The organism is Candidatus Nanopelagicales bacterium, from assembly GCA_030700225.1.
Lineage (GTDB): Bacteria > Actinomycetota > Actinomycetes > S36-B12.
The window spans coordinates 1-43,179 of record JAUYJT010000039.1 but is presented as its reverse complement, the minus strand read 5'-3'; the positions used below and the strand labels follow the sequence as shown (position 1 = coordinate 43,179).

At 64.4% G+C, this 43,179-nt stretch carries 43 protein-coding genes and 1 pseudogene; 40 read left to right on the top strand and 4 right to left on the bottom strand.

The genetic code is table 11. The annotated features are described in order from the left end of the window. From Q8P38_05360 to Q8P38_05275, 18 genes are all read left to right on the top strand, one after another. Positions 1 to 216: hypothetical protein (locus Q8P38_05360; protein MDP4014027.1), on the top strand; the 216-nt coding region annotated here is incomplete at its 5' end. Positions 217 to 295: 79 nt separating this feature from the next. Continuing rightward, the gene (locus Q8P38_05355; GenBank protein ID MDP4014026.1) at positions 296 to 547 is read left to right on the top strand and encodes a hypothetical protein; all 252 of its coding nucleotides are present in this window, start codon (positions 296 to 298) and stop codon (positions 545 to 547) included. Positions 548 to 676: 129 nt separating this feature from the next. Then, positions 677 to 1,156 (top strand): hypothetical protein, encoded by a 480-nt coding sequence (locus Q8P38_05350; GenBank protein MDP4014025.1) that lies wholly within the window; start codon positions 677 to 679, stop codon positions 1,154 to 1,156. A 64-nt stretch (positions 1,157 to 1,220) separates the two neighbouring features. Beyond that, the gene (locus Q8P38_05345) at positions 1,221 to 1,445 is read left to right on the top strand and encodes a hypothetical protein (GenBank protein MDP4014024.1); all 225 of its coding nucleotides are present in this window, start codon (positions 1,221 to 1,223) and stop codon (positions 1,443 to 1,445) included. Further along, a complete protein-coding gene (locus tag Q8P38_05340; GenBank protein ID MDP4014023.1) occupies positions 1,442 to 1,873 on the top strand; it encodes a VapC toxin family PIN domain ribonuclease in 432 nt (143 codons plus the stop codon). Before Q8P38_05345 ends, Q8P38_05340 begins: the two co-directional genes overlap by 4 nt. 809 nt (positions 1,874 to 2,682) lie before the next feature. Continuing rightward, positions 2,683 to 3,567: a 30S ribosomal protein S2 gene (gene rpsB / locus Q8P38_05335; protein ID MDP4014022.1), complete on the top strand. Its 885-nt coding sequence runs from the start codon at positions 2,683 to 2,685 to the stop codon at positions 3,565 to 3,567. A 41-nt stretch (positions 3,568 to 3,608) separates the two neighbouring features. Further along, positions 3,609 to 4,427: a translation elongation factor Ts gene (gene tsf / locus Q8P38_05330; protein ID MDP4014021.1), complete on the top strand. Its 819-nt coding sequence runs from the start codon at positions 3,609 to 3,611 to the stop codon at positions 4,425 to 4,427. 39 nt (positions 4,428 to 4,466) lie between these two features. Next, positions 4,467 to 5,246 carry a UMP kinase gene (pyrH, locus tag Q8P38_05325; GenBank protein MDP4014020.1) on the top strand — a complete coding sequence of 260 codons (780 nt, stop codon included), beginning with the start codon at positions 4,467 to 4,469 and terminating at the stop codon, positions 5,244 to 5,246. 61 nt (positions 5,247 to 5,307) lie between these two features. Beyond that, positions 5,308 to 5,865, top strand: coding sequence for a ribosome recycling factor (frr, locus tag Q8P38_05320; GenBank protein MDP4014019.1), 558 nt, complete (start codon positions 5,308 to 5,310; stop codon positions 5,863 to 5,865). After that, positions 5,858 to 6,715: a phosphatidate cytidylyltransferase gene (locus Q8P38_05315; GenBank protein MDP4014018.1), complete on the top strand. Its 858-nt coding sequence runs from the start codon at positions 5,858 to 5,860 to the stop codon at positions 6,713 to 6,715. Before frr ends, Q8P38_05315 begins: the two co-directional genes overlap by 8 nt. A 10-nt stretch (positions 6,716 to 6,725) precedes the next feature. Continuing rightward, positions 6,726 to 7,778, top strand: coding sequence for a 23S rRNA (adenine(2503)-C(2))-methyltransferase RlmN (gene rlmN, locus Q8P38_05310; GenBank protein ID MDP4014017.1), 1,053 nt, complete (start codon positions 6,726 to 6,728; stop codon positions 7,776 to 7,778). Between the two features lie 63 nt (positions 7,779 to 7,841). Beyond that, the gene (locus Q8P38_05305) at positions 7,842 to 9,017 is read left to right on the top strand and encodes an AI-2E family transporter (protein ID MDP4014016.1); all 1,176 of its coding nucleotides are present in this window, start codon (positions 7,842 to 7,844) and stop codon (positions 9,015 to 9,017) included. After that, complete coding sequence (locus Q8P38_05300) at positions 9,014 to 9,397, top strand: hypothetical protein (GenBank protein MDP4014015.1); 384 nt, start codon at positions 9,014 to 9,016, stop codon at positions 9,395 to 9,397. Before Q8P38_05305 ends, Q8P38_05300 begins: the two co-directional genes overlap by 4 nt. 51 nt (positions 9,398 to 9,448) lie before the next feature. Then, complete coding sequence (gene dxr, locus Q8P38_05295; GenBank protein ID MDP4014014.1) at positions 9,449 to 10,648, top strand: 1-deoxy-D-xylulose-5-phosphate reductoisomerase; 1,200 nt, start codon at positions 9,449 to 9,451, stop codon at positions 10,646 to 10,648. Then, positions 10,645 to 11,955: a site-2 protease family protein gene (locus Q8P38_05290; GenBank protein ID MDP4014013.1), complete on the top strand. Its 1,311-nt coding sequence runs from the start codon at positions 10,645 to 10,647 to the stop codon at positions 11,953 to 11,955. Before dxr ends, Q8P38_05290 begins: the two co-directional genes overlap by 4 nt. A gap of 22 nt (positions 11,956 to 11,977) precedes the next feature. Next, positions 11,978 to 13,129: a flavodoxin-dependent (E)-4-hydroxy-3-methylbut-2-enyl-diphosphate synthase gene (ispG, locus tag Q8P38_05285; protein MDP4014012.1), complete on the top strand. Its 1,152-nt coding sequence runs from the start codon at positions 11,978 to 11,980 to the stop codon at positions 13,127 to 13,129. Continuing rightward, positions 13,126 to 13,965, top strand: a complete 840-nt coding sequence (locus Q8P38_05280) for a GNAT family N-acetyltransferase (protein ID MDP4014011.1) — start codon at positions 13,126 to 13,128, stop codon at positions 13,963 to 13,965. Before ispG ends, Q8P38_05280 begins: the two co-directional genes overlap by 4 nt. A gap of 287 nt (positions 13,966 to 14,252) precedes the next feature. Then, complete coding sequence (locus tag Q8P38_05275) at positions 14,253 to 16,025, top strand: proline--tRNA ligase (protein MDP4014010.1); 1,773 nt, start codon at positions 14,253 to 14,255, stop codon at positions 16,023 to 16,025. Here Q8P38_05275 and Q8P38_05270 read toward each other — a convergent pair. Then, a complete protein-coding gene (locus Q8P38_05270) occupies positions 16,002 to 16,463 on the bottom strand; it encodes a ferritin-like domain-containing protein (GenBank protein MDP4014009.1) in 462 nt (153 codons plus the stop codon). The two genes, Q8P38_05275 and Q8P38_05270, sit on opposite strands and share 24 nt — an antisense overlap. Before the next feature lies 1 nt (position 16,464). Next, positions 16,465 to 16,923, bottom strand: coding sequence for a hypothetical protein (locus Q8P38_05265; protein MDP4014008.1), 459 nt, complete (start codon positions 16,921 to 16,923; stop codon positions 16,465 to 16,467). 110 nt (positions 16,924 to 17,033) lie between these two features. Here Q8P38_05265 and rimP point away from each other — a divergent pair, with 110 nt between their 5' ends. From rimP to Q8P38_05230, 7 genes and pseudogenes are all read left to right on the top strand, one after another. Further along, on the top strand, positions 17,034 to 17,519 hold the full coding sequence (rimP, locus tag Q8P38_05260; GenBank protein MDP4014007.1) for a ribosome maturation factor RimP: 486 nt from the start codon (positions 17,034 to 17,036) through the stop codon (positions 17,517 to 17,519). A 6-nt stretch (positions 17,520 to 17,525) separates the two neighbouring features. Then, positions 17,526 to 18,521: a transcription termination factor NusA gene (gene nusA / locus Q8P38_05255; GenBank protein ID MDP4014006.1), complete on the top strand. Its 996-nt coding sequence runs from the start codon at positions 17,526 to 17,528 to the stop codon at positions 18,519 to 18,521. Between the two features lie 387 nt (positions 18,522 to 18,908). Further along, positions 18,909 to 19,052: pseudogene (locus Q8P38_05250) on the top strand (translation initiation factor IF-2 N-terminal domain-containing protein). Positions 19,053 to 19,814: 762 nt separating this feature from the next. Then, positions 19,815 to 21,656, top strand: coding sequence for a translation initiation factor IF-2 (gene infB, locus Q8P38_05245; GenBank protein MDP4014005.1), 1,842 nt, complete (start codon positions 19,815 to 19,817; stop codon positions 21,654 to 21,656). After that, entirely contained in the window at positions 21,653 to 22,123 is a 471-nt protein-coding gene (gene rbfA / locus Q8P38_05240) for a 30S ribosome-binding factor RbfA (GenBank protein ID MDP4014004.1), read from the top strand. Before infB ends, rbfA begins: the two co-directional genes overlap by 4 nt. Further along, complete coding sequence (gene truB / locus Q8P38_05235) at positions 22,123 to 23,028, top strand: tRNA pseudouridine(55) synthase TruB (protein MDP4014003.1); 906 nt, start codon at positions 22,123 to 22,125, stop codon at positions 23,026 to 23,028. The genes rbfA and truB overlap by 1 nt, the downstream gene beginning before the upstream one ends. Then, positions 23,025 to 23,993, top strand: coding sequence for a bifunctional riboflavin kinase/FAD synthetase (locus Q8P38_05230; GenBank protein MDP4014002.1), 969 nt, complete (start codon positions 23,025 to 23,027; stop codon positions 23,991 to 23,993). The genes truB and Q8P38_05230 overlap by 4 nt, the downstream gene beginning before the upstream one ends. A 64-nt stretch (positions 23,994 to 24,057) precedes the next feature. Here Q8P38_05230 and Q8P38_05225 read toward each other — a convergent pair whose 3' ends face one another. After that, positions 24,058 to 25,206, bottom strand: a complete 1,149-nt coding sequence (locus tag Q8P38_05225) for a TIGR04053 family radical SAM/SPASM domain-containing protein (GenBank protein ID MDP4014001.1) — start codon at positions 25,204 to 25,206, stop codon at positions 24,058 to 24,060. Between the two features lie 144 nt (positions 25,207 to 25,350). Between Q8P38_05225 and Q8P38_05220 the strand changes: the two genes are divergently transcribed. The 15 genes from Q8P38_05220 (at position 25,351) to Q8P38_05150 (ending at position 42,290) form a co-directional block, all read left to right on the top strand. Further along, positions 25,351 to 27,216: a GAF domain-containing sensor histidine kinase gene (locus Q8P38_05220; protein MDP4014000.1), complete on the top strand. Its 1,866-nt coding sequence runs from the start codon at positions 25,351 to 25,353 to the stop codon at positions 27,214 to 27,216. Beyond that, entirely contained in the window at positions 27,176 to 27,853 is a 678-nt protein-coding gene (locus Q8P38_05215; protein ID MDP4013999.1) for a response regulator transcription factor, read from the top strand. Before Q8P38_05220 ends, Q8P38_05215 begins: the two co-directional genes overlap by 41 nt. A gap of 148 nt (positions 27,854 to 28,001) precedes the next feature. Then, positions 28,002 to 28,367 carry a hypothetical protein gene (locus Q8P38_05210; protein ID MDP4013998.1) on the top strand — a complete coding sequence of 122 codons (366 nt, stop codon included), beginning with the start codon at positions 28,002 to 28,004 and terminating at the stop codon, positions 28,365 to 28,367. A gap of 157 nt (positions 28,368 to 28,524) precedes the next feature. Beyond that, positions 28,525 to 29,499 (top strand): tetratricopeptide repeat protein, encoded by a 975-nt coding sequence (locus Q8P38_05205; protein MDP4013997.1) that lies wholly within the window; start codon positions 28,525 to 28,527, stop codon positions 29,497 to 29,499. 1 nt (position 29,500) lies between these two features. Further along, positions 29,501 to 30,565, top strand: coding sequence for an NHL repeat-containing protein (locus Q8P38_05200; GenBank protein ID MDP4013996.1), 1,065 nt, complete (start codon positions 29,501 to 29,503; stop codon positions 30,563 to 30,565). Between the two features lie 65 nt (positions 30,566 to 30,630). After that, complete coding sequence (locus Q8P38_05195; GenBank protein ID MDP4013995.1) at positions 30,631 to 31,599, top strand: cytochrome c3 family protein; 969 nt, start codon at positions 30,631 to 30,633, stop codon at positions 31,597 to 31,599. 66 nt (positions 31,600 to 31,665) lie between these two features. After that, positions 31,666 to 34,059, top strand: coding sequence for a cytochrome c3 family protein (locus Q8P38_05190; GenBank protein ID MDP4013994.1), 2,394 nt, complete (start codon positions 31,666 to 31,668; stop codon positions 34,057 to 34,059). 176 nt (positions 34,060 to 34,235) lie between these two features. Next, positions 34,236 to 35,087: a tetratricopeptide repeat protein gene (locus tag Q8P38_05185; GenBank protein MDP4013993.1), complete on the top strand. Its 852-nt coding sequence runs from the start codon at positions 34,236 to 34,238 to the stop codon at positions 35,085 to 35,087. A gap of 2 nt (positions 35,088 to 35,089) precedes the next feature. Beyond that, on the top strand, positions 35,090 to 35,824 hold the full coding sequence (locus Q8P38_05180) for a cytochrome c biogenesis protein CcdA (protein MDP4013992.1): 735 nt from the start codon (positions 35,090 to 35,092) through the stop codon (positions 35,822 to 35,824). 10 nt (positions 35,825 to 35,834) lie between these two features. Beyond that, entirely contained in the window at positions 35,835 to 37,304 is a 1,470-nt protein-coding gene (locus tag Q8P38_05175; GenBank protein ID MDP4013991.1) for a cytochrome c biogenesis protein ResB, read from the top strand. A gap of 5 nt (positions 37,305 to 37,309) precedes the next feature. Next, positions 37,310 to 38,203 (top strand): c-type cytochrome biogenesis protein CcsB, encoded by an 894-nt coding sequence (ccsB, locus tag Q8P38_05170; protein ID MDP4013990.1) that lies wholly within the window; start codon positions 37,310 to 37,312, stop codon positions 38,201 to 38,203. Positions 38,204 to 38,239: 36 nt separating this feature from the next. Continuing rightward, positions 38,240 to 38,836, top strand: coding sequence for a TlpA disulfide reductase family protein (locus Q8P38_05165; GenBank protein MDP4013989.1), 597 nt, complete (start codon positions 38,240 to 38,242; stop codon positions 38,834 to 38,836). Then, positions 38,833 to 40,404 carry a NapC/NirT family cytochrome c gene (locus Q8P38_05160; protein MDP4013988.1) on the top strand — a complete coding sequence of 524 codons (1,572 nt, stop codon included), beginning with the start codon at positions 38,833 to 38,835 and terminating at the stop codon, positions 40,402 to 40,404. The genes Q8P38_05165 and Q8P38_05160 overlap by 4 nt, the downstream gene beginning before the upstream one ends. 46 nt (positions 40,405 to 40,450) lie before the next feature. Beyond that, positions 40,451 to 41,083: a helix-turn-helix domain-containing protein gene (locus tag Q8P38_05155; protein MDP4013987.1), complete on the top strand. Its 633-nt coding sequence runs from the start codon at positions 40,451 to 40,453 to the stop codon at positions 41,081 to 41,083. 7 nt (positions 41,084 to 41,090) lie between these two features. Beyond that, positions 41,091 to 42,290 carry a hypothetical protein gene (locus Q8P38_05150; GenBank protein MDP4013986.1) on the top strand — a complete coding sequence of 400 codons (1,200 nt, stop codon included), beginning with the start codon at positions 41,091 to 41,093 and terminating at the stop codon, positions 42,288 to 42,290. A 579-nt stretch (positions 42,291 to 42,869) separates the two neighbouring features. On the opposite strand, the gene Q8P38_05145 is transcribed toward Q8P38_05150, so the two are convergent. Further along, the coding region (locus Q8P38_05145) for a diguanylate cyclase (GenBank protein ID MDP4013985.1) at positions 42,870 to 43,179 on the bottom strand (310 nt) is incomplete at its 5' end.

Here is a 43,179-nt window from a genome sequence, read left to right as displayed (position 1 = left end):
CCGTCGCCCATCCTTCGCTACATCCTCACTATGACGACGCACATGAACAACCACATGACGGGGTCCCATGCGGCCCTCACGTCACTGAGAGATCAGCCCACCGTGACGGCATCATCCTCAGCCAGCCTGGCGGTCAACAGCGCTGTTGATCGGGATTGTGCTGGTAGGTGTTGTCGCGGCGTGTTCTTCTCCGGAGCCGGGACCTTCTTCCCCTGAGCCTTTCCCAGCTGAGGTTTGGCCGACTCCTGATGTGTGGCCCAGTGACATGCCGATACCACTGGTCATAGGTCCCCGGGTGAAGTTGTCTACGAAGTGCGGGATCCAGTTCCTCCGGTTCGAGGGGTACACGTGGGAGACATCGCCTTTTGGTGATGGTGGGCCGCCTCCGGGATGGCCGAGCCCCTACGCCAAGGGAAAGGCAGTCTACGGAGCGGAGATTGGGGGACCAGGCGAGCCAACCTGGACGGACCTGATCTTCGAGTCGACGTACGAGCCGAAGATGTTGCGGTTCCACTACACGACTAAGACTCCGCCTCCCTGCCCCTGATGCCTGGGCGCCCGGTCGGCGGCCAGTGCCGGGAACTTTCGACGCGGCTCTGGCGTCAGAGACCAGGACGCGAGCAGCACTGCGGCCGAGTCGGCCCCGATCAGCTGCGTCCTGGTAAGGGGAGTGATCATGGGAAGTGGCCGGAGTCGCCATGTGCTTGCGATGGTGGTAGCGGTCGCGCTGGCAGGTGTTGTCGCGGCGTGTTCTTCGCCCGAGCCGGAACCTTCTTCCCCGGAGCCCTTCCCATCTGAGGTTTGGCCGACTCCTGATGTGTGGCCGAAGGGTAGCTACCTCGACGACCTCCTCGACGCCAATCCGGTGAAGTTGTCGACGAAGTGCGGGATCCAGTTCCTTCAGATCCAGGGGACCACCTGGGAGACGTCTCCGTTCGGTGGGGGTCCCCCCACGAAGTGGGGGAATGGTGGGCCGCCTCCGGGATGGCCGAGCCCGAACGCCAAGGGATACGTCAAGTTCCTGAAAGGGAAGGCCCTCTATCGGAGCATCATGGATGATCCGAAGCCCGGGGACGTACTGCGATTCAAGTCGATCTACAAGCCGCGCGCGCTGCGGTTCCACTACACGACTAAGACTCCGCCGCCCTGCCCCTGACGCCTGAACTCCCGGCCGCCGCAGATTCCGCATCCGGGCGCGGACATCATGATGCTATGATGACATGGTGCGCACAACTGTCGATGTTGACGAGGAAGTCCTGGCAGCTGCTCGGACGCTGGCTGCTGAGAAGAAGGTCAGTTTGGGAGCCGCCCTGTCCGAGCTGGCGCGCCGAGGCCTTGCGCCGCGCAGCCCCATCCGGCGCCGGGGAATCCCCACATTCGAGGTCGGTGAGCACGCCGCCGTGATCACTCCCGAGATGGTCCGCGCGGCCAACGAGGAATCTTGATAGCTCTGCTGGATGTGAATGTGCTCGTCGCTCTGGCATGGCCCAATCACGTTCATCACGAATCGGCCTCCCAGTGGTTCCTCGACCACCGCACCCGCGGATGGGCGACCGCGCCCCTGACCGAAGCCGGCTTCGTCCGGGTTTCAAGCAACCGTAGGGTAATCCCGGAAGCCCGCTCGCCCAAGGAGGCGATCGACTTGCTCGGAGCGCTGCGGGATCAGCCCGGCCATCACTTCTGGTCCGATGACGTCTCTCTGGCGGATTGTCCAGAGATTGCTCCTGAGCTGATTACCGGGTTTCGGCAGGTTACTGATGCGCACCTTCTGGCGTTGGCGATGCGTCGGAGTGGCTGCCTCGTGACCTTCGACAACGGGCTGAAGGACTTGGGTAGCCGCGCGGTCGGCGAAGTTGAGTTGCTGCGGATGTGACGCTGATCAAGACGCGTCCCTCACGGCGTGGATCTCGGCCAGCGCCTCGCGGATTCGCCGGACGACCCCATGGAGCCCGGTCTGCTAGGAATGCCACCTCCGGTCGGTTAGCCAGCATCTCGGGTTGATCCGGAGACCGGCAGTCCCAAACTGCGGAGCGTGATCGGTGTCGTGGCGCCTCATGTCAAGATGCTCGCGAAATCAGGTCGGATGCCTTATCCGCTTCCGGCTCTTGTGATGTATTCGTGGGTTGGGGAGGCAGGGAGCTCGGGCGGGGGCGGAAGCGAGCCAGTGAAGGATCTACCTGTCCGTTTTGTCGGGTTCCTGGACCGCATCGACCCGATATGGTCGTTTAGAACGCGAATATCCGCTCGGTAACGACTCCCCCAGTTGGGGTCTCCCCTTTGGGGAAGGGGTACCCCCCTTTCGGGCAGATTGGCGCGGTGTGCAGGTTCGGAGGCACCGTCCGTCCCGCTGGCCTGGGACTGGGTCGGCGCCTGGGGCCAGTCGAGGCATGGGTGTGTCAGGAGAGGCCCGTTTCGCGAGCATTTCCTACGTGAGGCACGCGATCGCTTTCGCGAGCACATTTGATGAGTCTCGGCGTGGAATTCCAGTCCGCGGGATCGCGGGATACACTGTCGGGACCGGCGGCAGAGGTCGCCGGAATACGCGTGCCCATCGGCCAGTTCGATCGCGTCCGCCGTCGGTCCCTTCGGGGTGGCGGGCCCGGGCACCAGGGCACGGCCCCAACAGGAGTCGTGCGGCAACCGAAGCGCGCCGCTGGGCGGCGCTGAAAGGACGAGCGCCACATGGCCGTCGTGACAATGCGTCAGATGCTCGACAGTGGAGTGCACTTCGGACATCAGACTCGCCGGTGGAACCCCAAGATGAAGCGCTTCATCTTCACTGAGCGCAACGGGATCTACATCATTGACTTGCAGCAGTCCCTGTCCTTCATTGACAGGGCCTACGAATTCGTAAGCGAGACCGTCGCCCATGGCGGGACGGTTCTGTTCGTTGGCACGAAGAAGCAGGCGCAGGAGGCGGTTTCGTCTCAGGCGACCCGTGTCGGGATGCCTTACGTCAACAACCGCTGGCTGGGCGGGATGCTGACCAACTTCAGCACAGTTCACCAGCGGCTCGAGCGCCTCAAGGAACTCGAGGAGATCAACTTCGACGACGTCGCGGGTTCGGGGAAGACCAAGAAGGAGCTGTTGTCCCTGCGCCGTGAGAAAGAGAAGCTTGAGCGCACGCTCGGCGGGATTCGAACCATGGACAAGGTCCCCAGCGCGGTGTGGATCGTGGACACCAAGAAGGAACAGATCGCGGTAGCCGAGGCGCGCAAGCTCGGCATCCCGGTGATCGCGATCCTGGACACCAACTGCGACCCGGATGAAGTCGACTACCCCGTCCCAGGTAACGATGACGCGATCCGTGCGGTCTCGCTGTTGACGCGCGTGATCGCCGACGCGGTCGCGGCTGGCCTGACCGCGCGGTCGGGCGGCGACGCTGAAGAAGCCGCCGAGCCGTTGGCAGAGTGGGAGCGCGAAGTGCTGGCAGCACCGGCTGAGGCTCCCGCCGCTGAGGCCGCACCGGCTGAGGCTCCCGCCGCTGGGGCTCCCGCCGCTGGGGCTCCCGCAGTTGCGGAACCTGAGGCCGAAGCAGAGCAGCCCGCTGCGGAAGTCACAGCCTGAAGCGAAGACCGACCGCCCGACACAGATGAGAGGGACACGAAATGGCGACGATCACCGCCGCTGAAGTGAAGCGGCTGCGTGACCTCACCGGCACGGGAATGATGGAGTGCAAGAAGGCTCTCGCCGAGGCCGAGGGGTCGCTGGATAGGGCAGTCGAGATCCTGAGGATCTCCGGAGCAGCCAAGGCCGCCAAGCGCGGGGCGCAACGCACCGCGAGCAACGGTCTTGTGGCGCAATCTGGAAACGCCCTTGTCGAGGTGCGATGCGAGACTGACTTCGTCGCGAAGAGCGCCGATTTCGGCGATCTCGCCGCGCAGATCGCGGCTCTCGCCGACGATCAGCACCCTTCGGACCCCGCTGCTCTCGCTCAGCTGCCACTGCGATCCGGCGAAACCGTCGCCGAGGCGCTGGAGCGGCTCGCCGCGGTCATTGGCGAGAAGTTGGAGCTTGGACAAATCGCGATCCTGGACGGAGATGTGATCGCGTACCTTCACACGAAGGCCGCTGATCTGCCGCCAGCCTTGGGTGTACTGGTCTCGTTCACCGGGGACCGTGACACTGCCAAGACCGTCGCGATGCAGATCGCGGCCATGCGCCCCCGGTTCCTGACCAGGGACGATGTTCCCGAGGATCTGGTCGAGAGCGAACGCCGGATCGCGGAGGCAACTGCCCGTGAGGAGGGCAAGCCCGAGGGCGCCCTGCCAAAGATTGTCGAAGGACGATTGAACGGGTTCTTCAAGGACGTAGTCCTGCTCGCGCAGCCATCTGTCAAGGAGTCCAAGAAGACCGTGAAGGCCGTGCTTGACGAGGCGGGAACCACTGTCTTGTCATTCGCGCGCGTCGAAGTGGGGGAGGGCTAGCGTGGCCCGCACCGGGCCAGGACGATGCCTGGATCGGCGATGATCGCCGACCCCGATGGCGTTGTGCAAGCCACCCTCGAGGGCACTGTAGAAATGTGGCCCGAAGCTCCGGAAGGCGGCTTCCGACGGGTTGTGCTGAAGCTGAGCGGGGAGGCCTTCGCGGGAGGCGGCGGCCTTGGCGTTGATCCGGTAGTCGTGCGCCAGATCGCCATGCAGATCGCCACAGTCCTGCGAAGCGGCGCCGAGGTGGCTGTCGTGATCGGTGGGGGTAACTACTTCCGTGGCGTGCAGTTGTCGGAGCATGGCATGGACCGCGCTCGCGCCGACTATATGGGGATGCTCGGCACTGTGATGAACTGCCTCGCACTGCAGGATTTCTGCGAGAAGCAAGGCATCGAAACGCGCGTTCAGACTGCCATCTCGATGGGTCAGGTGGCCGAGCCCTACATTCCCAGGCGTGCGCGTCGGCATCTCGACAAGGGTAGGGTCGTCATCTTCGGAGCGGGACTCGGGCAGCCGTACTTCTCGACCGATACAACCGCGGCTCAGCGGGCTCTAGAGATTGGCGCGGAAGTCGTTCTCATGGCAAAGGGCGTAGATGGCGTCTACGACGCTGATCCCCGCACAGTGCCGGACGCCAAGCTGCTGCCCAGGCTCAAGTACGACGACGTGTTGCAGCGCAACCTGAGGGTCGCCGATGCCACCGCCATCAGTCTGTGCCGGGACAACAAGATGCCGATCATCGTGTTCAATCTCTTGGTGGAAGGCAACATCGCACGCGCTGTTCGGGGTGAGAGGATCGGAACGTTGATCGACTGATCGGCGTGGCTGCTAGCTCATCGCCGATGAAGCGGCAGCCATAGGCGGAATAGGAGCGAACGTGATCGATGACATTCTGCTCGAGGCCGAGGAGAAGATGGACAAGGCGCTCGCGGTCGCTCGCGACGACTTCACAGCGATCCGCACGGGACGGGCCAACCCGGCCATGTTCGCCAAGCTAACGATCGACTACTACGGAACCGCCACTCCGATAAATCAGCTGGCGTCGTTCGCCTCACCCGAGGCCCGGATGGTGATCATCACCCCCTACGACAAGTCCACCATCGACGCGGTCGAGAAGGCGATCCGAAACTCTGACCTGGGGGTCAACCCAGCTTCGGACGGAATGATCATCCGTGTCGTGCTCCCGCAACTCACCGAGGAGCGCCGCCGCGAGTACATCAAACAGGCCAAGCACAAGGCGGAGGATGCCCGTGTCTCGATCCGTAACGTCCGTCGGCACGCGAACCAGACTCTGGATCGGTTGATGAAGGACGGTGACGCTGGTGAGGATGACGTGCGCCGGGCTGAGAAGCACCTCGATGAGGCGACCCATGAGCGTGTGATTCACATCGACGAGATGCTCAAGCACAAAGAGACCGAACTCCTCGATGTCTGACGTGGCCGGGTCCGCCGCCCCAGCCGAGCCATCCGAGCAGAATTCTCGCGCTGGCAGGAATCTGCCCTTGGCCATAGCTGTCGGGGTAGTGCTTGGCGCCGTGACGCTCGCGATCCTGCTGTGGGTCAAGTGGGTCTTCGTGGCCTATGCGGCGGTGTTCCTGATAGTCGCGGTCTGGGAGATGAAGGGAGCGTTCACCCGCCAAACGATCGCGGTAGTCGTGTGGCCGCTCGTCGTGGCGGTGCCGGTGATCGCCTGGGCGTCGTATGCCCATGGGGAGCAGGCGATGCTTGTGGTGTTCGCGGCCCTAGTGCTCGCCATCCTGGTCTCCAGGCTCGCTAGCGGGACTGACAGGTACGTCCGGGACGTGACCGCCAGTGTCTTCCTTGCCGCGTATCTGCCACTGATGCTCGGCTTCGTGATGCTTCTGCTGCGGTCCGATGACGGTCAGTTCCGGATCATCGTGTTTCTCGCGCTTACGGCCAGTAGTGATGTCGGGGGCTACGCGGTGGGCGTCCTGTTCGGCAAGCATCCGATGGTCCCGAGCATCAGTCCCAAGAAGTCCTGGGAAGGTTTTGGTGGATCGCTGGCTCTCCAGGCGGGTGTTGGCGCTTGGCTGTTCGTTTGGCTGCTGAGCGGGGCGTGGTGGGCCGGGCTGATCACTGGCTTGATCATGACGTTCTCGGCGACTCTGGGGGATCTGGTCGAGAGCGCGATCAAGAGGGATCTGGGCGTCAAGGACATGGGCACGACTATCCCAGGCCATGGCGGTCTGATGGACAGGCTGGACTCGATCATCCCCAACGCATTCGTTTCGTGGGCGCTGTTCGCCGCGTTCCTCGGCACGTGAGCGAAGCGCGGTGAAGCCGCCGGTCCATTGGGCTGACATGACGCCGGAGGAGCGCGTGTTGGCGGTGACCGCAGCGGGTTTGGCGAAGTTTCGCGCGGATCAGGTCTCCAGGCACTACTTCTCCGGACTGTCGGCCGACCCTGGTTCATGGACGGATTTGTCATCCGCCGTCGCCGGAACGGTGGCCAAGGAGTGGTTCCCGAATCTGCTCGAGACGGACCGCCAGGTAGCTTGCGACGGCGGTGATACCCGCAAGTTCTCGTGGCGGATCGCCGGTGATGCGCGGATTGAAAGCGTCGTGATGGCGTACCCGGATCGGGTCACGGTGTGCGTGTCGTCGCAGGCTGGCTGCGGCATCGGATGCCCGTTCTGCGCGACGGGACAAGGGGGACTCGTCCGGAACTTGAGCACCGGGGAGATCGTGGAGCAGGTTCGGCTGGCAGCAGTCGAGGCCGCGAACTGGTCGCCCACCCGGCCGCTGAGACTCGGCAACGTCGTGTTCATGGGGATGGGGGAGCCGCTGGCCAACTACCGGGCGGTGGTGGCTGCCCTGAGGTGCATCATCTCGCCGGCACCCTCCGGATTTGGAATCTCGGCCCGGTCGGTGACTGTCTCAACGGCAGGACTGGTCCCCAGGATTCTGGATCTGGCCACCGAAGGGTTGCCGGTCACGCTCGCTGTGTCGCTCCACGCTCCGGACGACGACCTGCGCGACTCGCTTGTCCCGGTCAACAAGCGTTGGCCGGTTGCCGAAGTCATGCGCGCCGCTGACGAATACGCCGACCGGACCGGTCGCAGGTACAGCGTCGAATACGCCTTGATCGGGGATGTGAACGATCAACTGTGGCGGGCTGACGCGCTGGCGTCCCTCGTCAAGGGCCGCTTGGCTCACGTGAACGTGATCCCGCTGAGCCCGACCTCCGGTTCTGGATGGACTGCATCCGATGCGTCAGCTGGGTCGGAGTTCGTGTCCCGATTGCGGGGCCGCGGAGTGCAGGTTTCGGTTCGTGCGTCACGCGGCGGCGAGATCGGCGGGGCATGCGGGCAGCTCGGCGGCAGTTGACGCGAATCGGTCGGCCGCGGGGTCCAGAATCCCTAGGATGCAGCTACGTCCAAGGAGCAAGCTGTGACCGAACCGCTGACCGATGCGACAGAGGATTCCGGACGGCTTCCGGCTGAGCCTGATCGAAGATCAGTCGAGGTGACTCTGTCAGGGCGCAATATCTGGCGGATCGGGTTCGTGCTTCTCGGAGTGGCGGCTATCGCCTGGTTCCTGGCGTTCGTGCTGGACGACGGCGGTGGCGTGATCTTCACGGTCCTCATGGCGTGGTTCGCGAGTATCGCGATGGAGCCGGCTGTCTCAAGGCTGGCGAAGCGCATGCGCCGGGGGCTGGCCACGTTGATCGTGATGGTGGTCTTCGTCCTGGCTGTGGTGCTGTTCTTGTTCGCGTTCGGGCGGCTGTTCATAGACCAGATCGCACAGATGATTGAGACGGTCCCGCGTCTCATCGACAGGGTGATCGAGTGGGCGAACCAGCAATTCAGCCTGGATCTCGATCTGGACACCATCCTGGAGCAGGTCAACCTGACGCCGGATCAGATAGCTGACATCGCCAGCCAGGTCGGCGGAGGGGTCCTCGGGCTGTTGTCGTCCGTCCTGGGTAGCATCTTCAGCCTGTTCACGTTGGGGCTGCTCACCTTCTACCTGTCGGCGGACGGGCCGAGGCTGCGCCGGTGGGTGGCGCAATTGTTCCCGGCACGGGTACAGGGCATCGTGGCCAACGCTTGGGACCTCACGGCTGAGAAGACCGGCTCGTACGTGGCTGCGAGGGTGGTTCTCGCGGCGATCAACAGCGGCACCAGCGCGATCGTGTTTGCCTTGATCGGGATGCCGTACTGGCTCGCCCTTGGATTATGGACAGGGATCGTGGCCCAGTTCGTGCCGACGATCGGTACGTACATATCGATCGTGCTGCCGGTCATTGTCGGTCTGTTGAGCGGTAGCCCCTGGATCGGGATCGCCGCGCTGGTGTGGGCTCTGGTCTACCAGCAGGTCGAGAACCTGACCTTCGAACCGAGAATCAGCGCTCGGGCGGTAGATGTGCATCCGGCCGTCGCGTTCGCCTCGGTGTTGATGGGGGCGGCCCTGTTCGGTGTGGCCGGAGCTCTTCTGGCTGTTCCGGTCACCGCAATGTTGCTGGCCATGCTTGAGATCTACGTGAACAAGTACGAGTTGCTGCCAGCCCCGGGTGAGCCCGCCGACGAGGCTCTCGCGGGCGAGGCCGCTAAGGCCGCACCATGACGTTGCTGACTGTCGCGTTCTGGGTCGGAGCTGTCGTCGACCTGGGTGCCGCCGTGATGATGGTGTGGCCTGCGGCGTTTCGGCCCCAGTACAGGTACCGGGATGGGTTCGACTACCGCGACCGCGGCTTCGTCTACGGGATGCGCTTCGGTGCCCCGCTGATGCTCGGCTGGACTGTGCTGCTGCTATGGGGTGCGGCGGCGCCGGATGAACGGCGGGGCTTGCTTCTGATCACGATCGTGCCGGGCATCGCGGGGTTGGCTCTCGTTGACGCATGGGCCAGTTGGAGCGGAATCCTGAAGCCCGTGATGGCCTGGGGCACGCGAGTGCTCCAACTGGCGATCGTGGCGCTCTTCGCATTCGCCTACTTCGCGGGTTGAGGCACACACGCGTCAGGCACGCCGCCAAAGCGGACCTGAGAAGATGACTTCATGCGCGATGTAGTTGTCCTCGGGTCGACCGGGTCGATCGGGACCCAGGCCTTGGACGTCATTGCCGCGAATCCAGACCGCTTTCGTGTTGTCGGGCTCTCCGCGACGGGGGCTCGCCCGGGGTTGATAGCGGGCCAGGTGGCAGCTCACCGCGTGCCGATCGTGGCCGTGGCGGACGCAGCGCGCGCCGACGATGTGCGCGGCGCGATACGAGCTGAGCTATCCGCGCGAAAGCTGCCGGATCACGCGGTGACGCTTCTGACGGGGCCTGGCTCCTCAGCGGAGCTCGCGACGGCCGAGTGCGATGTGGTACTGAACGGACTGTCCGGTGCGGCCGGGCTGCGTCCGACGGTTGCCGCCCTTGAGGCGGGACGAGTTCTGGCTCTGGCCAACAAGGAGTCCCTCATCATCGGCGGCCCGCTGGTCAAAGCCATGGCTAGACCCGGCCAGATCGTGCCCGTCGACTCCGAGCACTCGGCGATCGCGCAGGCGTTGCGCGGCGGGTCCAGCGCGGAAGTGGCACGGCTGATCTTGACCGCCAGTGGTGGGCCGTTCAGAGGATGGTCAGCGACCGCTCTGGCCGGGGTCACCCCAGAGCAAGCGTTGTGTCACCCGACCTGGGACATGGGCGCCCTAGTGACCGTCAACTCGGCGACGTTGGTCAACAAGGGGCTCGAACTGATCGAAGCGCACCTGCTCTTCGATGTTCCGTTTGAGCGCATGGATGTCGTCGTCCATCCGCAATCTGTCGTGCATTCGATGGTGCAGTTCACTGACGGATCGACTCTGGCGCAGGCCAGTCCACCGGACATGCGCCTGCCTATAGCGATGGGGTTGGCGTGGCCGGAGCGGGTGCCGGGCGCGGCAGCGCCGTGCGATTGGACGCATCCGACGCAGTGGACCTTCGACCCCGTTGATCACGACACCTTTCCCGCTGTGAGGTTGGCCGCGCGGGTCGGTGAAGCCGGGGGGACAGCCCCAGCGGTGTTCAACGCCGCTGACGAAGTGGCTGTCTCGGCATTCCTGTCCGGCGGATTGAGCTTCCCGGGGATTGTTGACACGATCGAGCGCGTTGTAGACCAGTACATGTCTGAGATTGGCAGCTCGCGGAACGTCGCGGAGTTGCAGGACGTCCTAGGGGCTGACGGATGGGCGCGTGAGCGGGCCGCGGCCCTGATCGGCCGGAGGTCAGTGACTTGAACGAGGCCATTGCCACGACTATAGGCGTCATCGCGTTCATCGCCTTGATCTTCGCGTCGATCGCTTTGCACGAGTTTGGGCACTTCGCCACGGCGAAGCGCTTCGGCTTGAAGATCACCGAGTTCATGATCGGATTCGGGCCGGTGCTCGCGTCCAGGCAGAAGGGCGAAACCAAGTACGGCGTCAAGGCTGTGCCGTTAGGCGGCTACGTCCGGATTGTCGGTATGTACCCGCCCGAGAGAATCGGGCGACGTCGGAGCGGCCGCTTCTCGCGCCTGATAGACGAGGCGCGCTCGGAGTCCCTCAAAGAGATCAAGCCCGGCGACGAGGGCCGGGTCTTCTACCGGCTTCCCGTGGCGAAGCGCCTGGCCATCATGCTGGCAGGGCCGCTGATGAACCTTGTGCTAGCCGTGATTCTGTTCTCGATTGTGCTCGTTGGCGTAGGCCTGCCAGTGCAGACGACCAGCGTTGCCGGGGTTGTGCCCTGCGTGCCGACTGCCGATGACCCTCGGGGCGAAGTTGGTGATGACGGGAGCTGCCCCGCCGGGCAGGCGACGCCCGCCAAGAAGGCTGGGCTACGAGCGGGCGACACCATAGTGTCTGTGGGCAACGAGTCGATCGCGTCGTGGGAGGACCTGACCCGGAGCCTGGAGTCGGCGCTCGGCCCGACGGTTGTGGTTGTGAACCGGGGGGGCAGCAACGTGTCGCTGACGGCGGATCTGGCCTCGGTGTCATATCCGGTCTTCGATGAACAAAGCAGGCCTACGGGGGACTACCGTGAGCGGACGTTCCTGGGCGTTCGGCCCCAGGCTGAATACCAGGGCCTGGCGGTGACCGAAGTTCCGTCCCATATCTGGGGCATCACTCGGGATTCTGTGGTTGCTCTGGGAGGCCTTCCGGCGCGGCTGTATGAGTTGGGCGTCACCCTGGCCACCAACGGCGAACGAGACCCGGGCGGCCCTGTGAGTGTTGTGGGTGTCAGCCGACTCAGCGGGGAGATCGCGGCCACTGACGAGCCGTTGCGCGCCAAAGCGGCGTCGATCCTGGGGCTCGCGGCATTACTGAACCTGTTCCTGTTCCTCTTCAACCTCCTGCCCCTGCTGCCACTTGACGGCGGGCACGTTGCGGCAGCGCTGTGGGAAGCCGCACGTCGGCGGCTCGCGGCTTGGAGGCACAGGCCCGATCCGGGGCCAGTGGACACGGCTCGCTTGCTGCCGGTCACCTACGTGATGGCGATTACCTTGATAGGTGTTGGAATCATGGTGGTTTGGGCCGACATCGTCAAGCCGATAACGCTTGGGGGATGACCCGTGTGAAAGGACTCCAGGCATGATCCTTCCGGTAGGTCGTCCGGCGCCGGACACACTGGCTCCGCGAAGGCCCTCCAAACGGATCGTGCTGCGACACGCCACGAATCCGGTGGCGGTTGGGGGTGACGCCCCGATCAGCGTGCAGTCAATGGCGACGACTCTGACCGCTGACGTGGACGCCACGCTGCGGGAGATCGCTGAACTCACGGCCGCTGGGTGCCAGGTAGTGCGTGTAGCTGTTCCAAGCGCCGACGACGCCGATGCCCTGCCTGGGATAGTCGCCAAGTCGCCGATTCCGGTCATCGCCGATATTCACTTTCAGCCGAAGTACGTTTTCGCGGCGATAGACGCCGGGTGCGCGGGGGTTCGAGTGAACCCGGGCAACATCAAGCGGTTCGATGACCAGATCGCTGAGATCGCGAGGGCCGCTGGGGACGCGGGCACGCCCATCCGAATAGGCGTCAACGCTGGTTCGCTGGAACCAGGTGTATTGAAGAAGCACGGACGTGCCACGCCCGAAGCCCTGGTTGAGTCCGCGCTTTGGGAGTGTTCGCTGTTCGAAGATCACGGCTTCACTGACCTGAAGATCTCCGTCAAGCACCATGACCCGGTGGTGATGGTGAAGGCGTACCGGTTACTGGCCAGCCGCTGCGACTACCCACTGCATCTTGGGGTCACGGAGGCCGGCCCGGCCTTCCAGGGCACCATCAAGTCAGCCGTGGCGTTCGGTGTCCTGCTAGGAGAGGGGATCGGCGACACGATCAGGGTTTCGTTGTCCGCTCCACCAGTTGAGGAAGTCAAGGTCGGAGCGGCGATCCTGGAGTCGTTGAATCTGCGGCAGCGGCACCTCGAAATCGTGTCGTGTCCTTCCTGTGGGCGGGCACAGGTCGACGTCTACACCCTCGCCGAGCAGGTGACCGTGGGCCTGGCCGGATTGGATGTTCCGCTGAGGGTGGCCGTGATGGGTTGCGTTGTGAATGGCCCGGGGGAAGCTCGCGAGGCCGATCTCGGTGTGGCGAGCGGCAACGGCAAGGGTCAGATCTTCGTCAAGGGTGAAGTAGTCAAGACCGTGCCGGAGGCTTTGATCGTGGAGACGCTGATCGAAGAGGCCAAGAAGCTTGCCGCTGCGGGCCGTGAGCCGGGTTCCGCAGAGGTCGAAGTGTCAAGATGACCGCTTGGCAGTCAGGCGTGCGCGTACTCCGTCCGGGAGACGAGTGCTTGCTATGGCCGCTGCTGGCGTCAGACCCCGTTAGGCACTGCGTCGCCGCGTCACGCTTGGCTGATGGAGGCCTGCGCGCCGAGTCACTTGGCGGCGAGGTTTGGGGATTTGGCGAAGGCGAACTGACTTCCGCCGTTCTGACGGGCGCGAATCTGGTGCCAATCGAGACCACTGCGGACGCCCGCCGGGCGTTTGGCAGTTTCGCGGTGCGGCGGCCGAGGAGGTGCTCATCGATCGTCGGGCCTATGGAGGAGGTCCTGGACTTGTGGAGTCACTTGGCGGATACGTGGGGCCCGGCACGTGAAGTACGCGTTGATCAGCCGCTCATGGTCTACGAGGGACCGTCGCTAGTCGAGCCCGACCCGGCGGTCAGGACTGTCCAGCCGGGCGAGATCGACGCGATCTTCCCGGCGTGCGTGGCCATGTTCACCGAGGAGGTCGGGGTGTCACCTGTGGCTGGCGGAGCTGGGCCTGGATACCGCCGACGCGTCGCTGCACTAGTGCGGGCGGGGCGTGCATTCGCCCGGTTTGCGGAAGGCCGCCCTGTGTTCAAGGCGGAAATGGGTGCTGTTTCTGACTCCGCATGTCAGATACAGGGAGTTTGGGTCGATCCGGAGTACCGCGGGCGGGGGCTGTCGGCGCCAGGCATGGCCGCCGTTGTCGAATTGGCTTCGCGCAAGGCGCCAACTGTGTCTTTGTACGTCAACTCGTTCAACGAGCGAGCTCTGCGCACGTACCGGAAGTCTGGATTCCGCAGGGTCGGCACCTTCGCGACAGTTCTGTTCTGACGCTTCGATTCTGACGCGCCGCCGGTCATGCCGCCGACACCTCCGTCGCCACGTCCATCCGCCTGCCCGCCACCCCCGCCGAAGCGGCCGTTCCGAACAAACGCGACAGTTGCGGAAAGAAACGGGCGTTGTAACGGGCGCGTCTGTACCCAAACGGTCGCGTTTGTCGGGAACGGCCGTTCCCGCGGAGCCGGAGGCCGGGGCCTGGCGCCGCGCCGTGCGGGGGTTGGCGGTCAGGACGGATACTCTCACCGGAGTGTTCGAGTTGGAGGTCTGAAGTGCTTCGCATGTCCCACTTGTTCCTGCGGACGCTCCGTGAGGATCCTGCTGACGCGGAGCTACCGAGCCACCGGCTCCTGGTCCGGGCTGGCTATGTCAGACGCGTCGCGCCGGGCATCTTCTCCTGGTTGCCGCTGGGATACATGGTCTACCGCAACGTGGAGCGCATTGTTCGCGAGGAGATGGACGCCGCGGGTTTCCAGGAGGTTCACTTCCCGGCACTGATTCCGCGCGAGCCATACGAGCGGACTGGTCGGTGGGACGAGTACGGCGAGACGCTATTCCGGCTGCGCGATCGTAGGGGCGGGGACTATCTGCTCGGCCCCACGCACGAGGAGCTCTTCACGCTGATGGTCAAGCAGGAAGTGTCCTCATACAAGGACCTTCCGGTGAGCCTGTATCAGATCCAGACGAAGTACCGGGATGAGGCAAGGCCCAGGGCGGGGATTCTGCGCGGCCGCGAGTTCGTGATGAAAGACTCGTACTCGTTCGACGTTGACGATGACGGATTGCGCAGAAGCTACGCCGCGCATCGGTCGGCCTACGTGAAGACATTCGAACGGTTGGGACTGTCGTTCGCCATCGTCGCCGCCCAGTCCGGTGCCATGGGGGGCTCGGCAAGCGAGGAGTTCCTCGCCCCCTGTGAGTTTGGCGAGGACACGTTCGTGCGCTGTTCAGAGTGCGACTACTCGGCCAACACCGAGGCCGTCACAACTGCGGTGCCGCCGGTGCCCGTCGGCGAGGAGCGTGGTCAACCCGTCGAAGCCGACACTCCTGGGACGGCGAGCATCGACTCGCTAGTGGCGTTCGCCAACGAGACTCCTGAACTGCGACGCGCGGACCGGCCCTGGGTGGCAGCCGACACGCTGAAGAACGTCGTGCTCAAGGTCACGGGCCCGGATGGCCAGCGCTCCGTTCTGGTGATCGGACTGCCCGGGAACCGCGAGGTGGACCTGAAGCGGCTCGAAACCGCCCTTCATCCAAGCGACGTGGCGGTCTTCGAGGAGGATGACTTCGCTGCCCATCCGGAACTGGTCCGCGGGTACATCGGTCCGCGGGCGTTGGGCGAGAGCAGCTCAACCGGCATCCGGTACCTGGTCGATCCGCGAGTCGCGGCGGGAACGGCCTGGGTGACGGGGGCGAATGCGCCCGACCGCCACGTGTTCGGCCTAGTGGCTGGGCGGGATTTCGAGCCGGACGGGCAGATAGAGGCCGCGGAAGTGATTGACGGCGACCCCTGCCCGCACTGTGGATCGGCACTGAAGATCGCTCGCGGTATCGAGATCGGCCACATCTTCCAGCTGGGACGCAAGTACGCGGAGGCGCTTGGGTTACGAGTACTTGATCCCAACGGCAGCCTCGTCACGGTCACGATGGGCTCCTACGGAATCGGCGTCTCACGGGCTGTGGCCGCGATCGCTGAGCAGTTGTGCGATGACCGAGGGCTGTGCTGGCCCCGTGAAGTCGCTCCCGCCGACATCCACGTCATCGCGGCTGGCAAGTCTGACGATGTGACCGGGGCGGCCGCCAAGCTGGCCGAAGACGCGCAGGCCGCCGGGCTCCGGGTGCTGTTCGACGATCGCGCATCTGTCTCCGCGGGAGTCAAGTTCAATGACGCTGACTTGATCGGCGTGCCGACGATTGTGATCGTGGGCAGGGCGCTGGCCGATGGGGCGGTCGAGGTGAAGGACCGCCGCACGGGCGAGCGCCGCAGGGTGCCCGTTGGCGAGATCATCGCTGATCTATGCGCGATCGCCTCAGTCGACGCGCGCCCCGTCTGAGACTGGCGACCGGGAGGTGTCGGCTGGTCCGGATGGCTGGTCCGCCTCCATGCCGGGGAACGCCGTTGGTACCCATCCCCAACCGACCGCTCTGGATGCGCATTTCTGGGCTGAGGCTGCCGCATATGCTCGAGCGGAGCCATCAGTCGGCCGTACCGTCGATGCGTAAACAGAAACCAGTCGCAGCTCCAACAGGATCGCCAAGCGTTTGGCGCTGGCCGGCGACGTGATCGAGAAGGGCAGGTCATAGGCAGCGGGAGCATCCAAGTTCCCGCCACCTTCGGTCAGGCGGTCGCGTGCGTTGTCCCGAGCGTGTTCATGCGACTTCACGGCCCGCAGAGCTTTGATTCGCTCGGCTCCGACAAGTTGGGCGGTCAGGACTTCGTATCCGTAGATCGCGGCCTCTTCTCCCAGAGCCGCTGCTGCCCACGCGTCCATGTCAGCGCACCCCCGCCAGGAACGTGGCATGGGCCGCCTCGCATGACCCGATCACGGATAGGAGCTCGGACAGGGATGCGTCACGTGCCGCCACGCATCCTTCGACGCGAAGCTTGGCGGCCTGGCGCTCAGCGCGTCGCAGCAGGCGAGCAGCGTCCAGCTGGCTCGCGACGTCGATCGTTACGTTAGCTGAAGCCGGTGCCCCCCCGTCCCCGACTATCGCCGACAGATGCTGGCTGTGTTGGTCCCGGAACGGCGTCAGATCCTTGCCCAGGGCTGGGAAGGCTTCGATCACTGAGTCGTAGATCGCGATGAGCCCGGCTTCTGACTCAGCGGTTCCTGCCTTGACCTCCGCGTCGGGGTCGGTGCTGCCAATCACGGGGATGCCTGAGGAACAGCCTACGGCCGCGAGCGCGGTTCCGGCCAGGAATCCGGCGAGCAGTGTGCGTCGCTGGATCACTGTAGTTCTCCGTGGTCGGGGGAAGGGCATCTTTGTCGCTACCCTAGGACGGGCGGCCTACGTTACACACTGGGGGTTGGCCTAGGCGACAACCGCATAGGGAGGCACCGATGGCATCGGATCTGGCCGAGCGACTGACTCAGGTCATCGCTGGCCCCTTGTCTGACACGGGTGCCGAGCTGGAGGAAGTTCGCGTACTCTCGGCTGGCGGGCGTCGCCTACTGCGCGTAGCGGTGGACACGCCGACTGGTATCACCCTGGATGAACTCGCGGCGGCGACCAGGGTCGTGTCAGCCGCGCTGGAAGACTCCCCGCATCTGGGTAAGAGGCCGTACGTTCTGGAAGTAAGCAGTCCCGGAGTCGATCGGCCCTTGACTGCGCCATCGCACTGGCGCAGGAACGTCGGCCGACTGGTGAGAGTCCTAGCCGCTGGCGAGACGATCATTGGCCGCATTCGCGGAGTGGACGAGCGAGCTTCCCGCGTTGTGCTTGACGAAGTGGAAAGCGGCGCAGGTGAGCGATCATTGCCGCTGGATTCGATTGAACGCGCCGTCGTGCAGGTGGAGTTCAAGCGGCGCGACGAGACCGAGGAGTGACGCGGTATGGATATCGATATTGACGCACTCAAGACTCTCGTACGCGAGCGGTCCTTGTCGCTGGATCTCCTGGTGTCGAGCATCGAGGAAGCTCTGCTGATCGCCTACTCCCACGAGCCCAGGGCAGTCGAGCACGCGAGGGTCAGCTTGGACCGCAAGTCAGGTCACGTCACCGTGTGGGCTGCCAGGCTGGACGAAAGGGGTGATCTGGTTGAGGAGTACGACGACACTCCCGCCGGATTCGGACGCGTCGCGGCCGCCACAGCGCGTCAGGTACTGGTACAGCGGTTGAGGGATGCCAGTTCGGACCGCTCGTTCGAGGAGTTCTCCGCTCGGTCCGGCGACCTTGTCAGCGGCACGATCCAGCAGGGTCGTGATCCGGCTGTCGTGTTGGTGGATTTGGGGAAGGTCGAGGCCGTCCTACCCCCGGCTGAGCAGGTTCCCCAAGACAACTATGAACACGGTCACCGCATCAAGGCCGTGATCGTCTCCGTGAGGCGCGGCCCCAGCGGGACGTCGGTCATCATCTCACGTACTCACCCGGATCTGGTCGCGAAGCTGTTCGCGCTGGAGGTCCCGGAAATCGCGGACGGCGTGGTGGAGATCGTGGGTCTGGCGCGGGAGGCGGGTCATCGGACGAAGATAGCCGTTCGCAGCAACAATCCGAACGTAAACGCCAAGGGCTCCTGCATCGGGCCGATGGGACAGCGCGTGCGTCAGGTGATGGCCGAACTGTCAGGGGAGAAGATCGACATCGTCGACTTCAGCGATGATCCCGCACGGTACGTCGCGAATGCCCTTTCGCCCGCCCGAGTTACCAGCGTGGAAGTCGTAGATGCGGCAGCGAGATCGGCGCGCGTCACGGTTCCGGACTATCAGTTGTCCTTGGCGATCGGTAGAGAAGGGCAGAACGCGCGACTGGCCGCCCGGATGACGGGATGGAGGATCGATATTCGGTCGGACTCCGCCGCTCCGCCGGGCGTTGCTGGCGCACCGGATTGAGCGGGTACACTGGCCGCATCGGATCCCACGTCCCAGAACGCACTTGTGTGGGCTGTCGGCGTCGGGGAAACCAATCCGATCTGCTGCGAGCCGTTGCCAGGGGATCAGATCTGATCCCAGATGACAGCGGTCGGCAACCGGGCAGGGGCGCCTATCTGCATCCCGACCTGGAGTGCCTGGCGCTCGCGGAGCGTAGGCGGGCATGGACCCGTGCTCTGAGGGTGACGGGACCGTTGTCGTCCGACGCTCTCGGGCAAGTGCTGCGGCAGAAGACGGCCGTCGATCGAAGGCGGAGACGAGATGAGCTACCGATGACCACCCAGCCATGAGTGAGTCAAACCACGACTGAGGGTCTGCGGTGAACACCCGGACCAAGACAGGAGAACCGTGTCAAAAGTCCGGGTCTACGAGCTGGCCAAAGAGCTCGGGCTCGAAAGCAAGCAGGTCCTCGAGAAGCTCGAGGAGATGGGGGAGTTCGCTAGGTCGGCTTCCTCGACAGTGGCGACTCCTGTAGCGCGCAAACTTCGAGAATCTCTGAACGTCGCCGCTCCGGAGCCCCAGGCTCCGCGAGCTGGCTCCAGCTCCATACGCACTGGTCCGCGACAAGCTGTACGTCCACGTGTGGCTCCGGCTGTCGAGGACTCCGGCGCCGCAGCCGCCCAAGCCCTGCCGAAGACTCCCGTCGCGCCTGCTGAGTCTGCCGGCGGACCAGAAGGCGATGCGGCAGCCCCGAAGGATGCCCCCGCCGGTGGCGCGCCTGCCTCCGTACCTCCCGAGGTCGACGAGCCGAGGCTGACGCCACGTCCAGCGGGACCGCGTCCCGCCAACAACCCGTTCTCGGGCAGTGTCGCTGCCCGGACGTCACGCCCTGGGAACAACCCGTTCACGGGCAACACGGCGACGCGCCCCCCTGGGGGGGTACCAGACGCACCACGTCCTACACCTGGCTCAATGCCAACGCCGCAGAGCGGACCTGGTGGGCTCAGGGGGAGAGGCGGCTTCGGTGGCCCGGGTGACCGCGGCCCAGGTGGTCCCGGCGGCCGAGCCCCGGGTGGCCGTGGCGCTCCGGGTGGTTATGCCGGAGCTGGCGCACGAGGCCCGGGCGGTCCGGGTGGTCCGGGCCGTGGCGCTCCGGGTAGCTATGCCGGAGCGGGCGCACGAGGTCCGGGTGGTCCTGGTGCACCGGGTGGTCCGGGTGGGCGGGGTCCAGGGGGCCCAGGCCGCGGGCGGCCTGGTGGCAAGCCAACCCGGGCGCGCAAGTCCCGCCGGGCGAAGCGCCAGGAGTTCGACAACATGGAGGCGCCGACGATCGGCGGCGTGAGGATCCCCAGGGGGGATGGGGCGCAAGTGCGCTTGGCCCGCGGTTCATCCTTGACCGACTTCGCCGACAAGGTCGACGCCAGTCCGGCGGAGCTCGTGACAGTGATGTTCAAGCTGGGGGAGATGGTCAACGCGACCCAGTCGGTCGACGATGACACGCTCAAGCTTCTTGGGCAGGAACTGGACTTCGACGTCCAGATCGTCTCTCCCGAAGATGAGGACCGTGAGCTGCTGGGACGATTCGACCTGGAGTTTGGCGAGGATGAGGGCGAGGCGGCGGAGATGCTGCCACGCCCGCCTGTCGTCACCGTCATGGGCCACGTCGATCACGGCAAGACCAAGCTGCTTGACGCTATACGTAGCGCTGACGTAGTCGCTGGCGAGGCCGGTGGGATAACGCAGCACATCGGTGCGTATCAGGTCCATGCGGTCATTGGCGGCGATGAGCGGGCGATCACGTTCATCGACACTCCCGGCCACGAGGCGTTCACAGCGATGCGGGCCAGGGGAGCGAAGGTCACGGACGTGGCGATCCTGGTAGTCGCGGCGGATGACGGTGTCAAGCCGCAGACTGTTGAGGCGCTCAACCACGCGCAGGCCGCCGATGTGCCGATCGTCGTGGCGGTCAACAAGATTGACAAAGAAGGGGCTGATCCAACCAAGGTTCGAACACAGCTCACCGAATATGGCCTAGTCGCGGAGGAATTCGGCGGCGAGGTGATGTTCGTCGACGTGTCAGCGAAGAGCCGAGTCGGGATCGAGGCTTTGCTCGAGGCGGTGACCCTGACGGCGGACGCTTCGCTGGATCTGCGCGCGAACCCCAATCAGGATGCGCAAGGTGTCGCGATCGAAGCACATCTGGACAGAGGCAGGGGTCCGGTGGCAACCGTCCTTGTTGAGCGCGGAACGCTGCGTCCGGGCGTCTCCATCGTGGCGGGCGAGGCTTTCGGGCGGGTTCGCGCCATGCTGGATGAGCACGGGGAGCCGGTCGATGAGGCACCGCCGTCGCGACCGGTCCAGGTGCTCGGATTGACGTCTGTTCCGGCTGCGGGAGACTCGTTCCTGGTCGTGTCGGAGGACCGTACCGCGAGGCAAATCGCCCAGACCAGGCAAGCCAGGGAGCGCAACGCGATGCTGGCCAAGTCCAGGCCGCGGCGCACGCTCGAGGAGTTCTTGTCGCAGGTCGAGAAGGGCGAGGTCCAGGAACTCAAGCTGATCCTGAAGGGCGACGTCTCCGGGTCGGTTGAGGCACTCGAGGACGCCCTGATGAAGATCGACGTCGGCGACGAGGTCTCGTTGCGTGTCATTGACCGCGGCGTCGGGGCCATAACTGAAACCAACGTGATGTTGGCGGCGGCCTCGGATGCGATCATCATCGGGTTCAACGTCAGGCCTCAGGGCAAGGCATCGGAACTGGCCGAGCGCGAGGGCGTGGAGACGCGGTTCTACTCGGTGATTTACGCGGCCATCGACGATGTCGAGTCGGCCCTGCGCGGCATGCTCAAGCCCGAATACGTAGAGGTACAGCTCGGATCGGCTGAGATCCGCGAGGTGTTCCGGTCCAGCAAGCTCGGGAACATCGCGGGATGCCTCGTGCGCACGGGCCTGATCCGGCGAAACGCCAAGGCGCGACTCGTGCGCGACGGTGTCGTGGTCGCGCAGGACCTGACGGTATCGTCCTTGCGCCGGTTCAAGGATGACGTGACCGAGGTTCGTGACGGATACGAGTGCGGTATCGGTCTGGGCTCGTTCAACGACATCAAGGTCGGCGACGTCATCGAGACCTTCGAGCAGCGCGAGCAGGTGCGTGAATGACCGACCACGAAGCGCGAGTGCGCCGGCTGGCCGACCGTATCAAGGAGATCGCCGCGGAGATGCTGGAGCGGAGGATCAAGGATCCCCGCCTGGGGTTCGTGACGATCACCGAGGTCCGGGTGGCGAACGACTTGCGGTCAAGCACGATCTTCTACACCGTGCTCGGGTCGGAGCACGAGCTGGCCGAGTCAGGAGCCGCGCTCGAGTCAGCCAAGGGTCTCGTGCGCAGCGAGGTCGCGAAGAAGACGGGCGTTCGCTTCGCGCCGACAATCGATTTCGTCGCCGACGCTCTGCCCGTGGCGGCGGAGCATATCGAGGATCTGATCCGGCAGGCGGCCTCGGCGGATGCCGAACTCCAAGCGCGAGCTGCCGATGCGACGTTCGCCGGGGATCCCGATCCGTACCGGCACCCGGAACTTCCGGAAGCGGTGCCCGAGGATTCCGTGGCCCCCAATCGTCCGGTCTGATGTCAACCGACGGCATCCTGCTGGTGGACAAGCCAGCTGGCATCACGAGCCACGGTGTTGTGGCCAGGATTCGTAAGGCATACGGGACGCGGAAGGTTGGGCACGCGGGAACCCTTGACCCGGTAGCCACTGGCTTGCTCGTCGTCGGGGTCGGGAGCGCGACCCGGTTGCTGACCTTCCTGGGTGGGGTGGACAAGGAGTACGACGCGACAATTCGATTGGGAGTCAGCACAACAACCGACGACGCTGAGGGCGAGGTGACGTCTTCTGATGGCGCCTCTCCGGAATTGCCGCTGGCTCAAGGTGTCTGTGCCTTGACTGGGGAGATCCAGCAGCGGCCGTCGTCTGTTTCCGCGATCAAAGTGGCGGGTACTCGTGCCTACCGGCTCGTGCGCGCTGGTCAAGCCGTTGAGCTGTCGGCCAGGGCCGTCACAGTCCATTCGTTCGAGATTCTGCGCACGTCCGCCGCTGTCTTCGACGCAGTGCAAGTGCTGGACGTGGACGTTCGCGTGCGAGTGTCGTCCGGAACATATGTACGCGCGCTGGCCCGGGACCTCGGCGCGAGTCTCGGAGTGGGCGGCCACTTGACATCGCTACGCCGGACCTCAGTTGGACCCTTCTTGGTGTCTCAGGCTCGGACTCTGGACTACGTGGAGGCCAACCGCCCGGATCTCATCCCGGCGGGAGTCGTCGCTGGCCAAGTCCTGCCAACTGTGGTTGTGGGTGACCCCGGTCCAGTGCTGTCAGGCACGCGAGTCCCCTCCGGCGTGGCGGATAGCGGACCCGTTGCGCTCCTGGACTCAGGCGCGGACCTTCTGGCGGTGGCCGACAGCGTGGAAGGACAGTGGCGCTACCGGATGGTCGTGCCGGACAAACGGGCGGGGCGGGGCAAGGTCGTTTCATGAGCCAGTCCGCGAGAACCAGCGACCCGCTTCCCGTACTCAGAGACGGTGACCCGCCCTTCGGGCAGCCCAGTGTCGTGTCGGTGGGAGTGTTCGACGGAGTTCACCTAGGACATCGCTCAATCTTGGCGCGCGCCAGAGCCGACGCGTCGCGCCGGAACCTGCCCTTCGTCGTTCTCACGTTTGATCCGCATCCGGTGTCCGTCCTGCGGCCGGAGGCCTCAACACCTCAACTGACCACTTTGCGTCACAAGCTCGGACTGCTCGCGGAGCTGGGTGTCGACGCCGTTCGCCTAGTCACATTCAGCCGCGAGGTCGCCGGCGTCACGTGTGAGGAGTTCGCGGCCGAGTACCTGACCGGGCAGCTGTCGGCCAAGCTCGTCGTCGTCGGGTCCAACTTCAGGTTCGGCCACATGGCTGTCGGCGACGTCGCTGTGCTGACCGAGCAGGGTGAGATGGATGGATTCAGCGTCGATTCCGTCGGCTTGGCCGCTGACGAGTCAGGGAGCGTCTGGTCGTCCACGGCAATCCGGGCGCTGGTGATGCGCGGGGATGTTGCCGAAGCATCCGTCGGGCTGGCTCGACCTCACCGCGTGGAAGGAATGGTCGTTCCCGGTGACGGCCGCGGCAAGTCGCTGGGGTTCCCAACCGCGAACGTCGCCGTGCACGAGAGCAGTTCGGTGCCGCACGATGGCGTCTACGCGGCATGGCTCGTTGTGGACCCATACGGAGAGCCGAGGCGCCACGCGGCGGCGGTAAGTGTCGGGGCGAACGTTACCTTCGGCGGCGCGGCCCGACGCGTCGAGGCACACGCCCTGGACCGGGCGGATCTCGGACTCGCAGGCAAGTACGTGGCGGTGGACTTCATTGAGCACCTGCGGCCAATGCGGAAGTTCGACTCGGTCACCGAGCTAAAGGCGGCGATCGCCTGGGACGTGAAGTCCGCGCGCCGGATACTCACCGCGTAGTGCCCTGGTGAGGATAGGCCGAACCTCACCGGCGAAACGTAGCCGCGGAGGCTACCCATTCGGGTTAGGTGGCGGGTTGTCCGGGGAGTGGCTGGTATACACATGCCGGATCCTCACCCAGCGGATTGCCGGTCTCCGCGAACGCGCGGGAGCGCGACCCGCCACACACCCTGCGGAATTCGCAGGAACCGCATCGGCCGGCGAACTCCGCCGCCCTGATCCGGCGCAGCACCGGATGGTTGCGGTAGATGTCCACGACGCTGCGCTCGCGGACGTTCCCAAGGGGCAAGGGTAGGAATCCAGCTGGGAGTACCTGCCCGTCGTGGCCCACAAACAGGATCCCGTCGCCGTCACGCGTCCCGGAAGTGGTCGCCTTCCGTCCGCGGGCGGGATCGCCCAGGCGCGTGATGAGATCCATGCTCAGCGAGCGGTATAGCGACCCCAGGCCGAAGTGTTCCGCCACATCGACGGTTTGCGCTTCAGGGGAGTTGCGCCACGTAACCACACGCCTGAAGAGGGGGGCTTCGACAGTGCGCACGATGAAGCCATAAGCCGCCGCGTCATAGAGGAAATGCGCGACGTCCTCGCACTGTTCAGCGCTCAGGGCTAGCTGATCGGTGCCCCGGCCAACTCGTATGAGGAAGAAGACCTCCCAGATATCGACTCTGAGGTCGTGCAACAGTTCCGCGATGGCGGCCAGTTCAGGTGCATTGCCAACCATCACTGTTGTGTTTATCTGAACCGTGTATCCTCGCCCGACCAGCTCGCTGATCTTGGCGAGCGTCTGGCTGAAGTGGGCCGACACCTGGCGGACCCCCTCATGTGTCTCCGGTTTCGCCCCGTCCAGCGACATCGACACTGTGCGCACCCCCGCCTCGAGCAGATCGTCGAGGATCTGGCCGGAGAAGGCATCACTTACGGCTGGGGCGAGGGCGACGCGGTAGTCAAGGGACTTGGCATGGCGCACTAACGGTAGGAAGTCGGGCCTGGCCAGCGGGTCCCCGCCAGTCAGAATCAAGACGGGTGCGGGGGCGCCGAAGCCGGCGAGACTGTCCAGGAACCGCATGCCCTCAGAGGTACTGAGCTCGCCCGCCAGGGGCGCATGTTGCGCGGTCGCCCGGCAGTGACGACAAGCCAGCGGGCAGGCCTTGGTCATCTCCCAGAAAACGAGCAGGGGCTTGTCTGTGTACGATCGGGGCGTTGGAGTGCGCACTCAGCCCACCCGAACCGTACTCGGGGACCTTCCGGACAACGGCGAGATCATACACACAAGTGTGCCTGACGCGGCGGTCGGTGACCAAGGTCGGGTCCGGCAGCGGTGGTATCCTCAAAGCTGGGGATTATTTGAGGAGTGGGTGTGGTCCTCAAGCGCTTGGGCGGATGCTTGATGGTGGCTTCCGCAGCCACTGGCCAGTCGGAGATGCGTCGGCTGAAGCTCATCGCCATGGTTCTACCGCTCGGGTTCCTGGTGGTGCTTGAGCTGGCAGTGGTCAACTACGCGGCGGACAGCTTCCTGTCGGATCTGATCCGAACTCCGGTCCTGTGGCTTCTCGTCGGCGTGTCATTCATCCCGGCGCTCGCCTTTGGCTACGGGATCTTCCATTCCGTTGACAAGATCCAACGGCGGATCGTGGAGCAGAACCAAGAGCTCGCGGCACTCAGCGACCTGTCGAACGCCATCCAGGGAGTGCATTCACTCCCGGCTCTGGCCGATGCCGCGAGTGAATGCGTCAGGGAAGCCAGCGGCGCCCGTGAAGTCCTGATTTCCGTCGAGCCAACCGCTGAAGGGCACGTGTGCGACGGCATCGAGCAGTTGGCGTGGAAGTCGGAACACGGCGACGCGCCGGGGGCCTTATGGCCCGCCGCCGATGAAGCAACAGTTGTCGACATACCGTTGATCGCGGGACTGACGACCGTAGGCCGCATGAGAGTGGTTCTGGACCCGCTGGGTAGTCCCCTGACCGTCGACACCATTCACAGGCTCGGACACCTGATCGCGGAGGCCATCCAGGCGAACCAGATTCTGGCCGACCTTCGCCGTCGGCAGAGGGAGGGCCACGCACTGTACGACGTGCTCGTGCAGATCTCCCGCCAGGTCGCGCCACCGGACATTCTCGCGGCCGTGGTGCATGACGCACGGGAACTGATCAACTGCGATGAGGCCGCCCTTTCCGTGGCCGATCTGGACTCCCTCACCGTCCGCGCCGGAGACGTCATCCAGCTCTACCAGGCATTTGAGGATGCGGCTGCCTGCATCACCTCGCGGGACGATCAGTTCCATGACGTGCATCAGGGGAATGTGGTCTGCCCGATCCGCGCATCATCCGAATGGCGCACGACTCTCACGGTTCCGATCCAGGCGCGTGGCTGCACGATCGGGGATATCTGGATCGCCCGGCGCGCGGATGAACCATTCTCATCCAAAGATGGTCGGTTCCTCGAGACGCTTTCCGGTCTGGCGGCCATCGCCCTGACCAGCGCTTCATCACGGGAGCAGGAACGTCAGGAGGCCATCATCGATGAAAGGAACCGGATCGCTCGCGAGATGCATGACAGTCTCGCCCAGATCCTCGGAGCCTGCCAACTCCGCTTGCGCGCACTTCAGTCGCGACCGGGAGTAGCCGAACTCGATTCCGTTTTCTCTGAACTGACGGATCTCGCGGATCTTTGCGGGGAGGGCTACCGGGATGTCCGGGAAGCCATCCTCGGTCTTCGGGACTCCGGGCGCGCCGACTGGGGACTGCTGGACGGTTTGCGGGACTATCTTTCCGACTTCAGTCGCAACACCGGTATGTCAACCTCGCTGGAATGCGCGATCGATCTCGATCCGCTACTGACGCCGCGCTGCGAGGTCCAGGTGATCAGGGTCATTCAGGAAGCCCTGACGAACGTCCGCAAGCACTCAGCGGGGAGGAGTGTGACAGTCCGGGTACGGGAGACGCAGTTCGCCACCGTGTTTGAGGTGGAGGACGACGGGAGTGGATTCGAGTTGAGGTCCGATCGGTCGCACCGAGAGACGTTCGGTCTGTCGACGATGACTGAACGGATGTCGCTGATCGGAGGTACCCTGACGGTCGACGCAGCCAGGGGCCGGGGCACGCGAATCATCGCGGAGATTCCCAGGTCGCAGGGACCGCACTGGGTGACGACGAACGGTAGCTCGGGTGGATTTGAGGAGAACGATGCAACCCACCGATGGGCGAATGCGCATTCTGCTCGTTGACGACCAGCCGTTGTTCCGGGGAGCGATAGCCGCTCTGATCGCCGAACAGCAGGACATGGTCATTGTCGGAGAGGCCGAGAACGGGCTGGACGCGATCGAGAAAGCCAACGCCCTGAGCCCGGACCTCGTCGTGATGGATATCGAGATGCCCGTGATGGACGGAGTTGAGGCAACGCGAGCTATCCGCGAGCAACTGCCTGCGGTGAAGGTTGTGATGCTGACCGTGTCCGACTCGGACGAGCATCTCCTGGACGCGATCCGGTTCGGGGCGAGCGGATACCTGCTCAAGGACCTTCGCCCGGAACAGTTGTTCGAGATGCTGCGGTGCACGATGCGCGGGGAGGCCGCGCTGTCACCGGCGGTCGCGGCCCGGGTCCTGGCCGAGGTCAGGAACATTCCCGCCGTGTCGCCTGCCACCGGCGAGACGTCGGCCATCACGAGGCGGGAACTGGAAATCCTGCAACTCGTGGCTGAAGGCATGAGCAACAAGGAAGTTGGGCGGGCGCTTTCCATAACCGAAGGTACGGTCAAGAATCATGTGCACAACGCGTTGGAGAAGTTGCAGCTTGAGAATCGGACTCAGGCGGCCGCGTACGTCGTAAGGCATGGTCTGGGGCGAAGCGGCACGGCGCCCTGATGCCTGGTTCTGACAGCCTGCCGGGTGATCGTGGCCCCGCGTGGAATGTGTCTGGTGGGGGATAGCCACGCCGTCCCGTTCCGCGTAACGTCATTGCCCAATTGGACTGAAGTCGAAGCCATGAGGGAGAGCCGTCAGGGGGTGCTTGATGGTGGTCTTGCCGGACCGGTTGGTCGTGATCCTCTACAGGCATCCCTTGCTCGGAGAGGGCCTGGCCAAGTGGATCCGGGGATCCGGCGCGGATGTGCGCCCAGTCCTGCTCCAGGACTCGCAGGCGGTTCGCAAGGCCCTGTCGCTGGGTCCGTTCGTCGTGATCTTCGAAATAGGCGACGGACCCAGCGAAGCGGACCTCAGCGCGATGGCGCCAGGTGCCCGCATCATTGACATCAGCATGTCGGCGCTACCGGGTCTGACCCGGCCTGCCTGCGCAAGTATCGACGAGATTGTCCAAGCGATCCGCGATGGATTGCCTTCCCTCCCCGGCGGTGAACCAGATCGTAGCCCTTCTGGATGAGCCATGCGGGTGAGCCTGTACCGTAAATGTGCCGCCCGGTGGATGTGCCGGACAAGCCCCCAGGCAATAAATTGAGCGTGGAGGCAAGTGCTTCTGCTTGTGGTCGGCCTGGCGCCGACGAGACGTGGCGGCTCCGCTAAGGAGGGTTGACGCGCATATGGATCTGGTGAGACGTACCGAGGGCCTTTCCGAGGCCACCCTGGGACGGTTGATCAGGATCAGCGGCATTGCGCTGGTGGTCGCGCTCGGCCTGTTCAGCGTCTTCTACTACCTTGATCAGAGGGTTACCGCAGGTCCTTCGCTGACCGAACGGCAGATCGAGGCCGCCGAGAATGCTGTGGTGCAAAGCCCCAATGAGGTGAACCCCAGGTTGCAGCTCGCGGGAGTCTACCGGCAGGACGGCAGGATTGACGACGCACTGGCACAGTACGACGAGATCCTGAAGGCGGAACCGGAGCACCGGGCAGCCTTGCTGGGCCAGGGCATCCTCCTGGCGACCATGGGCGAAGACGACTTGGCCGAGGAGTCCCTGCGCAAGATCACGAGCGCGTCAGCCGGAGGTGAGTTCGCCCCGGTCGACGAGCAGCTAGAATCCGCCCAGTACCAGTTGGGTGTCATCCTGCTCCGGCGCGGTGCCACGGATGAGGCAATCGCGAGCCTGCGAGCTGCGCTCGCGATCAATCGGACGGATGCGGATGCCTTGTTCTCTCTTGGCCAGGCGCTGCTGCAGCGGGGTTCCGGGAAGAAGGCCGTGGAAGCACTGTCCGCCGCTGTGGCACTGGTCCCGCAGGGCTGGACAGAACCGTACGCCGCCCTGGCGCAGGCCGCTGAGTCGATAGGCCGGTCCGACGAGGCCGCGTACGCGAGTGCGATGGTGGACGTCACCCAGAACCGACTCCCCGAGGCGGAATCGCGCCTCCTGACCCTGACCGGGTCCTCGGTGGCAGCCTCGGCCATGACTGGCTTGGGCATGGTCGCCGAAGTCCGGGGAGACGGGGACGCAGCACAGGACTGGTACCGCCAGGCAGTCGCCAAGGACCCGCGCAACCAGACCGCGAGCGCTGCCTTGGCCCGCCTGACTCAGGTCACGCTTCCGACTGGTCACGGGACCGCCGACGAGGGGAAAGGCTGACATGTCCGTCTTCTTCGACAATCCCCCGCTCGACGCCGATTCTCCTGAGCCAGTGCCGGACACCAGTGCCGCGGACGAAGTCTCGCCTGAGGAACTGGAGGCAAGGCGGCGCAAGCTGAGGCTGCTGGGTGTGATGATCGTGATCGCCGCGATGCTGGCGGCCTTGTTCACCTGGTATCTGGTGAACCGCAAACCGTTGTCCCAGCTTCCTGGCCTCGACTGGGAACGGGTACCGGCGTACAAGTTCAGCGTCTACGGAGTTTCCGAGCCGCTCGGAGTCGCTGTGACCCCGTCGGGAGACAGAATCTACGTAACCCAGAGTGGCGGAGACCGCACCACGAAGGTGTTTGATGATTCTGGTCAGGAGGTTGGTGTTCTCGTCCCCTCGGACTCAAGTGCGCCGAGCCACATGCCCGTCTACGTCGCTGTGAACCCGCTGACCGAGGATGTCTATGTCACCGACAGGACCGCGCGGGAGATCTATGTCTACGACCGCGACGGCAACTACCTGCGCCAGTTCATTCCGAAGGCGCGCGGCAAGAAGTGGCAGCCCCTGGGCATTGGCTTCGACGAAGCGGGGAACGTGACCGTGACGGACGTGGCCGGCAAGCAGCGGATCCTGGTGTTCTCCCCAGATGGGGAACTGATCCGGGAGTTGGGCAGTCCAGGACTGACCTCCTTCCCGAACGGCGTAGCTGTGGATGGCGCCGGGAACACGATCGTCAGTGACAGCAACAACGGCCGGGTTCTGCTCTTCGACGGTCAGGGGAACGTGGTCGCGGAGATCAAGCGGGGGTCCGGTCCGGGCGACACGTCTATGCCCCGGGGAGTCGCTGTTGCGGACGGGCACTTGCTGTACGTCGCGGACACGACCAACCAGCGAGTTCAGCTATACGACATCGCTGGTCTTTCCCAGGAAACCGGGCCGCGACTAGTAGGTTTGTTCGGTGCCGAGGGTAGCGGTGAGGGGCTTTTCGAGTTCCCGAACGGTGCCGCGGCGGACGCTCGGTCGCACGTCTACATTACGGATAGGGTGAATGACCGGGTACAGGTTTGGGGGTACTAGGTGGGAGATCCAATGGATGACAGGATGCGAGAGAAAGAGAAAGAGCCGGACCAAGGAGGTGGACTGTGAAGGTAAGGAGCGCACTTTTGCTGTTGGGTGCGGGTGGAGGTGTGGCGCTGGCTATGGCGTTCGCCGGACCCGCGTCGGCCGATAACGGGCCACACGTGAAGAACAGCAGCCTAGTGGTTGACAACTGTGCCAGTTGCCACAGAATGCATTCGGCGAAAGCGTCACATCTGCTGAAGGATCCTCAGTCGCAGATATGCTACAGCTGTCATGGCGGTGGTGGCGCTGGCGCGACCACGGATGTCCAGAACGGGCGCAGCTACGCGGGAGGGGAGACGGGACTGCGCGGCGGTGGGTTCGAGTACGCGTTGATTGATGCCGCCAATCCTGTGTACACCCCGGGCGCGGGTGCGACCGGGACGACGATAGGTGTGCTCGCTGCAGGCACAGCCACGAATTCGAATCACAGCGTCGACGGATCTAGTCAGATGGCATGGGGCAACGGCGCGATCAGCGCGACTGTGAACTACGGGAAATCCGTCAGCCTCTCGTGCGGTTCATGCCATGACCCGCACGGGAACGGCCTGTACCGGATCCTCAGGGCGATTCCGAAGGAGTCTGGGGCAGTCTCACCGGGTGTGGAGATCGCCGATACGGCCACGAAGGTCTACACGACCGCCAACTACTGGGTCACGCAAGATGTGAACGCGTCGGAGTTCCAGGAGAAGATAGCGAGTTGGTGCAGCACGTGCCACACCAGGTATCTGGCGGATCATGAGGCGAAGACCGACTCGGGCGATGCGGTGTACGCGTACAGGCACACCAGCGATAGCACCGCGGTCAGCGGCAAGGCCCGCAACTGTGCGAACTGCCATACGGCCCACGGGTCGAACGCATCGATGCCAGGGCTCTACTCGTCAGTTGTGAACCTGCCGGACGGAACTGTGGATACAGGGGACAGCAAGCTTCTCCGGATCAACAACCGGGGTACTTGCCGGGTCTGCCACGCCTCGGGATACACACCGTAAGGCAGGCTGTGTGTGTGGGCATCGTCGCTAGAGCTGCGGTGCCCCACACCGGCTGGGGAGCGAACGATGCGGTTGAACCGGGAAGCTGGATGTTGGCGGGCGCTGAGGCTGACCGCATGGCTGGGCGCGTTCGCGATGGCTGTCTTCGCGTCGGGGTTGGGTTCGGCTGTGGGCACCGATGGTGGCCCTGACCCTGTGCCCGCGCCGGTGGGTTCGGATCCGGCGGGTCTTGATGAGGAGCGAGTGCTCACCCTGGAGGGGTCAGGCATCACGGTCACCGTCCCGGCGGGATCATTGCTACGACCCGCGAGCGTTGAGGTTGCCAGAACTCGGGTGGAACCGGGATCTAAGTTATTGCTGTCCTTCACGGTGGTCGCTAAGCCGCTGGATGGGGGTGGGCCGATCGGCGAATTCGCGAAACCCGTTCAGATCGAGGCAGCGCTCCAGGACCTGCCTCTGGGCGCGACAGAACCCGCCGACCTGAGTTTCGCGGTCCGGACGAACGCGGGAAACTGGCTGCGTCTGCCGACCCAGCGTTCCGCGGAAGAACTGGCCGCGGAGATCGGGAAGCCAGGATCGTTCGCCATCGTCGCGGATGGGAATCTGACTGTGGCGCGTCACACATTCGGCAAGGTCGTCCCCAGTGGTGCTAGCTACCTTCAGACAGACACTTCCCTGAATGGGATCGCACGGTTCTCGACCTTCCGGGTACGCTTCCAGATGCTGAACGACCGAGCGATCACGCTGAAAGCCAAGCCGAGACTTGAGTACCGGCGCAGCGGCGCTGAGCGCTTCCGGACAGTGCCGGAGAAGGCGGAGCTGGACGAGGCTTTCTACGTTGCCCGCGAATGGAACCGGAACGGGCAGGGGCGGACCGCCAAGGGCGAACTGGGGCGAGTGATCCCCCTACGGGAGTTCCTGTACGAGATTCCGGAAGGCGCGACAGGGCTCGCCGGGCAACTGTCGATGGGCCGCAACCCGGACCGGCGGGTCGAAATGGAACCGCGGTCGGCGACCGAGCAGGAGTTCTCGGTCAGGGTCAGTTCCGCCGCGGACTTCTGGGAGCGCTATGAGTTCCGGGTCACGGATGCTGGGAATCCGTTCGCGGGTGAACACACGGCGTCGTTGCGGATAGGAGGGCGCGCCGAAGTCAGGCTCTCCCCGAGGCAACGCGATGGGCGCCACACGGACCAAGCGGGTCCGCGCTACCGTCTAGAATCCAGGCGCGCCAGGAGTACCGCATTCGTCTCGGACGCGGACGAACGAGTACACGGTCCCTATTCCGCTACGTCGGATCAGTGCGCCACCTGTCACCGCGCCCACGTGGGCGCCGCCAGCAGCCTGCTCGCGCAGAAAAGGCCGCAGAGCGATCTCTGCTTTACTTGCCACGACGGTCTGGGGGCAGGCCAGGACGTGAAGAGTGAGTACACGGCGGATGATCTGCCAGCGAACAACGAAGCCCAGCGGGAGTACTACTCACATGACGCGCTCGTGAATTCCAGCCACACGAGTGGGAAGGATCCTGAGTTCGCCGGAGCGCTGAACCGCCACAGTGAATGCGGAGATTGCCATGGCGTGCATGATTCGGGTACTGGCGGCGGGGCCGAGACCGAGGACGGCTGGACACCGTCTCAGCGCATCGGGGACGCCTCCGGCGTCGCCGTCGGGAATGGAGCGGCCGGGTCCAGCCCGGAATACACGTTCCTGAAGGACGGCGTGAACCTGGAATACCAGTTGTGCTTCAAGTGTCATTCCGGGTACACGGAACTGACCTCGAATTCTTCTCTGGAGCCGTCGCAGTACGCCCTGGACAAGGGGACGGAGTTCAACCCAAACAATCCCTCGTTCCATCCGATCGAAGCCGCGGGGACGAACCAGACCGAGGCCATGAGCGAGAGCCTGGTCGGCACATCTCCCTACAAGTTGTGGAACTTCACCACAGGAAGCACCATCCGCTGCTCTAACTGCCACGGCCGCGCTGGAGCCGCGCCGGAGCCGGATGGGAGCCTGACGCCTCACACATCGCGTAACCGCGGCATACTCATCCGGAACTACCGGGACCGTGTCCTCAAGGGGGCGGATGAGGACTACGCGGCTGCCGATTTCGCCTTGTGCCTGACGTGCCACGCGGAGCGCCCGTTTGTCGACGGGAACGGCGATCCTGCCTCCGACACCAACTTCCGGTACCACGGCCTTCATCTGACAGACCTGGGGGATGAGGGGAGTGGTGGGACCGATATCGACTCTCCCGGAGCCGGCCAGGGCAACGCCATCTGCGCTGAGTGCCACTTCCGGATCCACTCGACCACCTTCAGTGTCGGATCCCAGTCGATCGAGGGGTCCAGGTTGGTGAACTTCGCACCGAACGTGGAGGGCCCTCCACTGTGGGAGCGCGCTGGCTCGGGCGGGTCCTGCACGCTCACGTGCCACGGCGAGGAACACGACTCTCTCGACTACTGAGCCGACGGACGCGATACCTGCCAAGTGGCATAGATTGGGCGATTGTGTGGATCTAACCGGCTAGCCCAGGGGGGGGACATATCTATCCAAGACATGTCTTTCGGCGGATACCATGTCAAATCGCTCTTTTCGACAATAGTTAGGGATCGTCAGATCACCTGAGGACGGGATAACGCATGCTGGGGATACGTGTGACGCGAGCTGACCAGGACGACGAGCTCGAGATGGAACTGCTGAGTCGCCTTGGACTCTCGGCTCCCGCGAGTTGGCACGACATCGAAACGGCGCACAGCGAGTGCGCCGACTTCCTTGACAGCGTTCCTCCTAATTTGGTCCCTTGGGCCGAGATGCGCAGGACGGAGGCTGAAGAGGCATACGTGCTGCTGCGCCATGCGTGCTCGCCCAAGGAGCGCCGAGGCGGCAATCTGACGAGACGTCGGCTGCTGAACTCGAGGAAATGGTGGAAGGTCGGTGCGGCAGCAGCAGCTGTAGTCATTGTCTTCGGTGTCTACAAGGTCGGCGGTAGTTCCGATATCCCCGCCGTCTCCGGTGATCTCACGGATTCGGCTGCTCAGGCCCCGGCGGAGGTGGATCAGGCCCAAGTGGCGCCGTTGATGCGCAAGATCTCCGAGAATCCGCAGGATGCGAAGTCGCTGCTGAAGCTGGCAGACCTCTACTTCCAGGCCGGTGACTACCGCGTGGCCGGAGAGTTTGGCAGGAAGGCGGTGGCCGTCAACCCGAAGTCAGAGCGTGCCAGGCTGCTGCTCGGTGCTTCATTGTTCAACCAGGGCGACTCCGCCGGTGCTGAGAAGCAATGGCTGAAGGTCACGAAACTGGATCCTGGGCTCGCGGAGGCGCACTACGATCTGGGATTCCTCTACCTTAGCCAAGAGCCACCGGACCTCGCGCGAGTTAAAAGAGAGTGGCAGAAGGTTGTCAAGATCGATCCTGGCTCGGATCTCGCCAAGACCGTCTCTACGCATCTGGATGGCCTCGGCAAGGGCAAGTCTCCGGGGATCGGGCAGTAGAGATGTCGGGCATCACGTTTGCCGTAGCGTTCTTGGCCGGGATCGTCTCGTTCGCTTCACCGTGCTGCCTGCCTATGGTGCCCGCGTACGTCGGCTACATGGCCGGCACCGGCACCGCCGAGAGCCCGCAACGGCGGGTCGCTTTTCGTCAGGCCCTCGCTTTCGTCCTGGGATTCGCGGTTGTGTTCGTCACGCTGTGGGCCTCTGTCGGGTTCGTCGGGTATGTGCTGCGGGACTACGTTGGTGTGCTGCGGGTCCTGGGGGGGGCAGTGTTGATCGTGCTCGGGCTGCATGTGGCGGGTCTGATCTCCATTCCCGCGCTGTACCGCGACGTTCGCTTGCCGGTGCGAGTGCCAGCGATGGCCGGGCCGGGTGCCCCGGAGCCTGGTCCCAGAAATCCGAGCCTGGCGAGGTCCTCCCTGCTGGGGGTCGCCTTCGCCGCCGGTTGGACTCCATGCATCGGCCCGATACTGGGCGGAATCATCGGGCTCGCCTCAGTGACCGCCAGCGCGCTCGAAGGCACTCTGCTGCTGATCGCATACGTCGCCGGACTCGGCACCCCCTTCATCCTCGTGGCCGTTGGAGCCAGCGAGATCAACGGGCGGCTGTCCTGGTTCCGTCGGCATCATGACGGTGTTTCGCTCGTAACGGGAGGGCTGCTGATCCTGATGGGCTTCTTGCTCATCACGAACCTGCTTGCCAAGTCCGCTGCATTTTTCCCTAACTTGGGACTGTAGAGGAGTACGAATGAGCCAAGTAACTTCGCGAGCCGATTCCCGCCTGGGCGACTCACCGGACGGGCTGGCCGACTCGATCGCCGTGGCCCCGGCGGACGTCTTTGAGAAGCTGTTCCGGTTCTTCATCTCTATGAAGACGGGGCTCGCGCTGATTCTCGGGCTGGGCATTCTCACGCTGGCCGGGACGCTGATCAGACAAGCCCCGGCTGAGTTGGCCGAGGACCCGGGCTTGTACGCAGATTGGCTCGACTCAACCAGGGAGATATTCGGGGGATGGACCCCGATCATCGACAGGCTCGGGCTCTTCGCGGTCTTCTCATCGCTGGTGTTCAAGTTGATCGCCATGTTGTTGGTGACCAGCATCATCGCCTGCTCCGTGAACCGGGCGCCGCGGCTGTGGAAGCACGCGACTCATGCAAGGACCCGGAAGAGCGACTCCTACTTCGCACACGCGCCTCTGCGCGCCAGCGCACAAGTGGATGTGCCGCCGGACGATGGACTGGCCCGGGTCCGCAAGGTCCTCAAGCGCCGCCACTACCGGGTTCTGGACGGACCGAGCGGGGCCAACACGCGAAACCTGTACGCCGAGCGCTTCCGTTGGGGCCCGTTCGGGACCATCATCGCGCATCTGAGTTTCGTGCTGATCCTGATCGGGGTCTTCCTCACGGCCACGACCGGATTCAAGGAGGAGCAGTTAGCCGTCCCGGTGGGTTCAACGATTGACGTGGGTCACGACACCGGGCTGTCAGTGTTGGCGCGTTCCTTCAGTGACTCCTACTACCCGGACGGGTCGCCCGCCGACTACGCGAGTCAGCTGGTTCTGTACGAAGACGGCGTTGCCGTGCAGGAGCAAACCGTGCGGGTGAATGAGCCGATGAGATACTCAGGGGTCTCCTTCTACCAGTCGTTCTTCGGCCTGGCGGCGGCGATGAGCGTCAGGGACTCCTCGGGGCGGGTTCTCTTCAACGAAGGCGTGCCGCTGGCCTGGGGGACCGACGACGGTGTCCACAACGTCGGTGAGTTCGCCCTGCCGGATCAGGGTCTGCGTGTGTTCGTGGTGGTGCCAGCCTCGGGTGAGGTGGATCCGAACATCAGACCGGGTCAGGTGCAACTCGAGATCTACCGGGACGATGGTGAGTCCCCCCTCGCGCTGAAGGTCCTTTCGCAAGGGAAGCCTGCCGTCATCGACGGCATTGAGTACACGTTTGAGCGCCCAAGGCAGTTCACCGGGTTGATCGTCACCCAGGATCCCGGTGCCGTATTCGTCTGGATCGGGTCATTCTTCCTGGTCGTCGGGATCTTCATGGTGTTCTTCTTCCCGCACCGTCGGATCTGGCTGCGAGTAGGCGAGTCCAGAACAGGGTCGACGGTCGAGATGGCAGCGTCCCAGCGCCGGGACTTGGCGTTTCAGGCGCAGTTCAAGTCACTGGCAAGAGACATCGAGGCGATGGCCAGCGCGCCAGATCCCCAGCGAAAGTAGGAAAGATGTTGAAACTCTCCGAGTTCTGTGTGCTAGCGAGTCTGTTTATGGCGCTAGTGGCCCTTGTGTTGTACGTGGTCGCCTTGGCAACAGCCGGGACCACGGCCCAGCGAGAACGGGTCGCTGTTGGAGCCGGGAGTCGTGGTAGCGGAGGAGTGCCGCCAAGTCGGTCCGGAGAGCAGCGGTCGCGGCGCGGCCTGGCCTACTACGGGACGGCGCTGGTTCGGCTGGCGCTTGTGCTGCTTACCGCCGCACTACTGTTCCTCACCCTGGTGACCGGCCACGGACCCTTCTCCAATCAGTACGAGTTCTCAGTCGCGTTCGCCTGGGGCATCATCGCGGTGTACGTGTACTTCGAATACCGCTACCGGGTCCGGACCCTGGCGTTGTTGGTGCTGCCTGTCGCATCAGCACTGCTGCTGTACGCAATGACGCTTGGCGCAAGCACCGCACCGCTGGTTCCAGCCCTGCAGAACAACCTTCTGCTAACCGTCCATGTGGCACTGGCGATCGTCGCCTATGGTGCGTTCGCCGTGGCTGGCGGGGCGGCCGTGCTGTACTTGATCCAGCCAAGATTCGGAGGCGGAAGGCTGCCGAAACCGGCCCTCCTTGAGGAGATCGGATACCGAGCGATCCTCATCGGATTCCCACTGCTAACGATGGTGGTTCTTCTTGGCGCCGTGTGGGCCGAGGTCGCTTGGGGGACGTACTGGGGCTGGGACCCCAAGGAAACCGCATCCCTGGTCACCTGGCTGATCTATGGCGCCTATCTGCACGCTCGAGTTGTTCGTGGCTGGCGGGGTCGGCGCGCTGCCTGGCTACTCCTGCTGGGCTTCGGCGCTGTGCTACTGACCTTCTTCGGGAATCTGTTCTTCGGGGGCTTGCACGCGTACGCGTAGTCTGAGGCGCCGCAGCCGCGGCCGGAAGAGGCTTTGATGAACAAGACAACTGCCGGACGGCGGGAGAAGCTGCGGGAGAGCCGCGGTGGGTCACTGCTCGTGCTAGCTGTGACGTCGCTGCTCGTGCTGGCGGCCGCCTACATTGTGCAAACCAGGACCGCGACTGATCCCGGCGTGAGCGCGATCGAGCTGACCGGAGCGGTTGGAGAGGCACCTGAGGTCGGCAAGTCGGCCCCTGACTTCACCGCTCAAACGGTGCAAGGTCGCCAGGTGTCGCTGAGCGACTACCGCGGACGTCCGGTCTGGCTGACGTTCGGGGCAAGCTGGTGCGCGGCTTGCCAAGCGGAGGCGCCGGATATCCAAGCTGCGTATGAGCGGGCAGGGGAGTCCGGTCCGGTCGTCATCTCGGTGTACATCTCCGAGGACTCCGCTGCGGTTCGCGACTACACGGAGCGGGTCGGGCTAACCTACCCCGCCATCGCCGATCCCGACACCCGGATCGCGTCCCAGTACCGTGTGCTCGGGATACCGGTCCACTTCTTTATCGACCGTTCGGGTGTGCTGCGAGCCACAACGACAGGAGCCATGTCTCCCGAGCAAATGGATGCGGCTCTGGAGGGGATCCGCGGATGACATTGCCGCCGGATCAGACTGAAGACGCCGCAGAACCCGCAGCGCGTCGTGGCTGGCGCGCCCGAATCGTCCCGCGAACACATCGCGGACTGCTGGTGATGCTCGTGCTGGCGGGCGGACTCGCCGCTGTGCACACGTTCGGGGGTATCTGGGCAAGTGAGTTCAGCGAAACGACCGAGTTCTGCAGTACATGTCACGCCATGGAACCTCAGGTGAAGGCGAACCAGGCCGGAGTGCACTCAGACGTGAACTGCGGTGAGTGCCACATCACGCCCGGCATCATGGGCCTGATCAAGGCGAAGATCGGCGGAACCAGGGAGCTGTACCTCGTAGCCACGGACGAGTATCCGAGGCCGATTGTGATCAACCGCGCCAAGCTCCCCCCAGTCCAAGACACCTGTATCGCTTGCCACCCGCTGGATCAGGTGACGAGGGCTGATCGTCCGCTCCAGTTGATCCTTCGCCCCACGTTCAAGCCTGACAAGGCCAACACGCGGGAGATGGTGGCAGTGGCCGTGAATGCGAACGGTGGCCCGCGGGGCGGCGCTGATACCAGCTCGGGGAGCAGGGGAGCCCACTGGCACGTCGACCAGGACATCTGGTATCTGTCGGGCGACGAGGCGCAGCAGGACATTGATTTGGTTGTGTGGACGCCTCCTGGCGGATCCACGAAGACGTACGTCAAGGCATCCCAGGTTGACGCGACCGGCAAGGTGGCCCTGAACATACCGAGCCTCCTGGAGCAGGACCTGCCGCAGAAGATGAACTGCGTCGACTGCCACAACCGGGTCGGGCACTCAACGCCGGACACGGGCGCCGCCGTAGACGCAGCCATCGCCGACGGCCGGATCAGCGGCGACCTGCCCTTCATCAAACGGGACAGCGTGGCGCTGCTGAATGGGCGATACTCATCAGATGAGGTTGCGGACGAAGCTTTCGATGGACTGGTCAAGGGCTACGCCACGAAGTATCCGCTCGTAGCCAAGACCCGCACGGCCCAGATCGATGCGGCGGTGGCCGAGCTGAAGGTCCAGTACCGGATCCTCGCCACGCCATGGATGGACGTTCAGGCTCGAACCTATCCGAACAACCTTGGTCATCAGGCCAGCCCCGGTTGCTTGCGGTGCCATGATGGTGCGCACTACCTGGTTGAGAAGGGCAAGGCGACCGCGAAACCAATAAAGTCGTCATGCTCGACGTGTCACACGTTCCCGCAGGTCGGTCCCGAGGTGTCTGAACTCCCGCTTGGCTCGAAGCCGGCCAATCACAAGAGGGCACTCTGGGTCTTCAAGCACAAGCGTGCCGCGTCCAGCGCCAGCCCGGTCGGCACATCATGTGGAGCCTGCCATTCGCGGAGCTACTGCGAGAATTGCCACGCCTCCGGAGCGATCAACATCAGCCATGACGACATGATCTACGGCCACGCGGCTCAGATCCGCAAGTCAGGGGTGCAGAGCTGTGCGCTCTGCCACAAGCCCAGCTACTGCGCTACATGTCACGCGGGAGATGTACTGCCTACGTCGTCGTTGTCGCCCGGGCTGCCCCAGGCCTCGGCACGGTCTCCTTAGCCGGGTTCGTGCTGTGGTATCGCTGGACAGCGAGAGGAGGGCTCAAGTGATCAGCAACATCGAAGAGGAAAAGTGGCTGAGTGTCGGGGAGGTCTGCGACCTGCTCAGTGTTTCGCCAGCGACGCTGCGGCGGTGGAGCGGCTCTGGGGAGCTTCGGACGTTCACGACACCGGGCGGGCATCGTCGCTTCGCCCGGTCCGCCGTCCTCGGGCTCTTGCCACCTGTCCCAGGCCAGCGGCCCCGGCTGGAGCAGCTTGGTGTGACACCGGGGCGTGTCTTGCGGGTGTGCGAGCGTGAGCTGGCCCAGTCACCTGAGGAGTGGACCGCTGCCGCGCGCGAAGATGGGGAGCAGTGGCGTGACCTTGGAGTCACGATGGTCGAGCGACTGCTTTCCGGGCTGGACGCGCCCGGGGCACAGATGGGGAATGATGCCGTTGCGGCCGCAGGTCAGTTGGGTGCCCTGGCCGCGAGTTGCGGCGCCTCCTTGGATTCGGTTGTGGCGCTCTGCCTACGAATGAGGCGAGCCCTGATTGGAGAACTGACGGACTTGGCTCGGCGGCATGGCCTCGGAACTGCTGCCACGTGCGAGTTCGGGTTAAGTGCGCTGCGCTTGACGGACGATCTGCTGCGCCGTCTGATCGTCGGCCATCAATCGGTTCCGGTAACGGCAGGGATGTGAGTTGCCGATGAGCATTCAGCTTGCTCCGAGCGCGGAACAGTTGTCCTGTCGAGGTGCGCAGCCCGTCGTGGTGCGGGCGATGGTTGCGCGTGCCGGCCGGGTCTCCAGCGTCGCCCGCGAGCGGTTCGCCGCTGATTTCAGTGCATGCTCCCCCGACGGCAGGGCTCTCCTAGTCCGGACTTGCCATCGTGTGGAGGTCTACTTCGCAGCCGGAGCCGACGGAATCGAACGCCTCCCGGAACCCCCTGCCGGTTGCGAACATCTCATGGACGTCGAGGCAGTGCGCCACTTGATCTCAGTGGCCTGCGGGCTTGACAGCGCGGTCCTCGGCGAGGACGCGGTGCTCCATCAGATCCGTGAGGCCTACACCAGCAGGTGCCGTGAGGTGGCACTGGACCCCGCGCTGGATCGGCTGTTCCAGGTCGCGTTGCGAGCTGGCCGGAGCGCGCGTTCCTGGCTCCCTGGGCCCAGGCCAAGCCTTGGTGACGCGGCGCTGGACGAGATCGAGTCGGTCTCAGGGAATTTGACCGGCAAGCACGTCCTTGTAGTCGGGGCCGGAACCATGGGCAGACTGGCGGCCCGAGCGGCTGCGGCGCGCGGGGCCCGCGTGTTCGTTGCCAATCGCACGCGGGGGCGAGCCGAAGCGCTGGCTCGAGCTGTAGGCGGCGACACCGCTGACTGGACAGGTTCCCCGCCGCCGCAGCCGCTGGCTGGTGTTGTGGTGGCCATTGCGGGCACGTGGACCGCTGCCTTAGACATGGCGCCCTTGGTAACTGCTGGCGGCACAGTGATCGTCGACCTCTCCAGCCCTCCCGCCATGCCAATGTCCCTCCAGCTCCAACTCGGGGGACGATGCGTGTCGATCGATGATCTGGCCTGGCGACGGCAGGCGAGCCTTCCCGAGAGCCTGCTCACGAGGATCGATGCCCTGGTGCATGAGTCCGGGCACTCGTATTGCCGATGGCTGCGGACGCGGGACTCGGGGTCAACCATGGTGGCTCTGGCCGAGACGGTGGAGGAACGCTGCACAGCTGAACTGGAATGGCTGGTCCGTCGGCTGGGCGATTCCCAAGTCGGCGACGGTGAGCTGATCAGGCAAGCCTCCCACAGACTCACCGCGAGCATCCTGCACTCCCCACGGCGGGCGATCAGCAACGACGAGACGAGCACGCTGGAGTCAGCGGCCCGGGAGCTTTTCGGGCTCTGAGTCCCTCGGCGTTTCGCGGGCCTGTGACTTGGGCGCCGGTCGGCGAGATGTGGCAGGTCCGATCCAGGAGGCTAGGAGCGTGTCCCCGTGACATACGGGTGGGGGTGCTGGGTTGAGGGTGGCTGGTCGGGGAGAATCTTGGTATGACGGATTCGGTGTTGTTCGAGGTGGTACCGGTTGAGATCGTGGCGCGTGCTCGGGTCGGGGTGTAGAAGACGTTTCGGGCGTTCGACCCGGATCAGGTGCTGCTGATTCCGCCGTCTTTGGATGACTGGCTGCCTGCGGATCATTGAGCCCGCTTCGTGGCCGCGTTCACCGACTTGTTCGCGCAGTCGGCGCGGATCGCCGCGGGGATGGGCATGGTGCGGCCATTCCGGCCGGGTAACCGCCACATCGGGCCGATCTCGCGGACCGGTGTGTAGGCGGACGTTCTTGCGTAGGGCCGACGTTCGCGCGTAAGGCCGACGTTCGCGCGTAAGGCCGACGTTCTACCGGCAGTTCTCCGCAAGAGTTTCGGCCAACCACAACAATGACCGCCAACGAGCCGCGCTGTAGATGACCCGCGTCGGTACTACAGAGCTAGCCCCCGGACTGACCGCCCGCCAGGGCGACACGATTCCGGCCCAGGCTCTTCGCCTGGAACAGGGCGGCGTCCGCTGCGGTGAGCAACTCCTCGGCTGTCGTCGCGGATCGGGAGGGTGACCAGAAGCTCACGCCGACGCTCACGGAGCAGTCCAGAGGGTTCTTGTGGCTCTCCCGGCATGAATGTGGGTGAGTTTCGGCGCTGAGAGTGCCGAACCGGTGCGGGGCAACGGATCTGGCGACACGGTGACCGGTGGGTAAGGCGCACACGGGGCGTGGCTCTATGTTCGGAAGTCGACCAAGACAA

Coding starts and splice junctions, on each gene's coding strand:
- Q8P38_05350 (MDP4014025.1), top strand. CDS start 677: ATGGGAAGTGGCCGGAGTCGCCATGTGCTTGCGATGGTGGTAGCGGTC.
- Q8P38_05345 (MDP4014024.1), top strand. CDS start 1,221: ATGGTGCGCACAACTGTCGATGTTGACGAGGAAGTCCTGGCAGCTGCT.
- rpsB (MDP4014022.1), top strand. CDS start 2,683: ATGGCCGTCGTGACAATGCGTCAGATGCTCGACAGTGGAGTGCACTTC.
- tsf (MDP4014021.1), top strand. CDS start 3,609: ATGGCGACGATCACCGCCGCTGAAGTGAAGCGGCTGCGTGACCTCACC.
- pyrH (MDP4014020.1), top strand. CDS start 4,467: ATGATCGCCGACCCCGATGGCGTTGTGCAAGCCACCCTCGAGGGCACT.
- Q8P38_05315 (MDP4014018.1), top strand. CDS start 5,858: ATGTCTGACGTGGCCGGGTCCGCCGCCCCAGCCGAGCCATCCGAGCAG.
- Q8P38_05300 (MDP4014015.1), top strand. CDS start 9,014: ATGACGTTGCTGACTGTCGCGTTCTGGGTCGGAGCTGTCGTCGACCTG.
- dxr (MDP4014014.1), top strand. CDS start 9,449: ATGCGCGATGTAGTTGTCCTCGGGTCGACCGGGTCGATCGGGACCCAG.
- ispG (MDP4014012.1), top strand. CDS start 11,978: ATGATCCTTCCGGTAGGTCGTCCGGCGCCGGACACACTGGCTCCGCGA.
- Q8P38_05280 (MDP4014011.1), top strand. CDS start 13,126: ATGACCGCTTGGCAGTCAGGCGTGCGCGTACTCCGTCCGGGAGACGAG.
- Q8P38_05275 (MDP4014010.1), top strand. CDS start 14,253: ATGTCCCACTTGTTCCTGCGGACGCTCCGTGAGGATCCTGCTGACGCG.
- Q8P38_05270 (MDP4014009.1), bottom strand. CDS start 16,463: ATGGACGCGTGGGCAGCAGCGGCTCTGGGAGAAGAGGCCGCGATCTAC.
- rimP (MDP4014007.1), top strand. CDS start 17,034: ATGGCATCGGATCTGGCCGAGCGACTGACTCAGGTCATCGCTGGCCCC.
- nusA (MDP4014006.1), top strand. CDS start 17,526: ATGGATATCGATATTGACGCACTCAAGACTCTCGTACGCGAGCGGTCC.
- infB (MDP4014005.1), top strand. CDS start 19,815: ATGGAGGCGCCGACGATCGGCGGCGTGAGGATCCCCAGGGGGGATGGG.
- rbfA (MDP4014004.1), top strand. CDS start 21,653: ATGACCGACCACGAAGCGCGAGTGCGCCGGCTGGCCGACCGTATCAAG.
- truB (MDP4014003.1), top strand. CDS start 22,123: ATGTCAACCGACGGCATCCTGCTGGTGGACAAGCCAGCTGGCATCACG.
- Q8P38_05230 (MDP4014002.1), top strand. CDS start 23,025: ATGAGCCAGTCCGCGAGAACCAGCGACCCGCTTCCCGTACTCAGAGAC.
- Q8P38_05215 (MDP4013999.1), top strand. CDS start 27,176: ATGCAACCCACCGATGGGCGAATGCGCATTCTGCTCGTTGACGACCAG.
- Q8P38_05210 (MDP4013998.1), top strand. CDS start 28,002: ATGGTGGTCTTGCCGGACCGGTTGGTCGTGATCCTCTACAGGCATCCC.
- Q8P38_05205 (MDP4013997.1), top strand. CDS start 28,525: ATGGATCTGGTGAGACGTACCGAGGGCCTTTCCGAGGCCACCCTGGGA.
- Q8P38_05200 (MDP4013996.1), top strand. CDS start 29,501: ATGTCCGTCTTCTTCGACAATCCCCCGCTCGACGCCGATTCTCCTGAG.
- Q8P38_05190 (MDP4013994.1), top strand. CDS start 31,666: ATGCGGTTGAACCGGGAAGCTGGATGTTGGCGGGCGCTGAGGCTGACC.
- Q8P38_05185 (MDP4013993.1), top strand. CDS start 34,236: ATGCTGGGGATACGTGTGACGCGAGCTGACCAGGACGACGAGCTCGAG.
- Q8P38_05180 (MDP4013992.1), top strand. CDS start 35,090: ATGTCGGGCATCACGTTTGCCGTAGCGTTCTTGGCCGGGATCGTCTCG.
- Q8P38_05175 (MDP4013991.1), top strand. CDS start 35,835: ATGAGCCAAGTAACTTCGCGAGCCGATTCCCGCCTGGGCGACTCACCG.
- ccsB (MDP4013990.1), top strand. CDS start 37,310: ATGTTGAAACTCTCCGAGTTCTGTGTGCTAGCGAGTCTGTTTATGGCG.
- Q8P38_05165 (MDP4013989.1), top strand. CDS start 38,240: ATGAACAAGACAACTGCCGGACGGCGGGAGAAGCTGCGGGAGAGCCGC.
- Q8P38_05160 (MDP4013988.1), top strand. CDS start 38,833: ATGACATTGCCGCCGGATCAGACTGAAGACGCCGCAGAACCCGCAGCG.
- Q8P38_05150 (MDP4013986.1), top strand. CDS start 41,091: ATGAGCATTCAGCTTGCTCCGAGCGCGGAACAGTTGTCCTGTCGAGGT.